Annotated in this window: 48 protein-coding genes (1 of these 48 running past the window's edge); 9 read left to right on the forward strand and 39 right to left on the reverse strand. The window is 42.6% G+C overall.

Annotated features, from left to right (window positions below; genetic code table 11):
- Positions 1 to 141: FAD-binding protein (locus DCK90_RS10945; RefSeq protein WP_159075819.1), on the reverse strand; the 141-nt coding region annotated here is incomplete at its 3' end.
- 206 nt (positions 142 to 347) lie between these two features.
- Between DCK90_RS10945 and DCK90_RS10950 the strand changes: the two genes are divergently transcribed.
- Both DCK90_RS10950 and DCK90_RS10955 read left to right on the forward strand, forming a co-directional pair.
- Positions 348 to 2,723, forward strand: coding sequence for a S9 family peptidase (locus DCK90_RS10950; RefSeq protein WP_108246259.1), 2,376 nt, complete (start codon positions 348 to 350; stop codon positions 2,721 to 2,723).
- An 80-nt stretch (positions 2,724 to 2,803) separates the two neighbouring features.
- A complete protein-coding gene (locus DCK90_RS10955; protein ID WP_108246260.1) occupies positions 2,804 to 4,048 on the forward strand; it encodes an NRAMP family divalent metal transporter in 1,245 nt (414 codons plus the stop codon).
- On the opposite strand, the gene DCK90_RS10960 is transcribed toward DCK90_RS10955, so the two are convergent.
- The 7 genes from DCK90_RS10960 to DCK90_RS10990 all read right to left on the reverse strand — a co-directional run bounded on the left by DCK90_RS10960 (position 4,049) and on the right by DCK90_RS10990 (position 13,551).
- The gene (locus DCK90_RS10960) at positions 4,049 to 5,995 is read right to left on the reverse strand and encodes an OmpA family protein (protein ID WP_108246261.1); all 1,947 of its coding nucleotides are present in this window, start codon (positions 5,993 to 5,995) and stop codon (positions 4,049 to 4,051) included.
- Position 5,996: 1 nt separating this feature from the next.
- Complete coding sequence (locus DCK90_RS10965; RefSeq protein ID WP_108246262.1) at positions 5,997 to 6,989, reverse strand: PorP/SprF family type IX secretion system membrane protein; 993 nt, start codon at positions 6,987 to 6,989, stop codon at positions 5,997 to 5,999.
- 1 nt (position 6,990) lies between these two features.
- The gene (locus DCK90_RS10970) at positions 6,991 to 8,946 is read right to left on the reverse strand and encodes a T9SS type B sorting domain-containing protein (protein WP_108246263.1); all 1,956 of its coding nucleotides are present in this window, start codon (positions 8,944 to 8,946) and stop codon (positions 6,991 to 6,993) included.
- A 143-nt stretch (positions 8,947 to 9,089) separates the two neighbouring features.
- Positions 9,090 to 9,974, reverse strand: a complete 885-nt coding sequence (gene fabD / locus DCK90_RS10975; protein ID WP_108246264.1) for an ACP S-malonyltransferase — start codon at positions 9,972 to 9,974, stop codon at positions 9,090 to 9,092.
- A gap of 63 nt (positions 9,975 to 10,037) precedes the next feature.
- Positions 10,038 to 10,553, reverse strand: coding sequence for a gamma carbonic anhydrase family protein (locus DCK90_RS10980; protein ID WP_108246265.1), 516 nt, complete (start codon positions 10,551 to 10,553; stop codon positions 10,038 to 10,040).
- Between the two features lie 53 nt (positions 10,554 to 10,606).
- Complete coding sequence (locus DCK90_RS10985; protein ID WP_108246266.1) at positions 10,607 to 11,338, reverse strand: LytR/AlgR family response regulator transcription factor; 732 nt, start codon at positions 11,336 to 11,338, stop codon at positions 10,607 to 10,609.
- Positions 11,338 to 13,551 (reverse strand): tetratricopeptide repeat-containing sensor histidine kinase, encoded by a 2,214-nt coding sequence (locus tag DCK90_RS10990; RefSeq protein ID WP_108246267.1) that lies wholly within the window; start codon positions 13,549 to 13,551, stop codon positions 11,338 to 11,340. Before DCK90_RS10990 ends, DCK90_RS10985 begins: the two co-directional genes overlap by 1 nt.
- Before the next feature lie 198 nt (positions 13,552 to 13,749).
- Here DCK90_RS10990 and DCK90_RS10995 point away from each other — a divergent pair, with 198 nt between their 5' ends.
- Positions 13,750 to 14,925 carry a VWA domain-containing protein gene (locus tag DCK90_RS10995; RefSeq protein WP_108246443.1) on the forward strand — a complete coding sequence of 392 codons (1,176 nt, stop codon included), beginning with the start codon at positions 13,750 to 13,752 and terminating at the stop codon, positions 14,923 to 14,925.
- Between the two features lie 50 nt (positions 14,926 to 14,975).
- Here the strand turns inward: DCK90_RS10995 and DCK90_RS11000 are convergent, their stop codons facing one another.
- Positions 14,976 to 15,971, reverse strand: a complete 996-nt coding sequence (locus DCK90_RS11000; protein ID WP_108246268.1) for a PorP/SprF family type IX secretion system membrane protein — start codon at positions 15,969 to 15,971, stop codon at positions 14,976 to 14,978.
- 124 nt (positions 15,972 to 16,095) lie between these two features.
- Here DCK90_RS11000 and DCK90_RS11005 point away from each other — a divergent pair, with 124 nt between their 5' ends.
- The 4 genes from DCK90_RS11005 to DCK90_RS11020 all read left to right on the forward strand — a co-directional run bounded on the left by DCK90_RS11005 (position 16,096) and on the right by DCK90_RS11020 (position 20,349).
- Positions 16,096 to 16,992 (forward strand): NifU family protein, encoded by an 897-nt coding sequence (locus DCK90_RS11005; RefSeq protein WP_108246269.1) that lies wholly within the window; start codon positions 16,096 to 16,098, stop codon positions 16,990 to 16,992.
- 70 nt (positions 16,993 to 17,062) lie between these two features.
- The gene (locus DCK90_RS11010; RefSeq protein ID WP_108246270.1) at positions 17,063 to 17,263 is read left to right on the forward strand and encodes a dodecin family protein; all 201 of its coding nucleotides are present in this window, start codon (positions 17,063 to 17,065) and stop codon (positions 17,261 to 17,263) included.
- A 68-nt stretch (positions 17,264 to 17,331) separates the two neighbouring features.
- On the forward strand, positions 17,332 to 19,431 hold the full coding sequence (locus DCK90_RS11015) for a thioredoxin domain-containing protein (RefSeq protein ID WP_108246444.1): 2,100 nt from the start codon (positions 17,332 to 17,334) through the stop codon (positions 19,429 to 19,431).
- A gap of 90 nt (positions 19,432 to 19,521) precedes the next feature.
- A complete protein-coding gene (locus DCK90_RS11020) occupies positions 19,522 to 20,349 on the forward strand; it encodes a mechanosensitive ion channel family protein (protein ID WP_108246271.1) in 828 nt (275 codons plus the stop codon).
- Here the strand turns inward: DCK90_RS11020 and tsaB are convergent.
- The 26 genes from tsaB to DCK90_RS11150 all read right to left on the reverse strand — a co-directional run bounded on the left by tsaB (position 20,346) and on the right by DCK90_RS11150 (position 50,537).
- A complete protein-coding gene (gene tsaB, locus DCK90_RS11025; protein WP_108246272.1) occupies positions 20,346 to 21,026 on the reverse strand; it encodes a tRNA (adenosine(37)-N6)-threonylcarbamoyltransferase complex dimerization subunit type 1 TsaB in 681 nt (226 codons plus the stop codon). The two genes, DCK90_RS11020 and tsaB, sit on opposite strands and share 4 nt — an antisense overlap.
- Positions 21,027 to 21,042: 16 nt before the next feature.
- A complete protein-coding gene (locus tag DCK90_RS11030) occupies positions 21,043 to 22,392 on the reverse strand; it encodes a TolC family protein (RefSeq protein ID WP_108246273.1) in 1,350 nt (449 codons plus the stop codon).
- Positions 22,393 to 22,434: 42 nt separating this feature from the next.
- The gene (locus DCK90_RS11035) at positions 22,435 to 23,553 is read right to left on the reverse strand and encodes an efflux RND transporter periplasmic adaptor subunit (RefSeq protein WP_108246274.1); all 1,119 of its coding nucleotides are present in this window, start codon (positions 23,551 to 23,553) and stop codon (positions 22,435 to 22,437) included.
- A 39-nt stretch (positions 23,554 to 23,592) separates the two neighbouring features.
- A complete protein-coding gene (locus DCK90_RS11040) occupies positions 23,593 to 24,849 on the reverse strand; it encodes an ABC transporter permease (RefSeq protein ID WP_108246275.1) in 1,257 nt (418 codons plus the stop codon).
- Positions 24,850 to 24,851: 2 nt separating this feature from the next.
- Positions 24,852 to 26,081: an ABC transporter permease gene (locus DCK90_RS11045; RefSeq protein ID WP_108246276.1), complete on the reverse strand. Its 1,230-nt coding sequence runs from the start codon at positions 26,079 to 26,081 to the stop codon at positions 24,852 to 24,854.
- Entirely contained in the window at positions 26,074 to 26,775 is a 702-nt protein-coding gene (locus tag DCK90_RS11050; protein ID WP_108246277.1) for an ABC transporter ATP-binding protein, read from the reverse strand. The genes DCK90_RS11045 and DCK90_RS11050 overlap by 8 nt, the downstream gene beginning before the upstream one ends.
- Before the next feature lie 108 nt (positions 26,776 to 26,883).
- Complete coding sequence (locus DCK90_RS11055; protein WP_108246278.1) at positions 26,884 to 27,984, reverse strand: efflux RND transporter periplasmic adaptor subunit; 1,101 nt, start codon at positions 27,982 to 27,984, stop codon at positions 26,884 to 26,886.
- 33 nt (positions 27,985 to 28,017) lie between these two features.
- Entirely contained in the window at positions 28,018 to 29,274 is a 1,257-nt protein-coding gene (locus DCK90_RS11060; protein WP_108246279.1) for an ABC transporter permease, read from the reverse strand.
- Positions 29,275 to 29,285: 11 nt separating this feature from the next.
- Positions 29,286 to 30,530, reverse strand: a complete 1,245-nt coding sequence (locus DCK90_RS11065; RefSeq protein WP_108246280.1) for an ABC transporter permease — start codon at positions 30,528 to 30,530, stop codon at positions 29,286 to 29,288.
- A gap of 107 nt (positions 30,531 to 30,637) precedes the next feature.
- Complete coding sequence (locus DCK90_RS11070; RefSeq protein WP_108246281.1) at positions 30,638 to 30,850, reverse strand: hypothetical protein; 213 nt, start codon at positions 30,848 to 30,850, stop codon at positions 30,638 to 30,640.
- A gap of 6 nt (positions 30,851 to 30,856) precedes the next feature.
- Positions 30,857 to 31,393, reverse strand: a complete 537-nt coding sequence (locus tag DCK90_RS11075) for a DUF420 domain-containing protein (RefSeq protein ID WP_108246282.1) — start codon at positions 31,391 to 31,393, stop codon at positions 30,857 to 30,859.
- Entirely contained in the window at positions 31,390 to 32,133 is a 744-nt protein-coding gene (locus tag DCK90_RS11080; RefSeq protein ID WP_108246283.1) for an SCO family protein, read from the reverse strand. Before DCK90_RS11080 ends, DCK90_RS11075 begins: the two co-directional genes overlap by 4 nt.
- Positions 32,114 to 32,746 (reverse strand): hypothetical protein, encoded by a 633-nt coding sequence (locus DCK90_RS11085; protein ID WP_108246284.1) that lies wholly within the window; start codon positions 32,744 to 32,746, stop codon positions 32,114 to 32,116. The genes DCK90_RS11080 and DCK90_RS11085 overlap by 20 nt, the downstream gene beginning before the upstream one ends.
- A 72-nt stretch (positions 32,747 to 32,818) precedes the next feature.
- The gene (locus DCK90_RS11090) at positions 32,819 to 33,202 is read right to left on the reverse strand and encodes a cytochrome C oxidase subunit IV family protein (RefSeq protein WP_108246285.1); all 384 of its coding nucleotides are present in this window, start codon (positions 33,200 to 33,202) and stop codon (positions 32,819 to 32,821) included.
- 15 nt (positions 33,203 to 33,217) lie between these two features.
- The gene (locus DCK90_RS11095; protein ID WP_108246286.1) at positions 33,218 to 34,192 is read right to left on the reverse strand and encodes a cytochrome c oxidase subunit 3; all 975 of its coding nucleotides are present in this window, start codon (positions 34,190 to 34,192) and stop codon (positions 33,218 to 33,220) included.
- A 92-nt stretch (positions 34,193 to 34,284) separates the two neighbouring features.
- Positions 34,285 to 34,866, reverse strand: coding sequence for a cytochrome c oxidase subunit 3 (locus DCK90_RS11100; RefSeq protein ID WP_108246287.1), 582 nt, complete (start codon positions 34,864 to 34,866; stop codon positions 34,285 to 34,287).
- A 2-nt stretch (positions 34,867 to 34,868) separates the two neighbouring features.
- The gene (gene cyoE / locus DCK90_RS11105; protein WP_108246288.1) at positions 34,869 to 35,771 is read right to left on the reverse strand and encodes a heme o synthase; all 903 of its coding nucleotides are present in this window, start codon (positions 35,769 to 35,771) and stop codon (positions 34,869 to 34,871) included.
- Positions 35,772 to 35,926: 155 nt separating this feature from the next.
- The gene (locus DCK90_RS11110; RefSeq protein WP_108246289.1) at positions 35,927 to 36,631 is read right to left on the reverse strand and encodes an energy transducer TonB; all 705 of its coding nucleotides are present in this window, start codon (positions 36,629 to 36,631) and stop codon (positions 35,927 to 35,929) included.
- A gap of 63 nt (positions 36,632 to 36,694) precedes the next feature.
- Positions 36,695 to 37,045 carry a VanZ family protein gene (locus tag DCK90_RS11115; protein WP_108246290.1) on the reverse strand — a complete coding sequence of 117 codons (351 nt, stop codon included), beginning with the start codon at positions 37,043 to 37,045 and terminating at the stop codon, positions 36,695 to 36,697.
- 49 nt (positions 37,046 to 37,094) lie between these two features.
- A complete protein-coding gene (gene gcvH / locus DCK90_RS11120) occupies positions 37,095 to 37,475 on the reverse strand; it encodes a glycine cleavage system protein GcvH (RefSeq protein WP_108246291.1) in 381 nt (126 codons plus the stop codon).
- Between the two features lie 105 nt (positions 37,476 to 37,580).
- On the reverse strand, positions 37,581 to 44,684 hold the full coding sequence (sov, locus tag DCK90_RS11125; protein WP_108246292.1) for a T9SS outer membrane translocon Sov/SprA: 7,104 nt from the start codon (positions 44,682 to 44,684) through the stop codon (positions 37,581 to 37,583).
- Between the two features lie 5 nt (positions 44,685 to 44,689).
- A complete protein-coding gene (gene ruvA / locus DCK90_RS11130; RefSeq protein ID WP_108246293.1) occupies positions 44,690 to 45,271 on the reverse strand; it encodes a Holliday junction branch migration protein RuvA in 582 nt (193 codons plus the stop codon).
- 20 nt (positions 45,272 to 45,291) lie between these two features.
- Entirely contained in the window at positions 45,292 to 47,589 is a 2,298-nt protein-coding gene (locus DCK90_RS11135; RefSeq protein WP_108246294.1) for an NADP-dependent malic enzyme, read from the reverse strand.
- A 124-nt stretch (positions 47,590 to 47,713) separates the two neighbouring features.
- Positions 47,714 to 49,039: an MFS transporter gene (locus tag DCK90_RS11140; RefSeq protein ID WP_394339704.1), complete on the reverse strand. Its 1,326-nt coding sequence runs from the start codon at positions 49,037 to 49,039 to the stop codon at positions 47,714 to 47,716.
- A 76-nt stretch (positions 49,040 to 49,115) separates the two neighbouring features.
- Complete coding sequence (queG, locus tag DCK90_RS11145) at positions 49,116 to 50,039, reverse strand: tRNA epoxyqueuosine(34) reductase QueG (RefSeq protein WP_108246295.1); 924 nt, start codon at positions 50,037 to 50,039, stop codon at positions 49,116 to 49,118.
- Between the two features lie 51 nt (positions 50,040 to 50,090).
- Positions 50,091 to 50,537, reverse strand: a complete 447-nt coding sequence (locus DCK90_RS11150) for a cupin domain-containing protein (protein ID WP_108246296.1) — start codon at positions 50,535 to 50,537, stop codon at positions 50,091 to 50,093.
- Between the two features lie 73 nt (positions 50,538 to 50,610).
- Between DCK90_RS11150 and DCK90_RS11155 the strand changes: the two genes are divergently transcribed.
- Positions 50,611 to 51,207: a TetR/AcrR family transcriptional regulator gene (locus tag DCK90_RS11155; protein WP_108246297.1), complete on the forward strand. Its 597-nt coding sequence runs from the start codon at positions 50,611 to 50,613 to the stop codon at positions 51,205 to 51,207.
- A 16-nt stretch (positions 51,208 to 51,223) separates the two neighbouring features.
- Here DCK90_RS11155 and DCK90_RS11160 read toward each other — a convergent pair whose 3' ends face one another.
- Both DCK90_RS11160 and ruvB read right to left on the reverse strand, forming a co-directional pair.
- Positions 51,224 to 52,291 (reverse strand): c-type cytochrome, encoded by a 1,068-nt coding sequence (locus tag DCK90_RS11160; RefSeq protein WP_234414749.1) that lies wholly within the window; start codon positions 52,289 to 52,291, stop codon positions 51,224 to 51,226.
- Between the two features lie 146 nt (positions 52,292 to 52,437).
- On the reverse strand, positions 52,438 to 53,460 hold the full coding sequence (gene ruvB / locus DCK90_RS11165; protein WP_108246298.1) for a Holliday junction branch migration DNA helicase RuvB: 1,023 nt from the start codon (positions 53,458 to 53,460) through the stop codon (positions 52,438 to 52,440).
- Positions 53,461 to 53,589: 129 nt separating this feature from the next.
- Here ruvB and DCK90_RS11170 point away from each other — a divergent pair, with 129 nt between their 5' ends.
- On the forward strand, positions 53,590 to 55,842 hold the full coding sequence (locus DCK90_RS11170) for an acyl-CoA dehydrogenase family protein (protein ID WP_108246299.1): 2,253 nt from the start codon (positions 53,590 to 53,592) through the stop codon (positions 55,840 to 55,842).
- A 3-nt stretch (positions 55,843 to 55,845) separates the two neighbouring features.
- Here DCK90_RS11170 and DCK90_RS11175 read toward each other — a convergent pair whose 3' ends face one another.
- Positions 55,846 to 56,670, reverse strand: a complete 825-nt coding sequence (locus DCK90_RS11175) for a GIN domain-containing protein (RefSeq protein WP_108246300.1) — start codon at positions 56,668 to 56,670, stop codon at positions 55,846 to 55,848.
- Between the two features lie 122 nt (positions 56,671 to 56,792).
- A protein-coding gene (locus DCK90_RS11180; protein ID WP_108246301.1) for a cytochrome c oxidase subunit I crosses the window boundary here: on the reverse strand, positions 56,793 to 57,671 show its end. It continues 945 nt past the right edge of the window; only the last 879 of its 1,824 coding nucleotides appear in the window; its start codon lies off the right edge, out of view; it ends in the stop codon at positions 56,793 to 56,795.

Raw genomic sequence — 57,671 nt, forward strand, 5'->3', positions numbered from 1 at the left:
CGCCGGGTCGAAGAAAGGGCCGGCCTCGACAACGGCCACCTTTAGGCCGGCCTCCGACAGTACCTTCGCCGACATGCCACCACCGGCCCCGGAGCCCACGATGATCGCATCGTACACCGTAGAATTCTCTATTATCTGCATCTGTTAGTTTGGTTTAATTTAATTGATTGAAATTCAAAAAATTAAGTGAAATGATTTAATCTTAATTACCTTTTGTTCGTTTTAAAGATACTTTTTCTACGAATAAAACCGAGTAGTTTTCTAGTTTTCCTTTGAGTTTCCTGTCCAATAAACCCATCAAAATAACCGATATTTGACAAACTAACTTTCTCAAAAAAATTATTATCATGTTAAGAACCTCTAGCTTCCTTGCGTTTCTTTTTATCTGCATCAATTCCATAATTGCACAAAAGGGCAATATTTCTTCTCTACAGATCAAAGACATTATGCAGGGGGATGACTTTGTCGGCCATAGACCATCCAGCGCATATTGGGCCACTGATGGCAAAACATTGTATTTTGATTGGAACCCGGATGGGGCACTGAGCGATTCACTCTATGCCTACTCCGTAACAAACAAAAAAATTAATAAAGTGGGCTTTTTGGATGCAAACTCGCTTCCTTCTTCACGATTGACCTATAATCAGGACAAAACACAGGCGGTCTATGCCAAGAATGGCGATATTTTCTTACTGGACCTCAAAACCCATCAATTCAAACCTATTACCAAAACACAAGCTAGGGAAAGTAATCCGCATTTTACGGATAACGGCAAGAGCATCGCTTTTGAACAAAATGGAGAACTTTTTACCTGGAACATGGCTTCAGGTCTCCTGGAGCAAAAAACACGATTTGTAAAATCCAAAAACAGCGAACCCAAGCGCGATTCCAAAGATGAATGGCTGTACCAAGACCAATTGGAACTATTTGATGTTTTGCAGGAGCGTAAGATAAAAAAAGACACAGGTGAAGAGATAAGCAATCAATTGGAAACTTTGGAACCGTTGGAGATTGAAACCAAGGGCAAGCCGGTCATCAATATAGAAATGGACCCTTCCGGAAATTTTATCACTTATGTATTGATGGATAGGCCCAATTCCAAAGGTACCATTGTTCCGCATTTTGTAACAGAATCAGGTTACACCGAAGACCAAAATACCCGTTCCAAAGTAGGTGATGAACCCACAGAATATGAAATGTTCGTGTACGACATCAAAAATCGCAAGAGCTATCCGGTGGTTTTAGACAATTTGGAAGGTTTGGATTACATTCCGGAATACACCAAAGATTATCCTGACAAAACATATGAAAACGATAATCGCATCGGTTTTATTAATGGCCCAACCTGGAATTCAAACGGAACAAGGGCCGTGTTGGATATCCAAGCCAATGATTATAAAGATCGTTGGATTGTATTGCTGGATCCAAAAACTGGAAAAGTGGAGCAGCTGGACCGTCAGCATGATGAAGCTTGGATAGCAGGACCAGGCATTGGCAGATGGGGAGGTGGCTCCCTAGGATGGATGCCCGGTGATGACAAGGTTTGGTTCATGTCCGAAAAAACTGGATATTCCCATTTATATACGGTGGGCATCAACAACAAAAAAATGGATGCCCTTACCTCTGGGAATTTTGAAATCTACGATGCTTTCCCATCAAAAGACAAGGACAAATGGTACTTTACCTCCAATAAAACGCATCCCGGAGACCGACAGTTTTATACCATGAAGCTCAAAGGGGGCAAATGGGAGCAATTGACCAACATGACGGGTGGAAATGATGTAACCCTTTCCCCCGACGAGAAGAAAATGGCGATTTTATACTCCTACTCCAACAAACCTACCGAATTGTTTATCAAAGATAACCCGGCGGAGGTCGGTGGAAATCCAGAAGCAGAACAAATCACAAATTCGAATACCGATGACTTTGAAACTTACGACTGGAAAGACCCGGAGATTATCACTTTTAAGGCATCGGATGGGGCAGAAGTGTATGCAAGACTGTACCAACCGGATGCATCTGTAAAAAACAAAGCAGCCGTAATTTTCGTGCATGGTGCGGGCTATCTTCAAAATGCGCATAAATGGTGGAGCTCCTATTTTAGGGAGTATATGTTCCATAATTTATTGGTAGATAATGGTTATACCGTACTCGATATCGATTATCGCGGAAGTGCGGGCTACGGCAGAGATTGGCGGACTGGAATTTACCGACATATGGGCGGGAAGGATTTATCCGACCAAGTGGACGGCGCCAATATGCTGAAGGAGAAATACGGTATTGATTCAGATAAAATTGGAATCTACGGTGGTTCTTACGGTGGGTTTATCACTCTAATGGGAATGTTCAACGCGCCGGAAACGTTCAGTGCCGGAGGTGCAATCCGCTCCGTGGGCGATTGGGCAGCCTACAACCATGGCTACACGGCTCGAATCTTGAACACGCCGGCTACCGATAGTTTGGCCTATAAACGAAGTTCACCTATTTATTTTGCAGATGGATTAGAAGGTGACCTTTTGATTCTTCACGGTATGGTGGACGATAATGTACATTTTCAGGACATGGTTCGCCTTTCTCAACGGTTGATAGAACTTGGCAAAGAAAACTGGGAAATGGCAGTTTATCCTGTAGAGCGACATGGTTTTGTGGAACCAAGTAGTTGGACAGATGAATACACCCGTATTTTTAAACTATTCCAAAAATCACTTTTGGGAAAAGAATAAACGATTGCCTCTAGGGGGGAAACTGAAAAATTTCAACAAAAAAACATATCTTCCTCCCTGAAAATTAACCAACAAACCGCATGAAGGCACTGTTGAAAGCGCTTGGCCCTGGCCTATTGTTCGCCAGTATGGCCATTGGCACCTCGCATTTGGTACTGTCCACCAAAGCAGGTGCCCAATATGGATGGGTGATGGTGATTCCCATTATCTTGGCCAATTTGCTCAAGTATCCTTTTTTTGAGTTCGGGATTCGCTATACCACGGTGACAGAAAAAAGCTTGATTGAGGGGTACACCAATCTAGGAAAGACTTATCTGTACATCTATGCCTTTGTAACGTTGATTTCCACCTTTACCATTTTGGCGGCGTTGTATGTTGTTACAGCTGGATTGTTCATGAACTTGTTCGAGGTAACTTACGTAGGGGCGGGCGCGATTGCATTTGGACTTTTTGTATTTATCAGTCTTTTGCTCATCATTGGCAAGTATCGATTCTTGGAAAATTCCTTGAAAGCGGTGATCACCATACTTTTCATCGCTCTTTTGATTACAACCGTTATGGTATTACAAAAAGGGCCGGTGCCCAATGCTTCCTCCTATCAAAGGCCGGAAATTTTTAACGAGGTTGGCATTTTATTTTTGATAGGACTTGTTGGATGGATGCCCACCGCGGTGGAGGCATCTGGCTGGGTAAGCTTATGGGGCATGGAAAATTTAAAAACCATGAAGAACAAACCGTCTCTTAAACTTGCTCTGCAAGAATTCAACGTTGGATATATTCTGACAGCGGTCTTAGCTTTGTTTTTTATGATCATAGGGTGGATGACCCTGTACGGTACCGGAACGGAACTCAGCAACAATTCTGTGATTTTCGCCGATCAATTGGTCAGCCTTTTTACAACACACATTGGTAGCTGGGCCTACTTTTTTATTGCGGTGGCTGCCTTTGCCACCATGTTTAGCACCTGTATGACGGCCCATGATGCTATTTCCAGAGTCAGTCTCGATGTGCTTCAAAAATTATTTCCCAAAAAAAACATCTACAATGGTAAACATACCTTTGCTTTGATGGTGATTGCCATGGCGTGGATCAACTGGATTGTTATAAGCTTGTTCAGCGCCAACATGGGAAATCTTGTGGCCCTAGCCACTTTCGTCTCGTTTGTTTTTGCCCCGCTATTAGGTTGGATGAATTTAAAAACGGTAACAGGCAAAGATGTACCAGAAGCGTATAAACCAAAAATTGGATTAAAAGTACTGACCTACTGCGGAATGCTCTTTTTATCACTCTTCGCTTTGTACTATTGTTGGATGCTGTTGATTTAATTAATCGAACAGAACATTATCGTTGAGAATCACGACCAAAGAACGTTGATTCTTTCTGTGCAATGTTTCCAAACAAAACACTCCATTGGTACAATTGTTCAAGATTTTATCCTCTCCATAGCCAATGGAATACAAAATACTCGTAGCTGGCACACCACTTTCCACCAGATATTTTTTAATGGCATCGGAACGTGCCTGAGTAAGCTTAAAATTGGTGCTGCTTCCTCCTCGACTATCCGTATAGGTTTCTATTCGTAGTTGCGCATCTGGGAATGCTTGCACGAAGTCAACAACTTTGGTAAGCTCTTCTTTGATATCATCATTAAGTTGGGTAGACCCCGTTTTAAAATAGAAGTCATTCAACTTCACCACTTTTTGACCTTCCCTTTCTTCCACTAAATCATCATAAAGTGAAACGGGAATATCGAAAGTAGTGTTCTGTAAAGCATCCAATTCATCTTGGACAAACTTCTTGATATATCTTGAATATCGCTCTTTGGATGCATCCAACACCAATTCGCTCTCGTATGGAATTTCCAGACGATATTCACCATTTTCATCCGAAATTGTTTTGGCCAGCATAGCCCCGTTCATATCCCATAGACTGACTTCTACGTTGGGAACTGTTTGGGATGATCCACTCTGGTTTACCACAGCACCTTTAAATGTGATAGTCTTGAGACCTGGCTTTTCATCCACCTTGAACCCATAGATATCATCCTTTCCTTTACCTCCTTTACGGTTGGATGCAAAATAACCCAACAAGCCATCTCCTTCGTTACGGATGATCATTCCAAAATCGTCAAATTCGGTGTTGATGGGCTCTCCCAAATTGATTGGAATCCCAAACCCATCATCTTCTATATTGGATTTATAAATATCCATGCCACCAAGGCCATAAAAGACATCGGACGCGAAATAAAGGCTGTTCTCAAATATGTACGGGGCAACCTCGTTTCCAGGCGAATTGATTCGCGGACCCAAATTGATTGGAGCGGACATTACCTGTCCATTATTGGTGTACACATAATAGATATCCGTACCGCCATAACTGTCCTCAAAATCGGCCGAAAAATAAAGCTTACCGTTAGCATCATCATAAAAGGGATAATAGAAAGAGGTACTCAAGTCCTTCAATAACAATTGATAGGAACCTCCTATCGCTTGTTTGGCAATGGCCAAGGCATTCTTTCCATTGGAGTCAAAGGCAAGTTCCCCATTCTCGGTGTTGGACAGCACATAAAAAATACTGTTCAATTTTGATGAATAGAATGGTGTTGCTTCGTGGTAATCCGTATCCTTCAACGATTTGAACAACTGTACGGAGGCAACTAGTCCAGTAGGCTGAATATTTGATTCGTAAATATGGAAATACCCTTCATTGCCTGGCTCATAGCGTAATTTTTTATTGACTTGTCGTCCACTGGAAAACAAAAGTTTATCATCGTAAAAGCTAGGGGCAAAATCCGTTTGAGGACTGTTTCCGTTCAAATTGAAGATATCATATTCCAACTGATTTTCTTGCGAGCCATTTTCTAGAAGTTGTTTATTGAACTCCATGTTCTCCATTAATTCCTTGGGAAAACTTGACGAAACTTTGGATAAAAATCCATTCGTTTGATCTGTATTGGAATTCTGGGATAGGCTTCTAAGCATCTTGTTGTAATGATGGGCATCCATCAAAGAATCCTTTCCAAAGATTTCCATGTAGGTCTTGGACGCTTTTTCAAAATTCTCGGTTTCAAAATAGGCATCAGCCAGATTAAGGAACTGCTGTTTGGTGAGTACTCCTTTTGAAAGTTGCTTCTCGTAGGCATCGACCGCTTTTTGATATTCGTACTGAAAAAAGAAAACATCTCCTGGGGAATTTCTTTTTTGAGCAAAGCCGAACACCATGCCCAGTAGGCAAGCCCAAAGTGTCAATTGTATGTTTTTTACTTGGCTCATGTTAGAAAAATCTAGGGGAATCTATTTGCTTTCCTTTATTGTCGTTCGATTTTTTACCCTTGGACCTATTGCCTCCGGAACCAAAACCGCCCCGTCCTATATAAAACTTGATGATTGCCTCATGGGAACCGCCGCTGTATTCACCCAGACCATTGGTAGCATAATCGTACGCGTACCCTATGAACATCGCGTTTGAAATCTGAAGTCCCGCCAACCCGCTTACGGCATTGTCCAATCGATACGACCCACCAATAGTGAGAGCATCCAAAAACTGAAAATTGGCCGATAAGTTTACCGTTACTGGGGAACCTTCTAAGTAATTTACCAAAAATGCAGGCTTAAATTTGGTCTGTTCTCCCAATTTGAACACATACCCTCCAATGGCATTGAATTGCATATTATCTTCTACGATGGTCGCCACTTCGTTATTGTATAATGCATTTGTCAAAAAGTTGGGTACAGAGACCCCAAGGTACCAGTCTTCTTCATGGTACATAAAAAGACCTGCCCCCACAGTGGGATAAAAACTATTGTATTTACCCCCCAATATCGATGGGTCCGATGGGTTTTCAAAATTACCCTTGGAATAATCTATATCTAGCATTGAACCTCCGGCATTTAGTCCAAAAGAGAGCTTGGTTTCTTGAGATAATCGGATTTGATAGGAATAAGCAATATCAAAATATGTTTGTGTGGATGGTCCTAGAACATCGTTCACCACATTGACTCCCAATCCCATTTTTTCATTCTTAAAAGGAATATTGGCACCTCCCCTAATCGTTGTAGGCGCTCCATCGATATCCATCCATTGCGAGCGGTACAATCCAATTATTTCAGGACTTTCCACAGTGCCGACATATGCCGGGTTAAAACTACCAATATTATACATGTACTGAGTGTACTGCGGCTCCTTTTGTCCATACACGGTACCAATGACCATACATAGCGTAAGTAAGCATATTACGTATTTCAACAAACCTTTTATATCTGGCATTTTAGTTGTCTCTTACAATTTGTATCCATCCTTTTGACACGTCTGTTCCGTCTCCATTAAGGTCAAGGACATAGAAATAGGTGCCCTTGGGCAAATCACCGTTCTTGCCTGTTCCGTTCCATGAGCTATCGTACCCGTCCATTTGGAAAACACTGTTCCCATAGCGGTCGAATATTTCGAATGTATTATTGGGGAATAGATGGTCACCAACCAAGGTGAGGGTATCGTTATACCCGTCCCCATTGGGCGAAAAAATATTACATATAGTACCCGGATATACACATTCGCTTCTATTTACGTTCACCGTTACAGTGTCGGAGTTGTTCTCTGGGTTACCATCTACAGGTACTGAGGACACCAATGCTACCGTATTCGGAATATCTCCTGGACCTCTTGCTCTTACTGTTATGGTCAACATTGCATTTGAATCGGTCGGAGTCATTTCCGGGATGATCCATTCTCCCGTATCTGGGTTATAGTTACCCAATGATGGTTCGGCACCCAAAAATTCAAAATTTTCATCAAGTATATCGGTGACCACAATATCCATCACCAAATTTTCATCCACATTTTCCACATTTATGACAAAAACTATTTCTTCTCCCAACAAATAAGCAGACCTGCCTTCTACGGTTTTTGTTATGGCCAAATCAATCGCTTCATTGGAAATACAATCTTGTACGGCTATGGTAATCTGTGCCGAAGCCGTTTCTGTACAGTTTCCAACAGTATTCGTGGTATATTCAAAAATGTAATCCCCACTGGGAAGCCCTGTAAAATCGACTATGTTTTCAGCACCGATTGTCACATTTCCTTCTGAAGGATCAGTAATTATTGTCCAAGTTCCAGGATCTTGACCAATAAGCCCATCATCCAAATCGAAAGTATTCGGACCATCATCACTGGAGACATTACATGCTTGCAGTCCATCTATCGGAGCCCCCGCCAAAGGTTCATTGTTCACGGTGACCACCACTTCCTCACGCTCGGAAGCACATTCATTGGATGCCGCGGACACGTAAAAGGATGTTGTTTCCGTTAACTCTCCGGTCTCAAAGGTGGTTCCAGTTGCGACAGGACTTGCATTTGCATCCAAACTATCGAACCAGCTATAGGTTATGGCGCTCAAATCCTCCACCTCAGCGGTAACCGTCAATACAGATGTCCCCGAACCACAGATTTGTTCCGCAGTGGTCTCCACGATCTCAGGTGTAAAATTTCTTTCCAGTTCCAGCTCTAAACTGGCACCGTAGCAGTCGTTGGCATTATCGTAATAGAATCCATAGTATACACCGGAACCGTCCTCTATATTACTATCAATTTGATCATCAACGTTATCCGGAGAAGGGTTTCTGGACCACACCAGTTGTGTGCCCCCGGGCCCGTTCACATTGTTCACATAATTGTCCAAATCCACAAATATGGCCTCGCAGAAGACAGTGGGCTCTGTGGCATCTAAGTTAGGGGCTGCCAAATTGGTACAGGTACCATCGGGGATATCATCACTTGAAATGGTCACTGTGGCCGAACCACTACCTGGGGCTACTGTATAATTAGCATTGGGAACTATGTTCACGGTAACCGTTTCATCAAACTCGACCAGAGGATCTTGCAATACATCGACGTCCAATGTCTCTGAACCATTACCTAAAATAATGGGAATACTCACAGAGGATGGCAATGCAGTATAATCTACCCCTGATGTTGCCGTACTGCTTGCATCGACCTCTAAAAAAACCTGCACCGGAGAAGATAAAAACAAACCTCCTGTTACAGAAATAGTAAACTCACCAGAAGTAAGGCCTGCCTCGCTGGCATTAGGTTCGCTTGCGGTTATAGAAACGGTTTGCCCAAAGCCAACACCGATACCCAATAGTAGAAAAAGAATAAACAAAATACCACCACGATCCATAGCGGCAGATGGTATTGATGAGGTTGTTTTTAGCCGAGCTTGCATTATTTATTGCGTGCTTTTCAGTTATGTTCTTTTTGCCTGCGTGTAGTTGGTAAGTTGGGTGAACCAATATTACAAAAAAGGCAAGGAACAACCTTGCCAATTAGTTTAAATCTCAATTTATTCGGATGAACTGTTTTCCGTGCTTAAGAAACCACTGCGGAACTGGTTTCGGCCTCACCGTGAATTTTTTTCACCAACCCTTGCAACACCTTGCCCGGCCCTACTTCCACAAAGGATGTAGCCCCGCCTTTTACCATTTGCTGAACGCTTTGCGTCCACTTTACGGGAGCGGTCAACTGTAGTATTAAATTCTTTTGAATTTCAATCGGGTCGGATACTGCCGTCGTGGTCACATTTTGATAAATAGGGCAGCTCGGCGTTTTAAATTCTGTTGATTCTATGGCTGCGGCCAATTCTTCCCTAGCAGGCTCCATCAACGGGGAATGGAAAGCTCCGCCCACTGGCAACAACAAAGCTCTTCTTGCTCCGGCCTCTTTCAATTTTTCACAGGCTACATTAACAGCATCCACTTCACCAGAAATTACCAATTGCCCTGGACAATTGTAGTTTGCAGGCACCACTACACCTTCCACTTCCGAACAGATTTTCTCCACTACCTCATCTTCCAGCCCCAAAACGGCGGCCATGGTACTGGGTTGTATCTCGCACGCTTTTTGCATGGCAAGCGCCCGCTGTGACACTAATTTTAGGCCATCCTCAAAGTTCAAGGTGCCATTTGCTACCAAGGCGGAGAATTCCCCCAAGGAATGTCCGGCCACCATATCCGGCTTAAAACTATCCCCCAACACCTTGCTCAAGATTACAGAATGTAAAAAAATGGCGGGTTGGGTCACCTTGGTCTGTTTTAGGTCCTCGGCCGTACCTTCGAACATAATGTCGGTAATGGAAAAACCAAGAATTTCGTTGGCTTTTTCAAAAAGTTCCTGTGCCTCGGAGTGATTTTCGTACAGGTCCAAGCCCATACCTACAAATTGTGCACCTTGTCCTGGAAAAATATATGCGTTCATTGTTGTCGATTTTTTTGAGTGGCACAAAAATAGGGAATATTCAATTTATCGTTTGCTCGATTACTATTGTTCTTTGAACCAACTGGCGTATTTCACGTAATTGTTGGCAATCCTGTCTATTTCTCCTTTGGACAGTTCAGGGCTGATATCCTTTATCTTTTTGGCGGGCATTCCGGCATAAATACTTCCCGCTTCCACATGTGTCCCTTTGGTAACTACCGCTCCTGCAGCAATAATGGAATTGCTCTCCACCATACAGTCATCCATAATAATGCTTCCCATACCCACCAGCACATTGTCCTTGATCGTGCAACCATGTACTAAAGCATTATGGCCTATGGAGACGTTGTTCCCGATAGTGGTCGGGGATTTTTCGTAAGTGCAGTGGATCACCGCACCATCCTGCACATTCACTTTATTTCCCATTTTGATAAAATGGACATCGCCACGTATTACTGCGTTGAACCAAACACTGCATTGGTCTCCCATAGTTACCTCACCCACAATGGTTGCATTTTCCGCGATAAAACAATCCTTTCCAAACTCAGGAGATTTTCCCCGTACCGGTTTTATAATCATGCTGATATATTTTGACTTTGTTTCACCTTCCTCGACATGGGATGATGAATAATTTATTGAAAATACGACAATAGTTCCGCCTTTTTGGATGCCGAAACGGAAAGTTCTTTCCCGTTGGACAACACCACACTACCTCCCTTGCCTTTTTTGTACTTCACCACCTCGGTCACGTTGACCAAATAGGATTTATGAATTCGGGCAAAAGAATGCGATTGCAGGGCTTCTTCAAAATATTTGAGGGTTTTGCTCACAACTATTTTCCTTTTTTCCAGATAGATTTCGGTATAATTATCGTCCGCTTTGCAGAAATAGATATCGGCAACCTCCAACACTTGGAAACCATCTTGTTGGGGCAATGTTATTTTTCCTTCAGCCTTCACGGACCGAGCTTGCAGCACCTGTCCCTCCAAGGCATTCTCCTTTTCCTTGATGGTACGCACATAGTCCACTGCTTTTATCAACTCATCAATATTGATGGGTTTCATCAAATAATAGGCCGCATGATGATTGAGTGCATCCATGGCATATTGGTTGTAGGCCGTCACAAAAATGGTTTCAAAAGTGCGTTCAGGGATTTGGTCCAACAGGTCAAAAGCATTTCCAAAGGGCATTTCCACATCCAAAAACACCAAGTCGGGGTCGTGCTTTTTAATTTGCCGCAGACCTTCTTCAATGGTAGCCCCTTCGCCCAACAATGTGACTTTATCGCAATACTTGGCCAAATAGTTACGAAGAATTTCACGGCTATTGGCCTCATCTTCCACAATTACTGCTTTTAGTTCCATTATTGCTTTTTAAGTTTTAAGGAAACCCTGGTTCCTGTTTGGTCTTTGTTTAAATCAGCAATGGACACATCCACCCGGTTTTTATACATGTCGTTCAAAATCTGGATGCGTTTTTTTATGTTGCCCATGCCCTTGGATTTCTGTTTCTTTTGATTGGTGGTCTTCAATTCAGCGGACCTTTTTCTTCCTATACCATCGTCCTCGATACGAATTTCCAGCATATCATCAGTGACTTGCCGAACTTTGATTTTAAGGCAACCCTTTTCCTCCCTATACCGCAGTCCGTGCCAAATTGCATTTTCTATGTAGGGCTGCAATAACATGGGCGGAATCTGAAAGGCATCCACATCTATTTTCCTATCCACATCTATTTCGTAATCAAACTTGTCCGAAAACCGCGAATGCTCCAATTTCACGTATAGTTCCAACAGCTCCAGTTCCTTGGCCAACGGAATAAAATCTTCTTCTGAATTTTCGAGTACGCTGCGCATCAACACGGAGAATTCACTTAAAAACCGATTGGCACTTCGCTCGTCGCTCTTGGCGATATAGGTATTGACGGAGTTGAGCGCATTAAAAATAAAATGCGGGTTCATTTGTGTCCGGAGCGATTTCAATGCCAGAAGGTTATTGGCAAATTTTTGCTGCCTGTTGCTCCTGTAATACAAAAATGCGGTAAGTGCCATCAGGGCAATTCCAAATATCAGTGAGTAGATAATCCATTTTTGTCGCTTACTGGTCTCCTCGTACAATTGCTGCTCCGTTACCGCCAGACTATATTTGCTCTGACTTAGCTCCCTTTCCTGTTCCAAACTGGAAATTCGGTTTTGTGTGTTTGCAATCTCTCGGTTAAAACGTGCTGCCCTGGAAATTTCCTGCTCCTTTCGAACATATAGGCTATCCACCACGGCCACATAATCCTGATAAGATGCCAATGCCTTGCCGTAATCACCTTTGTAGCCGTACACTTCGGATAATTTTCGCGTAGCGTCCTTTTGCACTACCAGGTCATCATCCTTGTCCGCTTCCACTATACTTTTTTCCAGATACGGAATTGCTTCCTCTAATTTGTCCTGTGCGATATAGGCGTTGGCAATTTTATAATTGATGCGCTGAGAGGTTATGGTATCCCGTGTATTGATTCCCAGTCCTCTGGTGGCCACACTGGCCCTTGGCATCTGCTTTAATTCGTCCAGATTTCTTTTTCTCAATTGGATCTCATCATCATATCGGCTTTTCTGATTGTAGAAATCCGCAACCTTCTCGCTTTCCTGAATCAATCGTTCGGGCGCTACTTCTTTTGACAAGTTCAAGGAATTTTGATAAAACCCTTCGGCTTCTATTACCCTATCTTCGCTTGCAAATACATCAGCAATTTTAGAGTTGAGGTCGATTTCCTTGGGGGAGATTTGGTTTTTTTCCGCAATAAGCAGGCCCTGTTGATAGTACCCTTGGGCCTCTTTCAATTTGTTCAGCTCCTTATTGGCATCGCCTAGAGCTTCAAAAAGCTCGATTCGCTGATAGGGAACCATGTTCCTTACCGTTACCAGAGGTTCCAGCATGGAGATGGCACTTTCATAATTTCCGTTCAGCACGTAAGCACGTCCCAAAAGTATTTTGGTCTTGTTGGATTCTTGAGCTGCCAAGGCATCCTTAAAATTGGTGATGGCCAAATCGTACTGTTCGTGAAACATATAGATTTCTCCCAAAGTTCGCAATGAAGCAGAAAATTCATTTTTATTCCCTGAGCTGCCCAAGGGCTCCATGGAACGTGCGATAAAATCGATGCTCTTTTCCAAATCGGTTTTCTTGTAAGCGTTGGCGGAATCCAAAAACCGTTGATGGTCCACAAGGGAATTCCTTGAACCAACTGCTTCCCGCTTTTGCCTTTTTGAAACTCCACTAGGATAACCTTCCACCAAAACATCCACATCTTCACCAGATTTGATACGGTAACGCACGGTTTCCAGTTCAGGTCCTTCAACCATCAATATATCTCCTACGGAAGCCCTGATAACAAACTCGCCCAAGGCATTTGTAGTGGTAAAGGCACCTTTATCGGTAGATACACGAACTCCAGAAATGGGGGCGTAGTTTTCCTTGCCCTTTACCGAGCCCTTGATCTGTATTTGACCCTGTGCATTTCCCACTTGCGCCAGAGAACCCAACGAGGAGAAAAGAATCAATAGTAATATGTAAATGTGGCGAGCCATATGTTAGGTAAACATACTGCATCCCAAGCATTTTAAAAAATGGTCACCTACCGAAATCCACTAAAAAACCACCCTTTTTTACCATCTTACGAAGTTGTTGGTTCCATTCACTCATTTGAAATGCCAGGTCACTCATTCCAGATTTTAATTGAACAAAGTTGCCGATACATTTACCTCAACTTTAAAAATTATTGCATCATGAAACATATGAATTACTTTTTAGGTTCGGCTTTTCTGTTATTTATGACAGGTACAAGTTACGGTTGCAACCTTAATGCACACACGAAAGAGAAAACAACTTTAGTCACTCGGTCCGCAACCGAAAAGCCTTCAGAGCAATACGTTAAAATTGCACTGCTTTTGGATACGAGCAATAGTATGGACGGACTCATCAATCAGGCAAAAGCACAATTGTGGGACATTGTCAATGAGTTTACCCATGCCAAATGCGGCACCAACAAGAGACCATCACTTCAAATTGCACTTTATGAATATGGAAATGACAATCTTTCTTCACGTGAAGGATACATCAGACAGGTGTTGGGTTTCAGCAACGATCTGGACGAAATTTCGGAAAAATTGTTCTCACTGACCACAAATGGTGGTGAAGAGTATTGTGGACAGGTTATCCATACCTCATTAAAACAATTGGATTGGGGCAAGAACGCAGATGACCTTAAAATGATTTTTATCGCGGGCAATGAACCCTTCACTCAAGGAAAACTGGATTACAAAGATGCCACCACCAATGCCAAAGAAAAGGATGTTATTGTAAACACCATTTTTTGTGGCAACTACGAACAGGGAATTTCCACCATGTGGAAGAGCGGTGCTACACTTACCGGCGGTGAATATATGGCCATTGACCATAACAGACAGGTTGTCCACATTAACACGCCTTATGACGATGTCATCATTAAGTTAAATTCAAAATTGAACGGCACCTATATTTCCTACGGCTCCATTGGCCGACAAAAAAAGGAGCTGCAATATGCCCAAGATGCAAATGCAGCAGAATTGGAAGAGGTGGTAGCCGTGAAAAGAGCTGTGAGCAAAAGTTCCAGACTCTACAAAAACTCGACTTGGGACCTTGTAGATGCTGCCGAAGATGATGAATCTTTGATTGCTGAACTACCACAAAAAGATCTGCCCGAAGAACTTCGAGGAAAATCTGAAAGTGAGATCAAAGCTTATGTAAAACAAAAGAAGGCGGAACGGGAAGAGATTCAAAAACAAATACAGGAACTCAATGCCAAACGAGAGGTTTACATTGCCGAGAATCAAAAAGAGGAAACCGGCGAATTGGAAAATGCGATGTTATCCGCTATAAAGGCCCAGGCATCAAAGAAAAACTATACTTGGGATAAAAAATAATATTGACGCTTTTTAGATTGAAATGGTCCATCATAAAAAGATGGGCCATTTTAGTTATTGGCCGCAGGGCAATAACAGTCATAACGCTTGCCTTGGTCGCTTTGCCCGAAGTCGTATCCCAAAGTAATTTGATGGAAGCCTCCATTATCAAAACGGATATCCCCAGACTGATACGAATAGTTGTAAGAGAACATGAATCGGTTTACATTGACCCCGATAATAGGTGTAAATAATTGAAGACGTTGCTCGCCAAAATTCCCGTTGGATTGAAATTGTGCTCCATCAAAACTACGACGGTAGGACAATCCGGCCCAAACGGTTCCAAAACTTAGATCTCGATATACTTTTGCGTTCAGGTCCACCGTCTTCTCTTTGGTAAAGTCGGTCATTTGGAACAAAATGGAAGGCTCGATTCGGGTAGTTTTCCCGAACACATAACCTACAGAGAACAAATAGCGCCTTAGATTATCAAATTCCGCGGCAGTGTATAGATCACGTCCACTTCCCAAAAGATTCAGTACAGCGACATGTGCATAAAACTCAAACAGATTATAGGATGCCCCTAGATCTACATTAAAATAACTAGTGGTGTTTTTGACCCCTGTGACAACCGGGTCAGGAACTACGGACCTAAATTCCGTCTCGTCCAAACTGCTCAGTATTACACCAGCGCTCAGTCCAAAAGATAACTGGTTGAGCGTCCTAAAATCGCCAGCCAACTGCAAGTGGTGCGCATACGTGGCCTTGAACCCTGTTTGCGAATGGTAACCGTTGGAATCGTTGAAAAGAATTCCCCCTATTCCGCTGCGTTCCCCAACTCGAGAATTAATGTTCAATGTTTGTAAGTTGGGCGCTTCGTCCACACTGAACCACTGTTTTCTTGCTGTTAGGCGAACTTTGGTACCTTCCGAAATACCCGCCATTGATGGATATACCAGATAATAATTATCCGCCAAGTAATCAAAATACACGGGAATACCTTCCTGGGCCTTGGCAAATGAGCCAAAAAACAAGGCAACAAACATTGAGGTTAAGATTCGTCTCATCTGACGGTTGGGGCTAGTGATTATCGAATACTATAAAACACTTAAATAACGATAAGCTTGTCACATTATTATAATATTTTGCTGCACATCGCAACTATTGGTATTTTTGCAACAAATATTCAAGATGAAAGAGTTCAATATCACGGTTGTTCCTACCAACAACCCCAAAATAATAAAACTGGAAGCCAACCATTTTTTGGTGAAGGGCAATTACGAGTTTAAAAATATTGATGAGGCCAAAAACTCCCCTTTGGCCCAACAACTTTTCTACCTCCCATTTATCAAGACCGTTTACATTGCCAGCAACTTTGTGGCATTGGAACGTTTTGACATTGTGGAGTGGGACGATGTAAAGGATGAAGTGGCTCAACAATTGGTAGAGTACCTCAACGCCGGTGAACCTGTGGTCAATGAAGAGGCGGTTACAAAAAAAGAGCCGATTACGGTATATGCTGAGGTAACACCCAACCCGGCCGTAATGAAATTCGTTTCCAACAAAAGAATCGTTCCCTCTACGTATGAGTTCAAGAATATTGACGAGGCCAAAGATTCACCACTGGCCAAGGAACTTTTCCATTTACCTTTTGTAAAAGAGGTTTTTATGGACGAAAACTACGTATCCGTTACCAAATATGAAGTAGCCGACTGGGAAGAAATCAATATGCAATTGCGCGAATTTATCCGTGATTATCTTGCCGATGGTAAGGAAGTGGTAACGGCAGAAGCCATTCAAAAGGGCAAGGAAACTATTGAGCAGAAAAAATCAGGCACCGATTACGATGACACCTCACTTCAAATCATAGACATTTTGGAAGAATATGTGAAGCCAGCCGTTGCCGGTGATGGCGGAAACATTCTTTTTCAATCCTATGAAGAGCAAAGTGGTACCGTGAGCGTTATCCTTCAAGGAGCATGTAGCGGTTGTCCATCATCCACCTTCACCCTAAAGAATGGTATCGAGACCATGTTAAAAAACATGATGGGTGATAAAATCAAGGAAGTTGTTGCCCTTAACGGATAATTAACTAGGCCACTGCCTTATTCCGGTCAAAATTTGTTACCTTAAAGGAAATCTAAAAAATACATTGACCATGGCAGTTTTAAAAGTTATCGAAGTATTGGCTAATTCCAGCAAGAGCTGGGAAGATGCTACCAACAATGCGTTGGAGCAGGCCTCAAAATCAGTTAAGAACATTCGTTCCATCTACATCAACGAGCAGAGTGCTACCGTAAAAGATGGAAAAATTGACAACTACAGGGTAAACGTGAAGATTACCTTTGAAGTACAATAACAAAAATGAAGAAAAGAAAATGCGTCCCGAAACGGACGCATTTTTTTATGCACAAAACCGCCCATGTGATGAAAAAAGTGCTTTTCTTCATATTATTTGGAACCGTAGCCCTTGGCTGCAAACAAAATTCCGACAACATGAGCCATAAACATACCAACGCCCTTATCCATGAAACCAGCCCATACTTGCTCCAACATGCCCATAATCCGGTAAATTGGGAAGCTTGGCATCCAGATGTGCTGGAAAAAGCGCAAAAAGAGGATAAACTTCTGCTCATAAGTATTGGCTACGCTGCCTGCCATTGGTGCCATGTTATGGAAAAAGAGTGTTTTGAGGACGAAACAGTGGCCCAAGTGATGAACGACAACTTCATCAATATAAAGATTGATAGGGAAGAGCGTCCAGATGTGGACCAGATTTACATGGATGCCATCCAAATGATATCAGGTCAAGGCGGGTGGCCCCTCAATATTGTGGCCCTGCCCGATGGCAGACCTTTTTGGGGTGCGACCTACGTCCCAAAAGATAATTGGATAAAGTCCTTGGAGCAACTGGCCGAACTTTATAAAAACGATAAGCAACGGGTAACGGAATATGCCACCGACCTGGCGAATGGACTACAGGCCATAAACTTGATAGAAAACAATGTGGACAGTGAACTCTATTCCTTGGAGCAGTTGGATAGTGCCGTTCAAAACTGGACGCAGTACTTCGATACTTTCTTGGGCGGACACAAGCGCGCTCCGAAATTTATGATGCCCAACAATTGGGACTTTTTATTACACTATGCCACAACCACCAACAAACCGGAAATCATGGAGTTTGTGGACACAACTCTAACCCGGATGGCCTACGGAGGTGTTTATGACCATGTGGGCGGAGGGTTTTCCCGCTATGCCGTTGATGTGAAATGGCATGTTCCCCACTTTGAGAAAATGTTGTACGACAATGGTCAATTGACCAGTCTGTATGCCAAGGCCTATGCCGTTACAAAAAATGACCTGTACAAAGGTGTTGTTGCCGAAACAGTTGCCTTTGTCCAAGAGGAACTTTTGGACAACAGTGGTGGATTCTATTCCTCATTGGATGCAGACAGTTTAGACGAACATGGAAATTTGGAAGAGGGTGCCTATTATGTTTGGACGAAGGAGCAACTTATCAATTTACTGGGCAATGATTTTGAACTGTTCCAAGCATATTTTAACATAAACTCTTACGGGCATTGGGAAGAGCAGAATTATGTACTTATCCGGGACAAGAACGATGAAGAGATTGCCAACAGTTTTGGCATTGACATTGAAACGTTGAGGAAAACCATAAAAAAGGGCCTAGCCACACTTAAAAATGAAAGAAATAAACGTCCGAGACCACGGTTGGATGACAAAATCTTGACATCTTGGAACGGATTGATGCTTAAAGGACTGGTGGATGCCTATCGTTATCTGGAAAACGAGGCATACTTGGACCTTGCCTTAAAAAACGCCGAATTTATTGAACGGGAACTTATAAAAGAAGATGGCTCACTCTACCGCAACCATAAAAATGGTACCAGTACCATCAATGCATTTTTGGATGATTATGCCACTGTAATCGATGCTTATTTTGCACTTTACGAGGTCACTTTTGATGAAAAATGGCTAAAACTTTCCAAAAACCTTCTCAAATACACAAAAAAACACTTTTTCGACAATGAATCTGGAATGTTTTTTTATACTTCGGACCAAGACCAATCCCTGATTAGGAGGACCATAGAAGTGGACGACAACGTTATCTCCTCCTCCAATTCCATGATGGCCATCAATCTCTACAAATTTGACAAGCTGTTTCGAGGTGAAGGTTATGGGGAAACATCAAACCAAATGCTCAAAAACGTTCAAAAGGATTTTGACCGTAGGGCACAGGGTTTTTCCAACTGGTTGCATTTAGTGTTGTTCAACAACAAAAATTTCTATGAGGTCGCCATAATCGGTGATGACTATATGGACATGGCACAACAAATTGGCAAGGAATACCTGCCCAATAGTATTTTAGCTGGTTCCAAAAAGAATGGCAATCTTGATTTGTTGAAAAACAGGAAAGTACCGGGTAAAACCTTAGTATATGTATGTCAAGAAGGAGCTTGCAAACTCCCTGTCAGTACGGCTAAGGAAGCCTTGGAACAATTGTAAGCACCCTTTAACATTAACATTTGTTTAAAAACCTTTTCTTTTTTATTATTTGAATATTAACTACGTTGCCAATTAAACTAAAAAGCTATTATGAAGGAACTAGAAAATTACCAAGAATACGTTGATCAGGCCATTGAATGGGCCTTTGGGGTCGTACCCAATATAATCATGGCGATTATCATATTTTTTGTCGGTCTATGGGTTATCCGGCTTATCAATAGGATGGTGAGAGGGTTCTTTAAAAGAAAAGAGTACGACCAGACCCTAGAATCCTTTCTACAAAGTTTTATAAGTATCGCCTTAAAGGTTATGCTATTTGTGGTCGTGGTGACCCAATTGGGCGTAAAGACCTCATCATTGGTAGCCATCATCGGTGCCGCTGGTTTGGCCATTGGCTTGGCCTTGCAAGGTTCATTGGCGAATTTTGCCGGCGGGGTATTGATACTGGTTTTCAAACCTTTCAAGGTCGGTGATTTTATCTCTGCACAGGGCGTGGATGGAACGGTTAGGGAAATCTCCATTTTCAATACCAAGTTGAGTACTTTCGGGAATCAAATTGCGATTATACCGAATGGTCAGCTCTCCAATGACAACATCATCAACTACAATATGGAGTCTACCCGTAGGGATAAAATTGACGTTGGAATCGGGTATGGTTCAAACATTAAACAAGCAAAGGAAATCCTTCTTCAAATCTGTGCCGAGAACGAGAACATCAACAAAGAACCTGCACCAGAGGTGTATGTTGGAAATCTTGGTGACAGCTCCGTAGACCTGTCTTTGCGTTTCTGGGCCAATAACGATGTATTCTGGGCGGCACATTTTTATGTCATTGAGGAAACCAAATTACGTTTTGATGAAGCCGGAATCGAAATACCTTTTCCGCAACGTGTTATGCATAAGGCATTGGAAGATTAATTCTTCTTCTTTTTTTGCTGAAGCACAAAGTCCTTGAGATAATAGGGCTCGAAATAGGCCACGTCCTCAAACTCATTGGACTGATATTTTTGAAGAGCAATTTGAATCATATCCTTCGCAGAAGGCACAACGGATTCATTAAAAATAAAGTTGGGGTGTTCTAGGACACCCCTAATTTTTTCTGCTCCACTACCAATAATATATACCTTGCTGTCCGATACGAATTCAGAGAAGGATGCTTCCTCTATGATCTCGGCCCGGGTTTCGCGAACTTCCTTATATGACGCATTGTATACACAGGAATACACCTCCATACGTCTTGCATCGAGTACAGGAATCACCAATTCCCCCGGTTTTATATCCACTTGATGCGCCATACTCTGGAGGGTAGGAACAGAAATCAAAGGAATATCCAATGAAAAACATAGACCTTTTGCGGAAGACACCCCGATACGAAGTCCTGTATACGAACCCGGGCCTTTACTAATGGCAACTGCATCAAGGTCCGAAAATGACAAAGAAGCCTCTTCCAAGGCTTCTTTTATAAATACGTGCAATTGTTCCGAATGGGAATAGTTCGCTGCGTTGTTTTCTTTTAGGACAAGCATTTCGCCATCCTTTGCAATGCTCACGGAGCAATTGGTGGTAGCTGTTTCTAAATGTAGTATTGTAGCCATAGCGGCCACAAAGATACTAGTTTAATGAAATGGGTATACCAAAGTAGAACTCCAATATTTTCAATCGGAAGATATAATCGTATTTGGTACGGATCACATCTGCCTGTGCATTCTCCACCCTGGCTTGCGCTTGGCTAAAGTCAAAAGCGTTCATCAAACCAACATCGTAACGTTCCTTGGCATAGTCATACGCCAAAGTCCTTGCCTCCAATGTTTTTTCGGCTGCCGCATAGGCCTTTTCAAACGTATTCACATCTACATAGGCCTGCTGAACGGTATTTTCCAAATCTAGTTTATCCTGCTCCAGTTGAAGCTTGGCCTTTTCCAGACTTATTTGTGAACGGGTTACATTGTTACGTGTGCTCCATCCATTGAAAATAGGGATGTTCAACTGCGCACCGTAACTGATACCATCAAAAATCCATAATTGGTCAGTAAGGCCAGGAGTATACACACCTCCATTTCCGTCAGGAATCTGGGTTACATCTGAATACCTTGTTCCGTATTGAAAGAAAGCCGATAGCGTTGGCAAATAGGCTCCCTTTGCAATTTTGACATCTTGTTCCGCCAATTCCACATTGGATTCTGAGAATTTGATATCGTTCCTAAAGGTCATCGCCTTATCAAAAATAGCCTTAGGTGAATTATCAAGAATGTCAGATGGGGGAATATCAAATTCCTCTTGAGCAATATCAAAATTTTCATAATCTGTAATCTGAAGCAATTGTGCCAGATTGATACGAGAAATTAGAACATTGCTCTCGCCATTCACTATTTGCTGTTCTTGATTGGCGGCCGTCGCCTCGATTTCCAAAAGGTCTCCCCTGGGAACCACACCGGATTCCACCAATTCCTTGGTACGCTTTAAATCCTGTTCGGTAACAGCGTATTGCGCCCTAAAGGTTTTAAGCTGTTCCTTATTGGACACCACTTGTAAATAAGCGTTCGCCACGTTCAAACGGATATCATCCTTTAAATCATCCAAACGGTATTGGTTCGCAATTGTGTTCATTTTGGCCCTATGCAGCTGGTTAATGTTCCTTAACCCATCAAAAAGTGTTATGCTGGATGTAGCACTTATGTTCACGTTATTTGCCGTACTGTTCGTGGGCAAGTTGTTCGTTGGATTAATGGAGAAACCTGTGTTGCTCGACGCTGACATTGTTCCGCTTAAACTTGGAAGCATGTTTCCAATGGCATCGGACTTATCTATTTTAGCGTTCTCCAAATCCAGTTCAAATTGTTCTACGGTCAGGTTGTTTTCTACTGCGTATTCCACACATTCCTGGAGCGTCCATTGTCGCACCTGTGCACTCGACAAGGTAACAGCGAACAACGCAAGTAATATGGTTATGCTATTTTTCATTCGTTTTTCGATTTTGATTTATTAATGATGGTTTAGTACGGATTAGTTTTCGTCAGATTTTCTTTCCAACTTGTTCCAAACCTTGATTTTATCATTCTCATCAATACCGGAAACAATCTCTACGTCTATTCCATCGCTAACGCCCAATTCAAGATCTCTGCGCTCAAACTCATTTTCGCCTGTCTGTACTTCCACATATGGCTTTTCTGTCTCTTTATCGAACTGAAGCAAAGCTTCTTTGATGGACAATACATCTTTCTTTTCTTCCAATACTATGGATGCGTTGGCACTATAACCTGCCCTTACGTAAGAGGTACTATCACTAGCTTTTACGTCTAGATCACCTTCAATCTTAAACTGAACAGCTCCTTCTTCCTCCACACCTTTTGGTGCAATGAACTTTAACTTGGCATTGAATTTTTGCTCTTCCAAGGCTCCCAAGCTAATCTCCAGGGGCATGCCTACACTAAGTTTTCCAACTTCGGCTTCGTCTACCTCTCCCTCAAAAATCATTTGGTTCATATCTGCAATGGTGGCAATGGTGGTACCATCGTTAAAGTTGTTACTTTGGATTACCTGATCTCCTTCTTTTACTGGAATTTCCAAGATGGTTCCAGCTACGGTAGCCCTAATATTGGTGTTTGCGCTTGCCGAGCCTCCGGCAGAACCTTTTCTAATAATTTGGTAATCCGCTTGGGCATTTTTCAATTCCTGCAACGCTTGCTCGTAGGTAAGCTTTAGGTTATTGAAGTCTTGGCTGGAAATCACACCTTTATCAAAAAGGGTTTTATTCCTGTCGTATTCTATTTTGGAATTGTTCAAAGCGAGTTCTGCAGTTCTTACCCGTCCTGCAGCTTGGTTCAAAGATTGCTCGTTCGGAACTACCTTGATTACGGCAATAAGGTCTCCGGATTCTACGCGCACACCTTCTTCCAAGAGGATCTTATCGATAATCCCTGAAATTTGAGGCTTGATGTTGATCTCGTCCTCTGGTATTACCTTTCCGGTTACGATTACTTTATTAACAATGTCCTTTCGTTCTGCTGTTTCGGTTTTATACAGCTCTACAGGAGCACTGTTCTGCTTTAAAAAGTAGACTATCGCGGCCAAAATACCAATGACCACTACCCCTATCAATCCGTATTTTACATACTTGTTCATTCTTGCTTATTTGATTTCGTTATTTAATTGTATTGATGATTATTCTTCTCTTAATGCATCTATGGGTTTTATTTTTACCGCTCTATTGGCAGGCAACAGTCCAATGAGCACACTCAAACCAACCATTAAAACAAATGATATGATAAATTGAGGTATACTGATCATTGGTTTTACAAAAGGAAAATCATCCCCACTGCCGAACATGGCATCCAAAAGCGACAATATTCCAACGGAGATGGAGAATCCAACAAGGCCCGCAAAAGCTGTCAACACGATGGCCTCAACCACAATCTGGCGTTTTACAATCACGGGGGTTGCTCCCAAGGCCCTTCGCACACCTATTTCTTGCGTACGCTCCTTTACGGTAATCAAAAGGATGTTACTGATGGCAATCACACCAGCCAACAGTGTAAAGATTCCAACAAAGAAGGAGAATCCTTTGAGTACGGTGGTAAAGGCGGTGATGCTGTTGAATATTTCCGACATATCGAAACTTCCAATGGCACGCTCATCATCTGGGTGGATATCGTACTTCGCTTTTAAAATGCTCTTAATTTGGCTTTCAACAAATTTCACTGGAGTATTATCCTCCACCGCAATGGCCATCCATCCCATCCTGTCACCTGAGTTAAAGGCTATCTGAAAGGTACTGAAGGGAATGAATACGGCGTTTTCACCATCTATATTGATATTGTTGTTCGGCTTATATATTCCTACCACGGTAAAGTAAACTCCATTAATCCTAATTTCTTCACCGATGGCCTTCTCCCCTTTTTCAAAAAGGAGCTTATAGGTTTCTTCCCCGATAACGCATACCTTTTTGGAGTGCTCTATATCGGTTTGATTAAGGAACCTGCCCTCCACCAATTTCTTTTTTGTAATATCATCGATTTCCGGATAGTCCCCATAAACCGCAGAACCACTTGTTTGACCATTTCTATACACCGTCACAGTCCCCCGATGACTAGCCAACTCAATTCTTGGCGCCAACACTTCTATTTCGGGTATCTGCTTTTTTAAGATATCGGCATCTTCCAGTTTATATTGAATTCTTCTTCCCCGCTCAAAGCCTTTGTATGGTTCGGAGGTCGATTGACCCCAAACAAACAAACTGTTCGAGGCTGTTCCAGCAAATAGTTTATTGAACCCGTTGCTCATCCCGTTGGCCGAACCTAGCAAGAGCACCAAAATGATCATCGCAAAGATTACCCCAAGCATGGTCAAGAACGTCCTAAACATGTTCTTGCTCAGCGTATGAAAAATTTCTATCCACAAATCCTTATCAAATAACCACATAACTATTTATCACTTAGTGCAACAATGGGTTTAACATTCGCAGCTTTCATCGCTGGCAACAGACCTGCCAATACTCCCGCTATTACAAGAATAATAGTGGCGGTTATCACAGTGGAAAGGTTTACAGATGGATTACTGAATGCCGGTGTTTGTATCATGGGACCGATTGCGGCCAAAATCATCCAGGCGAACAAAAGCCCCACAAATCCCGAAATAGCAGTAATAAAAACGGACTCCAACAAAACCAGATTCACTATTTGGCTTGGTCTTGCCCCTAGAGCTTTACGTACACCTATTTCTTTGGTCCTTTCCTTTATTGTGAACACCATAATGTTTCCGATACCGACGATTCCCGCAATGAGAATCAAGAATCCAACCCCGATACCTATGCCTTTTAGAACAGCTGTGAAACTGCTGATATCGTTGAATGCTTCGGCATAGTTCCAAACGGAAAGGCCCGCTTGGTCCTCTGGTGCAATCTTGTGCCTTCGCTTCATCAAAATCTCCAACCTTTCAGAAAAGTCAAGAGCTTCCGTTAAATCATAATTAGGGTTATAGGTCAATGCAATACTGGCAATTTCATTGGTGTTCCCATAAATGCGTTGATATGTAGTTACCGGTGCGTAGATTCTTCGCTCTGCATTGTCGTCACCATCATCTGTAAATATTCCTATCACCCTAAATGGCAGCCCGTTGAACTCTACGAATTTTCCCAGAGGATCTTCTTTTTTAAATAAATCTTCTGCCACTTTTCTACCGATAACGGCAACTTTGGCTTTATTCACTATATCTGCCTCATTGATATACCTTCCAGCGGTAACCAATGTTTTTTCTATAGCTTGATGACCAGGGTGGGTAGCTTGTACAGAGTAGGAGCCGGTCTCACTCTTATAACGTGCCGTTGCATTGGCATAATACCTTGCACTGATATATTCAATATCCTTTGGAAAGGTTTGTTTGATGTATTCCAAATCATCATTCTTTAATTGAATGCGTCTGCCTGCCTCAAAACCGCCATAAGCTTTGGAAGTTGTACCGGTGCGCACAAAAATGGAATTGGTGGCATCATCATTGAACTGGCCCACAAAACCGTTCTGCATTCCGTTCACCGAGGCCAACAACATCACTAGGATAAATATGGCCCAACCTACAGAGAAACCAGTCAAGAAAGTCCTGAGTTTATTGGTCTTCAGCGTATTGAATATTTCCTGCCAAACGTCCCGATCAAACATATTGTTCTGCTCTTACTTGTTCGACTTTTTTGTCCTCGACGATAACACCATCTTTTAAGTGCACGATTCGTTTGCACATGTGCGCGATATCCTCTTCGTGGGTAACTACCAAAATGGTGTTTCCCTCATCGTTGATTTTTTGAATAAGGTCCATGACCTCATAAGAAGTTTTACTATCCAAAGCTCCTGTTGGCTCATCCGCCAAAAGCACCTTTGGCTCCGCTGCCATCGCTCTCGCTATGGCAACCCTTTGCTTTTGACCTCCGGAAAGTTCGCTTGGCAAGTGACCGGCCCATGGCTTTAGTCCCACTCTTTCCAAGTACTGCATCGCTTTTTCTTGGCGTTCCTTTCTAGGTACTTTTTGATAGTATAATGGAAGCGCCACATTTTCTGCTGCACTTTTATAATTGATCAGGTTAAAGGACTGAAAGATGAATCCCAAAAACTTGTTTCTATACTGGGCTGCTTTGGTTTCGCTCAAATTCTTGATCGGAACCCCGTCCAAGGTATATTCTCCGGAATCCGCACCGTCCAACATTCCCAAAATGTTCAACAAAGTAGATTTTCCCGAACCTGAAGACCCCATAATGGCCACAAGCTCACCTTCTTCAACTTTAAAATTTATACCCTTTAAAACATGCAGGGAGTTGCTCCCCATTTTATAGGATTTATGAAGATCTTTGATTTCTATCATGATTGATGATGTTAGCTATCTTACATTTACTTCTGCTAGTAAGACATATATGTTGTTAAAATGTTACAAGATTTTTTATTTTTTTTTCAGAAAGGTGCATTTTGCACACTATTCCTCGGCCAGCGCATTCCATACCTTGACTTTGTCAGTGGCCGCTATACCTGACTTTACCTCTACAAAAATACCATCACTGACCCCAAGTTCGATTGTTTTTCTTTCGAACTGCTGATTGGCAGTCTCTACCTCTACAAATGGTTTTTTGGTATCATCATCAAACTGGACCAGTGCCTCCTTTACCGCCAAAACGCTATCGGCACGCGCCAAAATTATGGAGGCGTTGGCACTGAGCCCCGCCCTGATAAAAACGGTATCGCTTTTCTTCAACGTGCCCTTGATCTCAAATTGGATGGCTCCGTTCTCCTCCTTGCCCTTGGGGGCGATGTAATCCAGAACGGCATCAAAAACACGGTTTTCAATGGCACCTACGGTAATTTCCAGAGGTAAGTCCTCTTTGATCTTTCCTACTTCGGATTCGTCTACCTTGCCCTCAAAAATCATTTTATCAACATCGGCAATGGCTGCTATGGTAGTTCCTTCGTTAAAGGTGTTGCTCTCGATTACTTGATTACCGACCTCCACAGGGACTTCCAGCACCATTCCACTGACAGTAGCACGTATCATGGTATTGGCCGAACTGCTCAATCCGCTGGTAGTTCCTGTTTTTACGATATCGTAGCGTTTGTTGGCCGCAGAATAAGCTTGTTTGGCCTGATCATACGACACCTGAGCCCGCTCCAAGTCAGTTTTAGGGATTACCCCTTTACCATAGAGTGTGGATTGGCGCTCGTAGTTCCTTTTTTGATCATCGAGATTTATCTTGGCTTCGTCAATTGTATTTTTTGCATCATTCAATGCGGACAAATTTGGCACCACCTTGATCTTGGCCAAAAGATCACCAGATTTTACGTAATCTCCACCTTCCACATAAATCTCCTCGATCACTCCAGAGATATTGGGCTTGATCAACACTTCTTCCAAAGGAAGAATACTCCCCGTGGCCACAGCTTTTTTAACGATGGTCTGCTTGGAAGGTGTCTCCGTTTGATACACTACGGGGTCCTCAGCATTTTTTTGATATAAGTAATACATGGAGCCACCGAACACTACTACGATGAGCAACAAGATGACAATGGTTACCGATTTTTTCATTTTAATTGATGTTATTGATTGATTCTTTACCTATTATTCTGTTCTAAGCGCTTCGATGGGTCTAACCCGTATGGCACTCTGTGCTGGAATGAAGCCTGCCAATAGCCCGGATACCATTAAAATGGTCAATGCGCCGGTGACCACTCCAATACTGACACTTGGACTCATAAACATATCCACAGGCCCAACGCTATCCAATAGGGAGTTGATTCCAAATATGACCAACGAACCGAATATGATGCCTACCATACCGGAAATTAAGGTCAAGAAGATGGACTCCATCAAGATTTGCTTTTTTATGGACCAAGGCTGTTCGCCCAATGCCCTTCGTATACCTATCTCTTTGGTACGCTCCTTAACTACAATGAGCATAATGTTGCTCACCCCTATAATCCCCGAAAGCAATACCAAAATGCCCACGATATAAGCAACCGCTTTCAATGCCCCAAAGAGACTCTCCACTCGATTATATTGTTCATAAAGGTCAAAATAGCCAACCGCACGGGTATCTTCTGGATGTACCTTGTGGCGTTTCTTCATTACATCCACTATATTCTCCTTAAGTTGGGATATGGAGCTACCATCGTTTGCCGTAATGGCCATCCAACCAACATCTTCACCACGATTGAAGGCCTGCGAAAATGAGGTAAAGGGAACAAATATTTCCTTTTGGCCTTCTTCGCCCCCACCACTATTGTTCTTTTTATAGGTACCGATTACCATAAAGTTCACTCCCTGTATTTTGATATAGGTTCCAAGCGCATCTTCGTCTTTATCGTACAAATCATTCTTTACCCCTAGACCAATTACGGCCACCTTTCGTTTTTCCCTGATGTCGTTATAGTTTAAAAAACGTCCCGAGGTCACGGCCATTGGGTCTTGATTGATAATCTCCGGATAATCTCCATACACGTTGTAGGCGCCCGTTCTAATACCTCTCACCACATTATTGTTGCCACCAAACCCTCCCAATTGGTTCCGTGGTGAAATAAAACGAAGGTTCGGCACATTGTCACGTAGTGCTTGCACATCACTGACCTTAAACTCAAAACTCCGACCCTTGGGCAGACCCTCATAACCTCTTGTAGTGGCACGGGTCCACATGAACATGGTATTGGTGGCAATGTTTCCAAAATCTTGTTTGATGCCATTTTCTAATCCCTTACCTGCTGCCAAGAGTACAATCAGAATAAAAATGCCCCAACATACTCCAAAAGCCGTAAATATGGTACGCCACACATTGGTAGTGAGCACCTCAATTATTTCCCGCCATCTATCTTTATTGAACATATCGGATATTGTTATTCGTCCCTGAGGGATTCTATTACTTTAACGCTAGCTGCTCGATAGGCCGGTACAAAGCCTGCCAAGGTCCCGGCAACTATCAAAACGATAACGGTGGAAAAGGCCACATTGAAGTTGACCGAGGGATTCATAATGTAATCCACTTCTATATTTGGGCCAACCAGTTCCAGAAGGGCCATACTAAATATGAGACCTCCGAAACCTGAAATGGCGGTCACAAATATGGCTTCGTGCAATATCATCCCAATAATGGACCATGGTTTGGCGCCCAATGCTTTTCGTATTCCTATTTCACGGGTGCGCTCCTTTACCACGATCATCATAATGTTGCTTACGCCCACTACTCCAGCGATGATGGTACATACACCGACGAACCAGAAGAAAAGTTTTATATTATTGGTAAGGCCATAATATCTCTTAGCTTCTTCCATGGCGCTCCACACCTCTATGGCCCCAGTATCTTCCGGGGCTATAGTATGAGTTTGTTGCAGATACTGGCGTAGCCCGTTTTTAAAATCGATGGACTGCGCTACGGCTTCATCAAAATTTTCGACAGGAGGCAGGGTAAAGGACATATTATTGAGTCTATTTCCGCCATTAAATGTCTTCTGTGCCGTACTTATTGGAATATAAATGCGCTCTTCTTCCCGCTCTTCCATTTCTTTGAAGACTCCAATCACTTTGAAAGGAATGCCCGAAATGTCTATGAATTCTCCAATGGGTGTTTCCACCCCACCAAAGACATCCTTTTTTATTTTGTTCCCAATAATGGCCACTTTTCCATTGGAAACTTCGTCTTGATAGTTGATGAACCTGCCCTCTACCATATTGGCATTTTCAATAAATTGAAAATCGGATGCTACGCCCTGTACCCCGTAAATGAGTGCCTCCTTTCCATAATTGACATTGACTCCACGAACAAATATTCTGGCGGAACCACGTTCAATATCCTCTTTGAACATGGTACTTGCCTTATCAAAATTTTCGTTTACGAGTTGAATACGCCTTCCTGGGTTGAGCCCCTTGTATTCTTTTGAAGTAATGCCCGGCCAAACCCAAACACTTGTGGACGCATCTTGCTTGAACTCGTTTTCGATACCGTTGCGCATACCTTGCCCAAAGCCCAATAAAATGACCAAAATAAAGATGCCTGAGGCCACGGAGAGCCCTGTTAAAAAAGTCCGGAGTTTGTTCTTTCTTATGGTGTCAAATATTTCTTGCCACCGTTCCAGGTCGAACATAGGTTAGAGATTTTGATTGATGAAATACGCAAAAGCGCACACCAATTAGACTATCAAAATCTTAAATTGTTACAGTTTGAGTTAAAAATCCTTATTGAAAGAATGTTTTAACCTCTCATCTTGTGATAAATAAAGTAGAAAAGACCAGCAACCAAGACATAAGGAACGGCCATTAGGTACACAATTCCATTATTAATCGCTTCGGCAGTTTTTCCATCAGACTCACTCTCTACAACTGCTCGGCACATGGCACATTGGGCCTCCGACAGGGTCGGGACCATAAAAGCTATCAGCAGTATGATAAGAAATCTTGTCTTCATGTTTGATTAGTATTGATAATATGGAGAAATCATTACGTAGACCAAAACACCCGTAACGGCTACGTACAACCAAATCGGAAAGGTGTATTTGGCCCACTGTCGATGACTTTCAAAATCGTCAAGGTACACTTTGGAATAGGTAATCAGCACCAATGGTATTACGGATATGGACAACACGATATGTGTCATCAAAATAAAGTAATAAATAAACTTAATGGGGCCTTCACCTCCAAACACAGTGGTTTCGGAAGTCATATGGTAGGCCACGTACATGACCAGGAACAAGGCGGACAAGACTATATTGGTCAACATCAACCTTCTATGAATCAATTGACGTCCATTCTTGATGGCGATAATGGCAGCAATCAATAGAATAGCTGTAAGACCGTTTATGCCCGCATAAATCGGGGGGAGAAACGACAATGGTTTTGCATTCGGAATTTTATAACCAAACAAAAGTGCCACCACTAAAGGTATAGCAATGGAAATTACGGTAATCAACCTATTGTACCGCTTTTCCTTAAGAGTAATTTCCTCGGTCATTCTGCCAATAATTTTTTAATGTCCTCTTTTAATATGGTAATCTGTTGGGATTCCCCGTCTGAATTTACTTTTTGTTCCTCGGTAATTGTTCCTCGATAATAAATCAACGGGTTACCGAATTCATCTTCACGGGAACGAATATACCCATTTTTGTCTACCAATGCGAACATACCGGAATGCTCGAATCCTCCTGGCGCATTTTGGTCTTCGTTGGCAAAAATGTAAAATCCTTGCCTTGCCAATTCATATATTTTCTCTTGATCGCCTGTCATCAAATGCCAATCCTTATCCGTGATACCATATTTTTCGGCATAGGCTGTTAGCACAGTCGGCGTATCATATCGTGGGTTGATGGTAAAGGATGCCACTCCAAAATCTTCATCTTCTTCGAAAGTATCCTGCAATTCCACCAGGTTTTTTGTCATTATAGGACAAATAGTGGGACAAGTGGTAAAGAAGAACTCCACTACATATACTTTGCCCAAATAGTCCTTGTTGGTCACCAAGGTACTATCTTGATTATAAAACTCGAAGTCTGGCACGCGGCGCTTTTCACCTTGGTTGACCACAAAACCTACCTCTATTTCTTTGGAGCCATTGCTCATCCGGTCGTTTTCTACGACCGTGCCCCCTTTTATGCGTTTGGTGATTTCATACACAGCAAAAATCCCAAAAATCAATATGATTGCTGAGACCCAGATATAGGTATGCTTTCGTTTGTTATTTGCTCCTGTCGGCATTGTTCTTTTTTAAAGCTAAACGGTATTCGGCCAAGATTATCTTGATATCGTCCACCATTTTATTGTTCAATTCTGCTACTGAAGAAGTATCGAATCCATACTTGGTTCCTTCATCCTCATCATCGGTTCGTCCGCGAAGTTTTAAATCCTTGTCAACTATAAATACATTGGGCGTGGAATAACTATCGTCCAAATCAATATTGGTCTCCAATGATTCAAAAATTGTTTCGATTTCATCTGGGTTGCCAAATGCAAAGTGCCATTTATCTATGTCGGAAAGTTTTCCCAATTCACTCTTCAAATCTTCGACCTTGCCCATTTGGTCTTCCGTCACCAACATCACCATCTGAAAATCGTTGAACTCCCCAAATCTTTTATAGATTTTTTGGTTCAAATTGAACGCATTCCCTTGTTTGGACGCTACATCATTGCCCAAAAAACCCAATATGGTAATCTTATCCTTTAGTTGGACGTTGGGGTCTATCCGAGCTACATCTTCCACGTTTTCCGTGAGAATGGGGAGGCGTCCGAAATTGTTCACTCCCGATGCGAAAAATAAATACACGACCACAGGGAGTATAAAAAGAACGGCTAATACAATTTTCTTCTTCATAGTGTTTATAACCGTACAAAAATAAAAAAAGACGGTTGGAAAACCGTCTTTTAAATCTGTTAAATGCTTTTCTTAGAAGTTCCAAGTAATGAATCCATCACTGTACACATTATAAATGTAGTCGGCTTCAAAAAGCAAGATGAATATCAAATAACATACTAGGAAAATCGGGGTCCATACGATTACCCTTCGCAATGGAGTCTTCTCGTCCCTTAAGTGCATAAAGTCCCATGCTATATAATAGGCCTTAACCAAGGTAAGGATGATGAATATCCAGTTTAACAACTTCATGCCCAAAAAGTAACTGTGGGTCAAGAACCGTGGCTTTATAATACCCAATGCAACTTCTACTGTTGTTACTATCGAAAGGAAAATAAGTACTCCCCAAATTTTTTGGGTGTTGGACTTAAATTTTACAAGTCCTCTGAAAATCTCTAGTTTATGATCGTGTGCCATTTATAATCAATGTTTTTATACCAAATAAAAGAATGTAAATACAAATACCCATACCAAATCCACAAAGTGCCAGTACAGTCCAACCTTTTCTACCATTTCATAGTGACCTCTTCGCTCGTAGGTACCCAATATCACATTAAAGAAAATGATGACATTGATCACTACTCCAGAGAATACGTGGAATCCGTGGAATCCAGTAATGAAGAAAAAGAAATCGGCGAACAACCTATGTCCGTATTCGTTGTGTACAAGGTTTGCTCCTTCTACCACTTGATTGGCCTCCAATATTTTTGAAAGTGATTCTTTTCTATCCAAAAGGGTCTTTTCACCCTCTTCATTAAGTTGTTCTGTACGAATAAGGATATTCGGTGTTGCTTTAAAACCCTCTACTACTTCGTTTAACGAATAAGAGGTCTGATAACCTTCTCCTTGGAACCAAATACCTTTGCTTGCCACATGCTTCTCTCTTTCCTCTGGCAATGTCTTGGCAAAGTCTGCCAAGGCAGCTCTTTCACCGGTTTCGGCATCTACGAACTGAAGGATTCTACCTGAGTTGGTTTCTACAGCTCCATAATCTCCTTTGATGAATGTTGCCCATTCCCATGCCTGTGAACCAACGAAGATGGCACCACCAATGATGGTAAGGAACATATATAGGATAACGCTTTTTTGCTTCATTTTATGACCGGCATCCACTGCGAGTACCATGGTCACCGAAGACATGATCAAAATAAAGGTCATGAAAGCTACATAATACATAGGATAGTTCCCATGGAAGAACGGCACGTGGGTAAATACCTCATCGGCAATTGGCCATAGCTCTATAAACTTAAATCTTGAGAAACCATAGGCTACCAAGAACCCGGAAAAGGTCAAGGCATCCGACATGATAAAAAACCACATCATCATTTTTCCATAGCTAGCGCCTAGGGGCTTATTCCCGCCTCCCCAAACGCTGTCTTCTGTACCGGTACTTACCGTTGCATTCATATAAAAGGTCGTTTTATTAAAACTTTCACAAATTTACATTTTTTGATGTATTGTAAAAGACAAACTTGATTGAAAACTGCGCCAATCTTGTTTTATTTCACGAAATACATAAATAGAATTAGATATACCCAAATAAAATCCAAAAAATGCCAAAATGTGGCACCCAACTCCATTCCCAACATATTATCGGGGGTATACTTATGTCTTATTTGCTGTACAATAACCACTAAAAGTGAAATCAATCCTGCCACTACGTGGGCAATATGTACGGCAGCTATCAAAAATACGTAGGACATTTTTATATTACTGGTGGGACCGGTAAAATAATAACCGTTTTCCAGCATCTGTGAAAACCCCACAAATTGTAATGATATAAAAGTGACTCCCAATCCCAAAGTAATGAGCAAACATATAGTGCCCGCCTTTTGATTATTGTTGCTTACAGATTTTCTTGCGATAAAATAAGTAATACTGCTCAGGATAATCATGGCCGTGCTGAAAAAGAATGCACTTGGAAGTTCCAAATCGCTCACCCAATCCTCTCTTTTACTACTAACGATATAGGCGCTTGTCCAGCCAGCAAATCCCATGATCAAACTCACAATACCGAACCAGAGCATCATCTTCTTTGCCCTTTTGTTCTTTTCCTCCGCTGTTCCTTGGGTTAAATCCATTCTTAGCTTATAAACTTATCTAATACGTATACAATCTGAATCAATGATATGTAGGTTACACTGGCCAACATCAATTTTCTGGCTGATGCATTGTCCCTATTTTCATAAAGTTTGAAAGCAAAAAACAACATGACCAATCCTGACAAAAATACGATGATTGCCGCAGTAATGGAAAGGTTAAGCCTACCTGTAAAACCAAAAACCGGGACAATGGAGATTACAATCATCCAGATGGTGTACAGTATGATCTGAAGTGCCGTTCCCTTATCCCTATTCCCTGTAGGCAACATTTTGAATCCTGCCTGCTTATAATCGTCATCTAACATCCACCCGAGTGCCCAAAAGTGCGGAAACTGCCAAAAAAATTGAATCATGAACAATGTCCCCGGCTCAATACCAAAATCATCGGTCGCTGCCACCCACCCCAACATAAAAGGTATGGCTCCGGGAAAGGCACCTACGAATACGGATAAAGGCGATTTTGTTTTCAGCGGCGTATAAACACTGGTATACAAAAAAATGGATATGGCACCGAACATCGCCGTTTTAGGGCTAAGTGCAAGCAAAGCCAAAACTCCCAGCACTGTTAACGTGACTGCAATGATCAATGCGGTCCTCACGCTCATTCTTCCCGAGGGAATGGGGCGGTTTCGGGTACGCTTCATTAAAGCGTCGAGGTCTTTTTCTATAATTTGATTATAGGCATTTGAGGCTCCGACCATGCAGTACCCCCCGAACATCAATAACAATAAAGAGACCAAATCCACCTGATAGGCACCCAGAAAATACCCCGCAATCGAAGAGAAGACCACGCTTACGGCCAATTTGGCCTTGGTAATCTCCTTAAAGTCGGAAAATACTAGGGAAAGGGTATTGCTTTTTACTGAACCTACGGCAGATTTCATCCACTACATTATTGGCTGGCAAAGATAACGCCAGTGTATATCTTTTGCAACCAAAGCTAAAGTTTTATGATTCTAGTATTTAAATGAATAAAAAAAGCCCTGACGTTTCCATCAGGGCTTTTTCTATTCCTACCTCGGCAAGAATTATATAAATTTTACTGAAGCTTAAATGTAATTGGAATACTGAAAGGAACCTTTACTGGCCTACCCCTCTGTTTTCCAGGTGTCATTTTAGGCAGTTTTTGAATAATTCTCATTGCCTCTGCTTCCAAGTTTTTGTCCGGTCCACGCATTCTAATGTTTCCGATACTTCCATCTTTCTGGATAACGAAAATTACACTTACCCTACCTTGAACTCCCATTTCTTGGGCAATTTCTGGGTAACGGAAGTTTTTACGGATGTGGTTTTGCATTTGTTCTTGGAAACAAGCCTTTTTATCCTTAGCGTTTTCGCACCCAGGGAATACTGGCACGTCCTCGATAACTGCAAAAGGAACAGAGATATCTTCTTCAACTTCCTCTACTTCAACTTCCTCGATTTCGATTACCTCTTCTTCTTGGCTGGTTTCAGTAGATTCGATTACTGTTTCCTCAACTTCTTCCTCATCCTCTACAACCTCGATAACTTCGGGGGCTGCAGGTGGCGGTGGTGGCGGTGGAGTCTTAATCTGCTCGGTCATTGGCACTTCTTCGTCCAACTGATCTTCAACATTCATAGAAATGTCGTAATCATTGACCTTGTCATATTTTTTCCACTCCATTGCTCCGTATACCAATGCCAAAACAGCGGCCAATCCTATAACGAAGTATAGGGCACTGTTTCTTCCTACGTCTGCTTTCGGGTTCTTTTTTGGTTCCATCCTTTTTCTCCTTTTCTAAATTTAGTGTTTGCTAATTTAATTATTAATTGGTTAAATAAACAATTAAAATTTCCATTTTAACGGGTTTTTCTTAGAAAAAAACCACCGAATCAACCCAATTCCTGCAAATGCTCCCAGTGTATTTGCCAAAACATCGGCAAATTCGGCCATCCGATCCGTTGTTAGGGTATATTGCAGCACCTCAATCAGCATTCCATATAATATAGCGAAAATCAAAACAATAATCAAGGTTTTTCTCAATCCTAGGCTTCCAGAGGTTCTTTCCCGTAAACTTAAACTTCCCACAAATGCGAACACCAAATAAAATGTAAAATGAACGATTTTATCGGCATAGGGAATATCCAGACCTCCTGTATCCAAATCCATTTGAGAGAAAGAAAATAAGCTGAGCATTGTGATGACCACTACCCAGCTTATAAACAATATAGTATATATGCTTTTTTTAAGCACCTATCAATGCCTTGTAATCATCAGCACTCATTAATTCTTCTACCTCGGAAGGCTCGCTAATTTTTATTTTCACCATCCAGCCATCGCCATAAGGGTCGGAATTCACTTTTTCGGGCTCGTCTTCCAATGTTTCATTAAATTCTACGATTTCACCGCTCAACGGCAAAAACAAATCAGAAACGGTCTTTACGGCCTCAACGGTTCCAAAAACCTCTTCTTTATCCAAGGTTTCATCCAAAGTTTCCACCTCTACGTAAACGATATCCCCTAGTTCGCTCTGGGCAAAATCCGTGATTCCAACGGTTGCGATATCCCCATCTATCTTGACCCACTCATGGTCCTTTGTGTACTTTAATTCTGATGGTATGTTCATTGCTAATGTATTTGAATTAGTCGATGGACAAATGTAACAGATTGCGGAAAGCTTTTCAAAGAAACTTTGTCACAAAATGACGTATAAATAAATATAGGGTGTTTTCTAGTTTCCGAAGTTATATCGCAACGTAAAGCCGGTATTGATGGTAGTCTGTGGAAATGCAGTGGATACCGCAAACTCAGAAAAGGAATGATCATAGAAGAACAAGGCGTTCAAACTCTTGCTCAAAGCATAATCCGCAGTAAATTTGATGGACATCAATCGCTGACCGGAAGTAATTTGATTGTTGTTGATGTCCAAATTACGGATGATGGTGATGTTATCACGGAGTGAAAGGTCCGCCTTTAGGTTCAAGTCTCCTTTTAACCGTGTTTTCTCTCCGCCGATATTGGTCACAAATTTTACATCCTTAAAGCGATAGCCCAAACCAAGCGTGTATTCATTTCCGTTGATCTCGGTCAACAGATTATTATCAAAACTCATGGATAGGGTTCTGCTCGTCCGCATCTCGGCCAAAAAGCTGAAAGAATTTTGCATCTCAAAATCCACTCGCATCAACGGATTGAACTCATCCGTAAGCACCACATTATTGATCAATGTTTTGGGAAGCCAATCACCGGTCTCTGAGTCGACAGAAGTGTTTTGGCGCTCCAAATTGGTCTGGAACGAGTTCACACTGTAGGCAGCGCGATATCCATGGCTCAAGGAGAATCGCTTGAATTTCTTTTTGAACCATCTGTTTTTCATCAAACCGGTGTACTTAATGTTCCAGTTTGGAATCGGGATTTCCCGGAATGCATCCAAATTAACACTTTCAGCATCCTGACCTGTATATGCGGCAAAGAAGGCCGGAAGCAATACTTCCTGCTGCGTTTTACCATATCGCTCTGGAAAACCGTCCTCATCCAATTGCCCTGGATTCTCCCCTCTATCGGCAACCAATCTATTTGCGACGGTAATACGGTTTTGCTTGAACTGCTCAAAAGTTTCGGAATCAAATTCATCACTTTTACTGAACACGGTTCCGATCATTACGGTGGAGATGCTAAAGTTCCCCATTTCGTTGATCAATCCCGGTTGTCCGTTTGCCCACTCCTCAGGACTATAGGTCTCTTGTGACGAACTCATAAAGTTTCTATCGGCACTAAGGTCGATTGTCAAATCTTGTGTTGGCTGCGCCGTGGCAGTAACATTCAATTGCCTATTGGTGTTCTGCATAAATTGGTTGCTGTACTCTGGATAATCCGTCAACCATCCTCTACGCGCCGCTTCGAACCTTACATCGGACTGACTTCCAAAGACAAATCCCAATGTTGGTCGAGAAGTTCCGATAAATCCGATGGATTGGGTATAACCTGGCAAAACCGTTCCCCGATTTTCGCTGTAATTGACATTGACCCGTTTTACCATAGTAACAATATCCACCAAGGTATTGAAACCTTTACTGGTTTTTCGGGGACCTTCTGCTTCTTCACCATTAGCGGGGTTACCGGCTTTGTCCCTCCTTATAGCGGCTTGGTTCGCTGTTACTTTTCCGTCACGTTTCTTCAGACCTAAAAAGTCATAAAAACGTTGCATGCTCATATTGGCCGTCAAATTATGGGTGCTGGCATTTTGAACGGTGTTGATGTTTTCCTCGGCAACCCCTATAAGCGCATCGCCTCCGCGCTGCCAATCAAAGTTACTGGTATAGGTGTACTGGGCATTTATAAAATTAAGGAACGGAATCTTGCTGAACGGCAGCTCATAGTTCAATTGCATTTGCTGTGCATGTCGGTTGGGCTCACCAATATCGAAGAATCCATCCCAAAGGTCCAATGCCTGATTGATTCCCGAATCCCTGTCATCATCAACATTGAAATAGTTACGGACAATATTGTTGTTGGAAGCGGTCAGGTTCAACCGTAATGATTTTGACAAACTATAGTTGAGGGCATATTGCCAATTGAATAAGTAATTACGTTGTTGAAGCAATGGCAACTGCAGCGCATCTACTCCTGGCTCCAACACATCACGATACCTTTGTTGATTAAAGGAGCGGTTATAGTTGGCATTCACCGACAGGCTTGTAGGCAGGGCATTAAAGTTTAAATCCTTGAGCCATTGCCAATATTTACCTGTGAGCATGGAATCTTTTTTGGCGAACGGCGCCACTGGAGCTGGCTTAAAATTATGATTGTAAACGAATCCCGTTGAAACGTTTTGGTCCCTAAGCTCTGCCACCTCAAAATCCCTATGGTCGGTTTCGTTATAGGAATAATTAAAGGTAAAATTTTCCACATCGAAGAAATTTTCCTCGGCTTCCTCTCCCCTATTTTTTCTGACCCCGATCAAATTGATACTGGTTCGTTTGGTATAATCCTCCGCTTGCTCCTGAATGGTTTCAGCTTCTTCTTGTGTTGAAGCTGCAGCAATCCTGTCGTCCAATCTTAAATCATCATAAACAGGGTCGAACTCAGGTGTAATCAATGTTTCAGAAATACCATAATTGAATGGTAGTTGCAGATTCCATTTCTTGGGAAACAATTGCCCCACATTTACATTGGTGACCACATCATAGGAAATAGCATCTTCCAAAGCACGCTCGGTCGGGGTCTGATCTATAGACCCAAAACCAGATGTACTTCTGCTTCCTGTTGCGGTTACATTGGCAAAATCGGCCATGTTGGCGTCCAAGGCAGCAGTTGCGGCCCAGCCTCCATTATTTTCCAATCCCGCCAAACGAAGCTCGTTGAACCAAACTTCTCCCCTTGCAGGTATATCATCGATATTCTTGATACCGACCATCATACCACGGATACTACCCAAGGATGGGTTACCCCTGATACCAATACGGACCCTTCCCAAAGTTCTTGGAGCGAACTCATCAACCAAAACAGCCTCGCCATCCACTATTTCATAGTAATTGATCTCGTCCAAGGTCTGATCGGATATTCCTTTTGATTTCACCTTGTTCAAATCCCTCAATGCTACATCAATTTCGTTGACATCTGGCCAAATCTCTTCCGCAGTTGATGCTCCGAAAGAAGTAAATTGAAGCGGCAATTCTATCTGATAAAAGTTTTCGGAGAAATCCGTGCCGATTCTCAAGAAACCGACCAAGGGTGTGTCACTGTCCGAATAATCGGCATTGAATATTTTTTCGGCGTGCATAAACATTTTTAAACGTTCGTACTGACGCACATCCACATTCACATTTTTAAACACCCCACGGGAATCTTGGGACTCCAAATTTTCCACCACAAAGGACAATGACTGCTCATTCTGACGGATAATTGTATTGTTGTTGTTCAACTGTTCCCTGAAAACTCCTGGAGGCAATACATATGGTATGGGTTGCCTTCCATAATTTTCCTCTATGTTCACCGTATTCACATCGGTCACGGTAGCATCATCCGTAGGATCATTGTCCACAGTGGGCTGTAGCGAATTGGTATAGGTCCTCCAATCGCCGCGTACCAAATCCAAAGTAGCAAAACGAAGCACCACATCATCCGAAAACCCGGTAAGGTACATCCTCATAAAGCTAATGGACCTAAAATCCGAAATTCCACCGACGGCATCGGTAAAATCGCTCAATGGGATTTTATATTGAATCCATCTACGGTTCAACTGCGTTCCATTGGGCAGTGTAGGTGTTTGTCCTTCACGGATATCCGTTACGTATTGATCATCGATAGTTGTATTTGGCTTTATTTGAATACGGTATTCGTAATAGCTGTTCACGGTATTCATGGTCAAATCCCTGTCAATATCCTCCACATCGGGCAAAGTGGTGGAGCCCCTATTAGTGTTTGTAACGGTGACCGGGGAGTTTCCCTGTGTATTGTTGAAATCCAAATAGCGTTCTAAGATACCTCCCTCGCGATTTAAGTAATATTGGTAGTTGTCCAAAGCAGGGTCTTCTGCCGGACCATTATAGATTGTAGCTTCTTCCGCATCGCCGTAACCATCCAAACCAAGGTCTTGTGCCGATCTATTGGCTTCATCAGCATCAAATGCGTAAACCAAAGACTGCGTGGAAGGTACTTGACCCCAAATGGTCTCTCTCGGAATTTCATTATTGGTGCTGGCAGGCAATCCGTTTTCGTATTGCTTTCTACCATCCTTTAAAATATCTTCGGAAATATTTCCCAGGTTGAGCACCAGTTCCCCCGCATTGCCATCAACGGTTTCGCCATCGACATAAGGGTCCAACACCCAAAATTGGACAAATTCCACATTGGATTGTTCAAAATTGGTACTGCTCAACGGTCTCATGATTCCACCCCATTTGGCATCCGGGGTTTCGGTCTCAAAACTTGGATTGGCGTTGTACGGTCCTTTTGCGTTGGGATAGTAAACTATGTCCAAAGTGCTTTGTACTTGGGTCTGCCCTTGTGCAATATCGGTTTCGGTAAATACCTCATCAATAAAAACCCTACGGGTAGAGTTCAGGGAAATATCGTTGTCCGATAATCCAGATGGTCTTTGGTTGGTATAAAAAATAGGATCGATGGTGTACCAAGCCATTTTTGCCCGCTCGTACCCAACATCTATTCCCGTTCTATCATTCAAAAACTCTACTGGCGGGCTCGCCAATGTCCACCCCAGGGATGAGCGAATATCAATCAAGGCCTGTGCACCTTCAAAATCATCCAGATAGGTAGTTGTCTCCCCTTGAAAGTCGGCATTCTTTGGTGAATTGGGCCTTAAAAATGCTACCTCTCCCCTTACAGAAAGATTTGAAGGCACATCCGTATCAATATTTGGCAATTTATTGGCCAATCTCGTCAGAAAAGGAATTTCAGTACTAAAGTTTCCGTTCAGTCCAAAAATAGTATTGTTCACGGGCTCGATTCCGTAGTTTGATTTTTGGGTCAAGGGACGCTCGTTCAAGTTGAGAAAGGTTCCCCCTAAAAGAAACTTTTCGTTGAATTTATGTTCCACGTTCACCCCTGCAAAACGTCTGGTCTGCTGACCAAACACCGCATTGTTCTCAACCGAAATATTGATAGGCGTATTGGATGCCTCCAAACTTGGGTCGAGAAGCTGCACCGTACCAGCTTGATAATTTACAGTATAATCAATCCCTTCTTGCAACTGGCGACCTCCTGCAGTTACGGTAACCGAGCCTTGAGGCACATTGAAAGCTCCAATTGGAATACCGTTATTGGATTGCGAAGTATATTTTCCTTTTATTTGAAATCTGTTTTTTTCGGCATCCTGTAACGAAGCTGCCTTGGTCTTGGCGTACATGTTTCGGAACACGTAGCGCTGTTGGTTGGGATTGTAGCCCTGATCGTTGTCCACATCGTAGACCCCACCGCCCAACAATTCAAAAAGATACTCTCCGAATGGTTCGACCTTCGTGAAAATAATCCGTCCTGATTGCGAATCGACCGTAATTCCTTCAACATAATCAAAAAAGCCATCTCCGCCCGGTTGCACATCATTATAAGTGTTCAAACGGTCCAGATTAAATACATTTAATAGCACTTGGTCCTGTAGACCAGTGGGCCAACCAGCGTTCGGGTCGACCGGAGTAATATAATTTCTAGGCGTTGGGTCCGAGTAGAGGATATTGAGCCTAAAATCTTCTTGGCTCAATTGATAAGCTCCTGTAGAGTAGATGTTCTTCATCATCAAATCCCAAATAGGGTCTTGCACATTGGTGATGTTACTTTTCAATAGTTTCAAGACCAATGAATTGTTCTCAATCAAGTTGGAATTTGGTGGAACCGTGGTCGCATCCACACCTCCGTTGGCAAATTCCCCAACTTGATAGACCTGCCCATTAAAGGTATACTGGAAAGCAACCCCTAGCACCTCATCATTGCTCAAACTCTGGCTCAAAGAAATATAACCCAATTGAGAATCGAACTCGTAATCCCTGCCAGGTTCCAGTTTTCTAGCGTTTTCCAAAATCGCATAATCAAATCCTTGGTTTACGGTATATCCTGGGATATTAAATCCCGCTTCCACCGTGGCGATGTCCCGGATGGACTGGGTAAGCGCTCCGCTACCTATTTGATTTGGATCATAGTCATTAGCACCGTTCTGCGGAAGTCCTGTGGCCACTGCCTGGGGATTAAAAAATCCTGCGGGGTCCCCATTGTTCACTCCTATACGGGTATTATCCGAAATGGCCTCTCCCAAATCCTGGATGGCCACCACATTTCGCACATTCTGAGTCTGTTGGTTTCGGTTGGTCACCCATACCTCCAAACGCGTAATCTGCACTTGGGTCTGTATAAAGGGGTAAAACTGCAAGGCACGGTCGTAATTGTCACGGAAATAATGTGCCAGGAAAAAGTGCCTGTCCTCATCATAATCCAAAGCCGTAAGTGAAAATTCATTTACTGTTCCACCACCTTGGGCAACTACGGTATTGTTTTGCGAACGCTGTTCAGAGAAAACAGCCGTTACCGTGGTTTTTCCAAATTGAAGCTGTGTTTTTACACCAAACAAACTCTGCGCACCGGTAATCAAAGAACTGTTGAGCGGCATACTTACGTTACCTACTTCAATTTTTTGAAGAATATCGTCCTCGGTGGGGGTGTAATCCAACTTGACCAAATTCTGGAAATCGAACGTGGCCTCTGTATCGTAGTTTGCTGTCACCTGAAGACGTTCCCCTACTTTTCCCAACAAACTCAAACTGATACGCTGGTCAAAATCAAAAGAAAGGTTGGTTCGGTTTCTAGGGGACAATGCAGGGTTATCGTTCTTCTGCCACAAAACGCCCAAATCCATGGCTACCGACCCTTGTGGAATCACCTCAATGGTGTTTCCCCCAAAAATGGTCTCAAAAAAGTTACTGTTTACATAAAAATTGGGCAAAAGGTTTCGTCTAGCCTCTTCGCTACCGGCCTTTTTTCCGGCGTAGGCATCTCCTTTTTGCTTAAAATAGAGTTTCATCTGCTCCCTCTCCACCAAATCATAGTACTGCTCGGGCGTAAGGATTATTGGGTAATTAACATTGAAATCGCCAATGCTCTCGGTATATACGTAAGTGTTTGTTTTGGGGTCATAGGTATATTTTGCAACAATGCTGTCGGGATTTTGCATAATAAGGCGACCAAGCTCAACTCCTGTTTGCACGGAATCCTGAGCCTGCTCGTTAGTTTCCTGCGCCAATAGGTTGGATATGGACAACAAACAAACAATAAAGAAGGTGTACTTAAAACGTATTGGTTTAAGTATTGGTTTTGCCCCTTTTTTCAAACTAGTTACAAATTTTTCAGCGCCTGTTTTATAATGTTCTCTACGCTTAACGAAGTGTCTTGGGAAAGTACCTTGTCGACCACCTTTTCAGATTGCTTTCTGGTAAAACCAAGAACCTCTAATGCAGATAACGCTTCTTCTTTATTTGTATTGTTTGATTGTTGTGAAACTTCACCTATGTCGTAGACTTTTAAAATCTTGTCCTTAAGGTCCAAGATTACACGTTGGGCCGTTTTTGCACCAATCCCTTTCACAGACTGGATTGTGGGTACATCGCCATTGGCAATCGCATCCCTCACATCGGCCGGCGACAGAGAGGATAACATAGTCCTTGCCGTGCTGGCCCCGACCCCAGAAACGGATATCAATAAACGGAAGACTTCACGCTCTGCACGCTCCGCAAAACCGAACAGGGTATGGGAGTCTTCCTTTACCAATAAATCCGTGTAGATAAATATATTTTCCTCATCGGTTAGCAAGGAAAAGGTATGCAGTGAAATATTCAAAAAATAGCCCACCCCAGCGCATTCCACAATGGCATAGGTTGGATTTTTTTCGACTAGTTTCCCTCTTAAATGAGTAATCATACTATCCGTTTTATTGGAGGCTATTCTCCTTGCATTCTAGCTTTTCGTCTTTTCTCCCTTTCTTGGGCATCGATAACGGCCACTGCGGCCATATTTACCATTTCATCCACGCTTGCCCCCAATTGTAAGATGTGGGCAGCCTTGGTCAATCCGACCATTATTGGCCCAATCGAATCGGCTTTATTCAGACCTTTCAAAAGCTTGTAGGTGATGTTGGCGGATTCCAAGTTCGGAAATACAAAAGTGTTCACCTTTTGACCTGATATTTTGGAGAACGGGAAATTTTTATCGCTCATTTCCGGGTCTAGTGCAAAATCAGTTTGAATTTCACCATCGACCACCAATTCAGGGTTTCTCTCGTGTAGAATTCTAACGGCCTCACGCACCTTTTTAGCGTGGGGATGGTTTGACGAGCCAAAGTTCGCATAGGAAAGCAATGCCATGATTGGATTAAAACCAAAGGTTTTGGCCACGTTTGCCGTCATTTGGGCAATCTCGGCAAGCTCTTCTGCATTTGGATTTATATTAATGGAGGTATCCGCTAAAAATAGAGGGCCTCTATCCGTAATCATAATGTTCACTGTACTGGCATTCTGCACGTTCTTCGCCCTTCCCAGTACTTCAAAAACAGGACGTAAAACTTTAGGGTACGCCCTTGAATAGCCGGAAATCATACCATCAGCATCGCCTTCCCTCAACATCATGGCTCCAAAATAGTTACGCTTGCCCATGTTGACACGCGCACTGTATTTGGTCTCACCCTTTCTTTTTCTGAGTTCCCAAAGCTTTAGCGCATATCTGGAACGCATTTCACTGAACTCATCGGAACGAGGATCTATAATCGGCACCTCGGCATCAAATTCCAGTTCTTTCTTCAGATGTTCTATGATTTCCTTGTTTCCAAGAAGAATAGGCGTGGCTATCCCTTCCTCATAAACAATCTGAGCGGCCTTCATTACATCCAATAATTCAGCCTCGGCAAACACGATACGTTTTGGATTTACCTTGGCCCTATTGTGCAACAACCTTACTACTTTATTATCGTTGCCCGACCTTTGGTACAATTCTTCTTCGTACTTGTCCCAATCTTGAATCGGAAATTTGGCGACCCCACTATCCATGGCGGCTTTTGCCACTGCCGGTGGAATCTTGGTTATCAAACGTGGGTCGAATGGTTTTGGAATGATATAATTTCTGCCAAAGGTCAACCTTGTGGCATCATAAGCAATATTTACCTGTTCAGGCACAGGCTCCCTTGTCAAATCGGCCAATGCCCTAACGGCGGCCATTTTCATCTCTTCATTGATTTTGGTAGCACGCACATCCAAGGCTCCTCTAAAAATAAAAGGGAATCCAAGTACATTGTTCACTTGGTTAGGATGATCGGAACGTCCCGTGGCCATAATAATATCCTTTCTGGTTTCACAGGCCAGGTCATACTCGATTTCGGGATTAGGATTGGCCATGGCAAATACAATTGGATTTTCCGCCATGGAGTTCAACATCTCCGGTGATACAATGTCCGCAATGGAAAGTCCAATAAATACATCGGAACCTACCATGGCATCTTCGAGTGTATCTATTTTTCTATCGGTGGCAAACTCTGCCTTTTCAGCGCTTAAATTCTCTCTATCGCTTCTAATTACTCCTTTACTATCGAGCATTACGATATTTTCCGCCTTTGCCCCAAATGCCTTGTACAATTTGGTACAGGAAACTGCCGCTGCGCCCGCGCCACTTACAACAATCCTGACTTCTTCGATTTTTTTATCTGCTATCTCCAACGCATTCAACAAAGCAGCAGCGGAGATGATAGCAGTACCGTGCTGGTCGTCATGCATTACCGGAATATCCAGTTCCTCCTTTAATCTTCTTTCTATCTCAAAAGCTTCGGGAGCTTTGATGTCCTCTAAATTGATACCTCCAAAAGTTGGAGCGATGGTCTTCACCGTTTCGATAAAGCGATCAACATCTTTGGTATCCAATTCGATGTCGATCCCGTCTATGTCAGCAAAAATCTTGAAAAGCAAACTCTTTCCTTCCATTACCGGCTTGGAAGCTTCTGGACCTATATCTCCCAGACCCAATACAGCTGTTCCGTTGGAAATTACGGCGACTATGTTCCCTTTTGCAGTGTACTTATATACATCGTCCTTGTTCTTTTCAATTTCCAAACAAGGTTCGGCCACTCCCGGCGAGTAGGCCAGTGCCAGATCCCTTTGAGTGGAATATGGTTTTGTTGGTACAATCTTTATTTTTCCTGGTTGTGGTTTTGCGTGATACAGTAACGCTTCCCTTCTTTGCTTTTCCTTGCTCATATTATCGAAAATGAAGTGGTAAAGTTAGGGCATTCGTTGCTTTTATCTTAAAATACTAAGAATCAATTTCAACTTATCCGAAAATTTGAAAACATGTGTTTATAACCGACTGCCTCAGTTTGGTTTAGGAATCCAAGGGATAATCCTCTTTTGCCCTTTTCACATTGAGTCGCATGGCCAAAATGCTTGCAATAACAAAAAACGCGCCAGCAAAAAGCATCGCATTAACCGAATTACCACCTAAAAGGTTTTTAAAAATAGGGCCAAAAGAAAGTGTTTCAATACCCATCGGGATTACAATCATCATATTCAATATGCCCATGTAAACTCCTCTTCTTTCCTGCGGGACCACTTTGGACACCATACTGTATGGGATTCCCATCATGGCCGCCCAACCGATTCCGAACAGCACCATCGGGAAAAGCACATAAATTGGATCCTGAATGTACGGGATGGAAAATAGAGCAATTGCCGTTCCGAGCAAACTCAAAGCATACACTTTTTTGCCCCCAAATCGCAAGGTCAATGGCACCAGAACCAATGCTACTACAGCAGTAACTATATTATAGGTGGTACTCATTTTAGCTGCTTGTGCTGCCGCCTCGGAAGTATCGTACCCCAGCGAGACCCTAAACAAGGGAGTAATAAACTGCCAATACACGAATAATGCGTACCACTGAAAAAGGTAAACCGCGGACAGCTTCCACATAAATTTGGGCATTTGCTTTACCGCGTGGGCAATTTCTACAAAAGGAACCTTGAACCGTTCGGCAAACGGAAGTGCTTTGTGTTTATTGATTTCAGCCAATTCCTCATCTGTTGGAGGGATTTCGGGCGTCTTTAACACAGACCATAAAATAGTGGCTATGGAAAGAAAAGAACCTATAAAAAAGGAATAATACAACCATTTGGGTACAGTCCCCTCAACCTCTTGGCCTCCTCCAAACCAATCTTGAAATAAAAAGATAGAGGCATTGGCCAAAAGAATGCCCGCTCCCACAAATAGACTCTGCATCTGATAGCCCATACTAAACTGGGACTCCGGCAATTTATCACCCACAAATGCCCGGTAGGGCTCCATGGCCATATTGTTACCTACGTCCAAAATCCATAATAGTCCTACAGCGAACCATAAAGCTGGACTCAATGGAAAAGCAAACAAACAGATACTTCCCATTATGGCTCCAATCAAAAAAAAGGGTTTTCGCCTACCCCAACGTGGGGACCAAGTTTTATCCGATACGGCCCCAATAATAGGCTGAACGATCAACCCAGTAACCGGACCTGCAATATTAAGAATGGGGAGCATTTCTTCCGTAGCACCTAAAAAAAGAAATATGGGGTTAATGGCGCTCTGCTGCAGACCAAAACTGTATTGGATTCCAAGGAAACCAACATTCATGTTGAAAATCTGCCAAAAACTCAGTTTTGGTTTTGTAATCCTAATCATGTTGTTTGTTTAGCCACTTCTTCAACATTCTTTTAAAAAAATCAAGAATATTCAAAGAATATGGTTCAATATAATGTTATTTCTTCAGAAAATTGACATTACGTTGAAGACCTGAAAGTTTGGTTCGTTTTACCGCTGATTTCTTGAAGATTTTTTTGAACACATCCTCTGTAATCTCTTCCCAGTCTTTCTTGGTGAAGGACAACAGATCTGGATGAGGGCTGAAAAGGGGTTCGCTATGCGATTTGGAAAAACGGTTCCAAGGGCATACATCTTGGCAAACATCACAACCGAACATCCATTCGTCCAGTTTGCCATCAAATTCTGAAGAGATTTCGTTCTTCAACTCAATGGTGAGGTAAGAAATGCACTTACTGCCATCGACCACGTAGGGCTGTACAATCGCTTCGGTGGGGCAGGCATCTATACAGGCCGTGCAAGTACCGCAATGGTCGGTGACGGGCGCATCGTATTCGAGCTCCAAATCCACAATCAGTTCAGCGATAAAATAAAAAGAACCCACTTGCTGGGTCAGCAGATTACTGTTCTTCCCAATCCAGCCCAAACCGCTTTTAGCGGCCCATGCCTTGTCCAGAACCGGTGCGGAATCCACGAATGCGCGTCCGTGGACCTCGCCAATTTCTTCTTGAATAAAATGAAGCAAACTTTTGAGCTTGTCCTTTATCACAAAGTGATAATCCATCCCATAAGCATATTTGGAAATTTTATAGGAATCTGGGTTTTGTTCTTCAGAAGGAAAATAATTCAGTAACAGTGATATCACCGACTTGGAACCTTCGACCAATTTTGTAGGGTCCAAACGCTTATCAAAATGGTTTTCCATGTACTGCATTTCGCCATGCATGTTCTGCTTAAGCCATTTCTCCAAACGAGGCGCTTCTTCCTCCAGAAATCCGGCCTTGGAAACACCGCACGACAAAAAACCGAGGCGCTTGGCTTCGGTCTTTATTAGTTCTGTATTTTTCTGAAGAGCATTCAATATAGATGTTCAATAAAGTATTGAAATGCCAAGATACAAAAGAGTAAATCATTAATGCTGTGGTGGAGGCGGAATGGCCATATCATATTGTGATGCCGTAGCCAAAACTTTTTGAATAATTTCAGGTTCCACTGACTTCATAATAGCATCCTCTTCAGTTTCGGGAATGCCGAAAGTCTCAAAAAATTTATAGAACCCTTTTGGACTATGAATATTTACCCAAGTACAGGCAGTATCCGTTTTATTACTGAACGTATGCAGGGTTCCAGGCGGAATATCTACCGACTCTCCCTGTTTACAGATAAAGGTTTCCCCGTTTACAAAAAACTCAAGTTCGCCTTGGACGACCATAAAAGCCTCTTTGTATTCGCTGTGTACATGTGGCGGGGGTCCTTGCGCACCAGCTGGAGTTTCACAAACTACTAAATCATAATCACCCGTGGTCGGATGCAACGTCACTTTTTGGCCTAAGACCCATTTTGAAGTATTGTTTTTCATTTTTATGAGATTTTTGTCTCACAAACATATAGATTTATTTTTACAGGTCAAAATTTAATGAGATATTTGTCTCATGAAAGAGAAACATATTACGTCCGGACGTAAAAAACAGAAACAAAATACGAGGGATAAAATCCTTGAAGCATCAAGGAAGTTATTGGAAAAGAAAGTAGCCTTGACCATGGAGAATGTAGCGGAGAGCGCTGGTATTTCCCGAGCAACAATTTATAGGTACTACACCAATATTGATTCTATTTCCATGGATTTGATTCTTCAACTGGACGTTCCCAAACCTGATAGTTTTTTTGGCAATGACAAGGAAACATCAGAAAATGACACTCTTCTAAACATCCAAAAGGCATACTTGGATTTCAGTCTTCGAAACGAACAAACCTCAAGAAAGTTTTTGGCAGCTGTATTGGCATCATCCAACCCCCAAATGCGTAGAGGAAAAAACCGAATCAACACGCTCCGAGAGTACTTTAAATCCAACAATGTTGATTTAAGTGAAGAGGAGAAAGAAAAATTGATTCATCTGTCCGTACTTTTAATGGGAATAGAATCCATCATTACCGCAAAGGACGTCTGCGAATTGGATAATGAAACAACCTTTGAAACCTTATCTTGGGGCCTACAATTGATTTTGAAAGGATGCGGACTACATAAGTGATTTCTTCAACAGGGTTTCACTTGGTCTTAACCATATCAAATTCATCTTTATAATATTTCATAATGGGTTGAAATGGCCCCAATTGATGCTGCTGTTCACTAAAATGGTCTGAATAAGGACCATACGGGGTGGAAACAGGCTTTTTGACCAAATCCGGAAAATCAACCTCTCGGTTAGGCTTTGTTGGTCTCAATTTTTGATTGATATAACCTGCAACATCATATGCCTCTTCGTCGGTAAGCATGGGGCTGTCATATGTGGTTCCGTAGGGCATATTCCCTTTAATGAACTGCGCTGCGGTAATTACTCGAGTCATACCAGCGCCATTGTTGTACGAATCGTTTCCCCACAAAGGTGGGTACAAATAGGTACCGTCTTCCTGTGACTCTCCTTGTCCATCCGTACCATGGCATTCTACACAGGTTTGTTGAAAAACAAGCTCTCCATGTTTTAAATCCACTGCCCTATTCGGAATCTCAACACTTAAAAAGCCTTGACCCTCGATTTTACCGTTGGATGGTGCAGCCCTGCCCAACCATTCCAGATAAGCGAGCAACGATGTCATTTTTTCACTGTTTTCGGAAAGCACCTTGCCATTCATGCTGCGTTCCATGCAACCATTGATTCTCTCCTCTATGGTTCCCATTTTATCCTCTCGACCACGATACTGTGGAAAGCGCTTTACAACGCCAATCAATGGTGCGGCGTAGGGTTTGGTTCCGCCATTTAGATGACAACTGGCACAAGCCAGATTGTTTCCTGCATACATTTGCGTTGAATCCGTTTGTTTGGGTCCCAAATGTTGCGGAGTGTTCCTGAAAATTTCGAATCCTTCCTTTATTTTTTGGTTCTTAGCAGAGTTGGAGAGATTGTACACATTGTAATCCAGATAAAAGACATCATCCGGAAGTACTGCATACTCTTTGGAACCAAAGTCGCCGAATGCGGCCAATACCACTGTAAAGGCCAACCCCAGCATCAAAATGACACAGACCCCCAATTGCACGCACAGCTTTTTAATCTGGCGAGCAATGGCCAGGTTTTTATCCGAACTCTGCTCTTCAGGATGTATTGGTTCGTCCATGATTCCTCTTTAATCATGCAAAGCAATTACGAAATGATAAGATAGGGGTGCTTTCCTTGATTCCCATACAATGGATCTCCAATCCAAGAAGACAATCAAACAAGCAAGTAAATTACAAAAAGATTTAACTGGAAAGCAACAAAACATCAAAACAATCCGCCCTGCGTACCACCCTTCACCTTGCCCAAATGCCTATAGGCAAGTTCAGTGACCTCCCGCCCTCTCGGGGTTCGCATTATAAAACCTTGCTGAATCAAAAAAGGCTCGTAAACTTCTTCCAACGTTTCGGCACTTTCGGAAACTGCCGTTGCCAAGGTGGTGATTCCGACCGGCCCTCCTTTGAACTTGTCTATAATGGTAGTCAGGATTTTATTGTCCATTTCATCCAATCCATGAGCATCCACGTTTAGGGCCTTAAGACCAAATTGCGAAATTTCAAGGTCAATGTTCCCGTTACCCTTTATCTGGGCAAAATCCCGGACCCGGCGCAAAAGTGCATTACAGATTCTGGGCGTCCCCCTACTGCGACCTGCAATCTCTATCGCGGCATCGTTGGTGATGGGTACGTTTAAAATTTCGGCGCTACGCTCCACAATGGTGGATAAAAGTTCGGTATTGTAGTATTCCAAACGGCTCTGAATCCCGAACCTCGCCCGCATGGGAGCTGTCAATAGACCGGATCGCGTAGTGGCTCCGATCAAGGTGAACGGACTTAGGTTTATTTGCACGGTACGGGCATTGGGCCCTGTCTCGATCATGATATCGATTTTATAATCCTCCATAGCGGAATACAGATATTCTTCCACAATTGGACTCAACCTATGGATCTCATCTATGAAAAGGACATCCCTTTCATCCAAATTGGTCAACAAGCCGGCCAAATCGCCAGGCTTGTCCAGCACAGGACCAGAGGTGACCTTTATTCCCACGCCAAGCTCATTGGCAAGAATATGGGCCAACGTTGTTTTACCAAGACCCGGAGGACCATGAAAAAGGGTATGGTCCAAGGCCTCGCCCCGAAGATTGGCAGCCTGTACAAAAACCTTCAGGTTTTCGAGTACTTGGGCCTGCCCTGTAAAGTCATCAAAACTAATGGGCCGTAAAGCTCTTTCTATATCAAATTCTTCCGGAGAAAGATTATCGCCTGTTGGATCTAAATTTTCATTCATGGTTCAACAAATATAGTTGAAAACAGAATCCACCTAAAGTCATAAGCACTAAAATACCTGATAGCGTTCACTTCTTAAAAATCTAAATCTTACCTTAGATAAGTTTAAAATACATCAATATATCCCTTTATGGTTACCACAGATTATTCCACTGGAATTCTACAATACATCCCTTTTTTCTATGTCATTTGGTCTGACGACCTCCTCTCCGCTTCCGAAATATCGGTTGTTCAAAAAGCAATAAAGCTTGATGAAACATTGAGCAGTGAAGAGAAAAAACAATTGGACAGTTGGTTGCACAAGGACCGTCCTCCGCATGATGATGAAATCAAAAACTGGAAGCAGACCATTGCCACTTCCAAAGTAAAACTGATTGAGAGCGACACCTACCCTCTAACCTCACTTAGCCAAAGATTGGTGAAAAACGATGAATTGAACGAGCAGTTAAAACATATCGAAGTTCATCTTGGCATACAGCCCAACCACTACAACCACTTGTTCGATGTGGAGGTGGTTCATGAAAAAACTTCGGACGAATACGATGCCGATGTTCTGGATACTATTTTAAAGGGAGAACATGCCGAGGAAGTAGATGAGTTCCGGAAATTTTTGGATAAACCGGATTTTGCTTGGGAAATTTTACGGGATAAAGATGAATTCCGGAATAGGGTTTTGAAACAGGTACAGCTTTTAGGCGAAGCTGGATACGGTGCAATGGCCTATCCTGGCACATATGGCGGAACTGACAACATGCCGGCCTACGCCGCTATTTTTGAGCATCTGATGTTCGTGGACGGTAGTTTGGCCATAAAATTTGGGGTTCAATTTGGTCTTTTTGGTGGAAGCATTCAAAAATTGGGCACAAAAAAGCATCATGACCAATATTTGACCGATGCAGGGAAAACAAAATTACTGGGCTGCTTTGCAATGACAGAAACCGGGCATGGTTCCAATGTCCGTGGCATCAAAACAACGGCTACTTACGACAAAGCAACGGATTCCATTATTATACATACCCCAGGTAAGAACGACAACAAGGAATACATCGGAAATGCGCTGCATTCGAAAATGGCATCTGTTTTTGCACAGCTTATCGTCGATGGCAAAAATGAAGGTGTGCATGCGATTTTGGTTCCGCTGAGGAACGAAAATCACGATACACTGGAAGGCATCACCATCGAGGACAATGGCTATAAATTGGGACTGAACGGGGTGGATAATGGAAAAATCTGGTTCAACAATGTAAAGGTCCCCAGACAAAACTTGCTGAACAAATATGGGGAAATCAAGGATGATGGTTCCTACTTTTCCACCATTAAGAATCCGAACAAGCGCTTTTTCACCATGTTGGGAACTTTGGTCGGCGGTCGTATTTGTGTGGCCCGGGGTGCTCTGGGAGGCAGCAAAATGGCCTTGTCCATTGCGGTAAAATATGCACTTAACCGCAGACAGTTCAACGACAACGTTAAAATTCAGGAGGACCTGATCATGGACTACCCCACCCATCAATTACGATTAACCCCAAAAATTGCAGCGGCCTACGTATATCATTTCACCTTGGAGGATATGATGAAGTGCTACAGTGACGACTCCCAACCTGATAAGCGAAAGATAGAAACCCAAGTAGCAGGGTTGAAATCCATTATAACATGGTACGCCAATGATGCCATTCAGGAGTGTAGAGAGGCATGCGGTGGCAAGGGGTATTTATTGGAGAACCGTATTGCGGACCTTAAAGGCGATGTAGACATTTTCACCACTTTTGAAGGTGACAATACCGTTTTGCTACAACTAGCGGCCAAAGGTGTTCTATCGGATTTTAGGGCGGAGTTCAACAGTGCCGGTTTTGCATCGGTACTTAAACTTTTGCAGACACAGCTTACGGATAAACTTACGGCTATCAACCCACTCTATTCCAACAAAGTTGATGCCGAACACCTTTATAATCCAAAGTTTCACAAGCATGCTTTTGATTACCGGACCAGAAGGCTAACATATACCTTGGCGATGCGCATACGGGACTACATCAAAAAAGGAATTCCTTCGTATCAAGCTTTTTTAAAGGTTCAATCCCATTTACTGGCTCTCGGCAAGGCCTATAGCATTGAGCTGTCCTACAGTATTTTTTGTGACCACATCGAAGTTATTACCGACCTTAAGTATCGTGCTTTAATGGAAAAGGTGGGTTGCCTATACGCCTTGGACCAAATAAATTCGGATGCAAGGTGGTTTTTGGAGCAAGGCTACATTGGCAATACCAAATCCAAGGCTATCCGTCAGCGCGTAGAACGATTATCTACAGAACTAAGGCCGCATATTGAAGTTTTGGTGGATGGTTTTGGTATTCCCAAGCATTGCATGAGTGCTCCTATCACCAAATAATCGTCAATCCTCTTTTTTGATGAGCTGGGAGGTCCCCAAAAATTCTTCTATGGTAATCTTTGGTGTGCCGTAGAGGTAAATACCTGCGTTTCCAGAGGATTTTATGGATATATCACCAAATGAATACACTCTAGCATTGGCCGTGCCGGTAATTTCGAGTTGCGCTGAATTTATTTGCATGGTTTCGCCCTTATAGTTGGCATCGTCCAACAAATTGGCATGAAATCTATCCGAAGTGCCTTCCATGGCCAAGGATGAATTTCCTTCCATATCTACAACGCCGGAATTTATCTGTGCGTACACATAGGCCTGTGCCCTTTTGTTCAGATTTACGTTTAACGAATCTACCTCTAGATGAAAATCGCCGCTACTGGTATCTTCTAAATTGATGTCCATTACATCTGCATTCGCCTTAATGTCCAATTTGGTATTATTGAAACCATCCACGAACAGTTCCTCGGATTGGATAACGTCTTGGGAAGCCATAGCCCCGTTTTTTACAGTAATCGCATTGAGTTGGGTATAATTCACTGTGATTTCCAACTCCTTTTTTGCCGTGATGTTATAGTAAGAACTGATAACCAAAGTGCCATCATTCACCTCGAATTTTAGAATGTCCACTAAGTTATCATCAGCTATAAGATGGTAACCTGGCCCCAAAGATTTCTTCAGGTTGATTTCAAGGTCATCATTTAAGATTACAGCATTAAATGGTGGCAACTCCTCACTGACCTGGGTTACAATGCGACTACCCTTTATTTTAGGCTTACGTTGGGCAATGGTCACCATTGGAACTAAAACTAATAGCAGGATTACGATTTTTTTCATCACGGTTTTCTTTATGAAAAGGGGAATGCTTGTTTAAAGATATACAATTCACCTCAAAATATGTTCCAACAAAAAAAGCCCATCCAAATTGGACGGGCCTTCTCACTAATATAACTATGTTTTTAGTGGTTGAGTTCTTCTTCGTTCTCTTGAAGCGGAACGTTTTGCGGAACAAAATCCTGCCCTGCTATGATGTACTCACCATTCTCGTATGTTTTACTATAATCATATGCCCAACGGTACACGTGTGGAATTTCTCCAGGCCAGTTTCCGTGGATATGCTCCCTAGGAGTTGTCCATTCCAGGGTATTTGAGCCCCATGGGTTAACAGGTCCTTTTTTACCGTAGAATATACTTGAGATAAAGTTGTAAACGAATATCAACTGCGCCAAACCTGCGATTATCGCAAATACGGTCATTAATACCTGTACGTTCGTCAACTCATCGAACATTGGGAATGCTGTGTTCTCGTAGTAACGACGTGGCACACCTGCCATTCCCACAAAGTGCATCGGGAAGAATACCCCGTAGGCACACACTGCGGTAATCCAGAAGTGTACGTAACCCAAGTTTTTGTTCATCATACGGCCATGGAACATTTTTGGGAACCAGTGATAAATACCTGCGAACATTCCGTACAGGGCGGATATACCCATTACCAAGTGGAAGTGAGCTACCACGAAGTATGTATCGTGAACGTTGATGTCCAACGTACTGTCACCCAAAATGATACCTGTTAGACCTCCCGTGATAAATGTTGACACCAAACCAATAGAGAACAACATGGCAGGGTTGAGCTGCAGGTTACCTTTCCAAAGAGTGGTGATATAATTAAATGCCTTTACCGCTGATGGTATCGCAATCAATAGTGTTGTAAATGTAAATACAGATCCCAAGAAAGGGTTCATACCAGATACGAACATGTGGTGGCCCCACACAATTGTGGACAAGAAGGCAATTGCCAAGATGGAGGCAACCATCGCTCTATATCCGAAAATTGG

Source organism: Muricauda brasiliensis, from assembly GCF_003057865.1.
GTDB lineage: Bacteria > Bacteroidota > Bacteroidia > Flavobacteriales > Flavobacteriaceae > Flagellimonas > Flagellimonas chongwuensis.

Excerpts from the sequence above, each read along its gene's own strand:
- DCK90_RS10950 (WP_108246259.1), top strand. The coding sequence starts at position 348 with ATGTTAAGAACCTCTAGCTTCCTTGCGTTTCTTTTTATCTGCATCAAT.
- DCK90_RS10955 (WP_108246260.1), top strand. The coding sequence starts at position 2,804 with ATGAAGGCACTGTTGAAAGCGCTTGGCCCTGGCCTATTGTTCGCCAGT.
- DCK90_RS10960 (WP_108246261.1), bottom strand. The coding sequence starts at position 5,995 with ATGAGCCAAGTAAAAAACATACAATTGACACTTTGGGCTTGCCTACTG.
- DCK90_RS10965 (WP_108246262.1), bottom strand. The coding sequence starts at position 6,989 with ATGCCAGATATAAAAGGTTTGTTGAAATACGTAATATGCTTACTTACG.
- DCK90_RS10970 (WP_108246263.1), bottom strand. The coding sequence starts at position 8,946 with ATGCAAGCTCGGCTAAAAACAACCTCATCAATACCATCTGCCGCTATG.
- fabD (WP_108246264.1), bottom strand. The coding sequence starts at position 9,974 with ATGAACGCATATATTTTTCCAGGACAAGGTGCACAATTTGTAGGTATG.
- DCK90_RS10980 (WP_108246265.1), bottom strand. The coding sequence starts at position 10,553 with ATGATTATAAAACCGGTACGGGGAAAATCTCCTGAGTTTGGAAAGGAT.
- DCK90_RS10985 (WP_108246266.1), bottom strand. The coding sequence starts at position 11,338 with ATGGAACTAAAAGCAGTAATTGTGGAAGATGAGGCCAATAGCCGTGAA.
- DCK90_RS10990 (WP_108246267.1), bottom strand. The coding sequence starts at position 13,551 with ATGGCTCGCCACATTTACATATTACTATTGATTCTTTTCTCCTCGTTG.
- DCK90_RS10995 (WP_108246443.1), top strand. The coding sequence starts at position 13,750 with ATGAAACATATGAATTACTTTTTAGGTTCGGCTTTTCTGTTATTTATG.
- DCK90_RS11000 (WP_108246268.1), bottom strand. The coding sequence starts at position 15,971 with ATGAGACGAATCTTAACCTCAATGTTTGTTGCCTTGTTTTTTGGCTCA.
- DCK90_RS11005 (WP_108246269.1), top strand. The coding sequence starts at position 16,096 with ATGAAAGAGTTCAATATCACGGTTGTTCCTACCAACAACCCCAAAATA.
- DCK90_RS11010 (WP_108246270.1), top strand. The coding sequence starts at position 17,063 with ATGGCAGTTTTAAAAGTTATCGAAGTATTGGCTAATTCCAGCAAGAGC.
- DCK90_RS11015 (WP_108246444.1), top strand. The coding sequence starts at position 17,332 with ATGAAAAAAGTGCTTTTCTTCATATTATTTGGAACCGTAGCCCTTGGC.
- DCK90_RS11020 (WP_108246271.1), top strand. The coding sequence starts at position 19,522 with ATGAAGGAACTAGAAAATTACCAAGAATACGTTGATCAGGCCATTGAA.
- tsaB (WP_108246272.1), bottom strand. The coding sequence starts at position 21,026 with ATGGCTACAATACTACATTTAGAAACAGCTACCACCAATTGCTCCGTG.
- DCK90_RS11030 (WP_108246273.1), bottom strand. The coding sequence starts at position 22,392 with ATGAAAAATAGCATAACCATATTACTTGCGTTGTTCGCTGTTACCTTG.
- DCK90_RS11035 (WP_108246274.1), bottom strand. The coding sequence starts at position 23,553 with ATGAACAAGTATGTAAAATACGGATTGATAGGGGTAGTGGTCATTGGT.
- DCK90_RS11040 (WP_108246275.1), bottom strand. The coding sequence starts at position 24,849 with ATGTGGTTATTTGATAAGGATTTGTGGATAGAAATTTTTCATACGCTG.
- DCK90_RS11045 (WP_108246276.1), bottom strand. The coding sequence starts at position 26,081 with ATGTTTGATCGGGACGTTTGGCAGGAAATATTCAATACGCTGAAGACC.
- DCK90_RS11050 (WP_108246277.1), bottom strand. The coding sequence starts at position 26,775 with ATGATAGAAATCAAAGATCTTCATAAATCCTATAAAATGGGGAGCAAC.
- DCK90_RS11055 (WP_108246278.1), bottom strand. The coding sequence starts at position 27,984 with ATGAAAAAATCGGTAACCATTGTCATCTTGTTGCTCATCGTAGTAGTG.
- DCK90_RS11060 (WP_108246279.1), bottom strand. The coding sequence starts at position 29,274 with ATGTTCAATAAAGATAGATGGCGGGAAATAATTGAGGTGCTCACTACC.
- DCK90_RS11065 (WP_108246280.1), bottom strand. The coding sequence starts at position 30,530 with ATGTTCGACCTGGAACGGTGGCAAGAAATATTTGACACCATAAGAAAG.
- DCK90_RS11070 (WP_108246281.1), bottom strand. The coding sequence starts at position 30,850 with ATGAAGACAAGATTTCTTATCATACTGCTGATAGCTTTTATGGTCCCG.
- DCK90_RS11075 (WP_108246282.1), bottom strand. The coding sequence starts at position 31,393 with ATGACCGAGGAAATTACTCTTAAGGAAAAGCGGTACAATAGGTTGATT.
- DCK90_RS11080 (WP_108246283.1), bottom strand. The coding sequence starts at position 32,133 with ATGCCGACAGGAGCAAATAACAAACGAAAGCATACCTATATCTGGGTC.
- DCK90_RS11085 (WP_108246284.1), bottom strand. The coding sequence starts at position 32,746 with ATGAAGAAGAAAATTGTATTAGCCGTTCTTTTTATACTCCCTGTGGTC.
- DCK90_RS11090 (WP_108246285.1), bottom strand. The coding sequence starts at position 33,202 with ATGGCACACGATCATAAACTAGAGATTTTCAGAGGACTTGTAAAATTT.
- DCK90_RS11095 (WP_108246286.1), bottom strand. The coding sequence starts at position 34,192 with ATGAATGCAACGGTAAGTACCGGTACAGAAGACAGCGTTTGGGGAGGC.
- DCK90_RS11100 (WP_108246287.1), bottom strand. The coding sequence starts at position 34,866 with ATGGATTTAACCCAAGGAACAGCGGAGGAAAAGAACAAAAGGGCAAAG.
- cyoE (WP_108246288.1), bottom strand. The coding sequence starts at position 35,771 with ATGAAATCTGCCGTAGGTTCAGTAAAAAGCAATACCCTTTCCCTAGTA.
- DCK90_RS11110 (WP_108246289.1), bottom strand. The coding sequence starts at position 36,631 with ATGGAACCAAAAAAGAACCCGAAAGCAGACGTAGGAAGAAACAGTGCC.
- DCK90_RS11115 (WP_108246290.1), bottom strand. The coding sequence starts at position 37,045 with ATGCTCAGCTTATTTTCTTTCTCTCAAATGGATTTGGATACAGGAGGT.
- gcvH (WP_108246291.1), bottom strand. The coding sequence starts at position 37,475 with ATGAACATACCATCAGAATTAAAGTACACAAAGGACCATGAGTGGGTC.
- ruvA (WP_108246293.1), bottom strand. The coding sequence starts at position 45,271 with ATGATTACTCATTTAAGAGGGAAACTAGTCGAAAAAAATCCAACCTAT.
- DCK90_RS11135 (WP_108246294.1), bottom strand. The coding sequence starts at position 47,589 with ATGAGCAAGGAAAAGCAAAGAAGGGAAGCGTTACTGTATCACGCAAAA.
- DCK90_RS11140 (WP_394339704.1), bottom strand. The coding sequence starts at position 49,039 with ATGATTAGGATTACAAAACCAAAACTGAGTTTTTGGCAGATTTTCAAC.
- DCK90_RS11150 (WP_108246296.1), bottom strand. The coding sequence starts at position 50,537 with ATGAAAAACAATACTTCAAAATGGGTCTTAGGCCAAAAAGTGACGTTG.
- DCK90_RS11155 (WP_108246297.1), top strand. The coding sequence starts at position 50,611 with ATGAAAGAGAAACATATTACGTCCGGACGTAAAAAACAGAAACAAAAT.
- DCK90_RS11160 (WP_234414749.1), bottom strand. The coding sequence starts at position 52,291 with ATGGACGAACCAATACATCCTGAAGAGCAGAGTTCGGATAAAAACCTG.
- ruvB (WP_108246298.1), bottom strand. The coding sequence starts at position 53,460 with ATGAATGAAAATTTAGATCCAACAGGCGATAATCTTTCTCCGGAAGAA.
- DCK90_RS11170 (WP_108246299.1), top strand. The coding sequence starts at position 53,590 with ATGGTTACCACAGATTATTCCACTGGAATTCTACAATACATCCCTTTT.
- DCK90_RS11175 (WP_108246300.1), bottom strand. The coding sequence starts at position 56,670 with ATGAAAAAAATCGTAATCCTGCTATTAGTTTTAGTTCCAATGGTGACC.